Here is a 57,671-nt window from a genome sequence, read left to right on the forward strand (position 1 = left end):
TGCCAATTTCCCTCCATTTTAGCGGTTTTCAGCCCGGTTTTGAACTTGCTTAAGTTGATTCATATAAAATCGCACATGGCTATAGGTTGACCGGAAATCGAATTCCCGATTAATAATATATTTTTTCGCGCCAAGTCATTCCGCAAATATATGTTTACACATATGCGGCAAAACTAATTTAGCTTTTTTATATATTTATTGCTCGATTGCCCGACGAAACCACCTTTCTCCTTGAGGATACAAATTCGCGTTCGCGGAACTTAAAGAGCCCACGTTATGACCATTCTTTGCCCATCAAGCCGGAAAGCTGACGAGCCATTTCAACGGGGCGCTGGAAGCTGCCTCGAAAATTGTATTCTATGTGGCACCCTTCAGCGCCCCGATCATTCTATCATCCACTATGCCGACACACCGGCCCTGTGCGTCGGTTTAATTCCTGCCTGCTATCAATGCCTTTTGCTCGCATTCCCTTAGTGCCAACTCAACTTCATTCACCTGCCATCACGCTCTCACCTGACCGAAACAGAAAACAATCGTAATGGCTTGCGTCTTTCCACCACGATCATCCCGGCTTCACTTCCCACCTGGAGTACCAGCGTGGAATTGATTGAAAAAGACCATAGCGGAATAATGTCTCGCGGTAAAGTGATTTGTGAATATTTTCCTATTTAAGTGCGCACAAGATTCATTGCCGAACTGGATTCATGCGCACCTCACGAAGCAGAACTTCTGCCGTAAATGTTTGTGTTTTTAGATTGTCCTGACTGGTTTGAGGCGACAACTCAGTATCGTGATCGCAAGAATGTTTCACCTTGTCGAACGGACAAAACGGGACTGGGTAGGACACGCAGTTATAGAGGAGCGTATCCCAATGATCGGACTCTGCGGAGCGCATATAGTGGCTTCATAAAGTGCCTTGGCTACTCAGACATCCTCCGACGGGAACGCTTCGGCTTTCCTGCACCTGTACTTCCCACCCCTCCGGGCACCGTTGGGATCAAAGCCGCCAATTTAGGTTTTCACGGCCGTCTGGCTAAGGCAGCGACCGCAGGTGCAGCAGGGGCGACCTTGGGTAAGCCAAGCAATTCAGCAGCGCGTTCGATCCGTACCCGTGCCAATCCGTCCTGCATGTGAGCTCGCTGCAGCATCTCCTTATGGACCTCTGAATACCACGTACTTTCGGGAGCCAGTGCAGGATAATGGGTTATCACTTTTTGTCGCTCTTTCAGTGCGTTCCCGATCCAGTACCAACCCTGCTTCGGAGATTCCAACCAAGCATCCACAAATGCTCCCGGATTCACGTACGCAAAAATCGGAATGTCCTCATATTCCAAAGTTGCGCTCCGGCTGTGGCAAACCATGTCGAAGAATTTTTGTCCATCCGTTTTCACAGCTTCCAGCAACGCAGGGACTTTGCCAGGAAGAATGTCACACAGAGCACTCGTCCGAGCACTTACGAGATAAGAGAAAACGTCATGAAAATCAGTTTGATAAGAATCAGCGACCCAATACATGACGCCGCCGGACCCGTCCTTGAACTCGTCGGTCCACATCCAGCCCGCTTTTCGCGGGGGCAGACGCTTTGCCGCCACGAGATCATCGATATAGATCTTGGCATCGTCAGCGATCTCCTTCGGAGTGACCTTAAGAACGCCACGAGACGCCATCATCATCTTCAGAGCAACAATGTGTAGGAACTCACCGGAATCAGTTACCTGACGTTTGTCGAATTGCTCGTTCATCCGGGCTAATGCGGGATTGCTGTACTCATCATCGATCTTGTCGAAGCTGCCGACAATCTGCCAAGGTGGGGCAGCCTCCTTCGCAAGAAAGTAGGCACTGTTGTTCAACGACGTGCGGATGCGCTCCTCTGTAAACCGGCCATCGAACAGCATTTCCGCCAACACCTCATCGCTCAACAATGTGCTTCCAATATCGATCGATTTGAACTTCTGGGCTGCGTCGTATATCGCGCATTTCAGTGGCGCTTCCTTCTTCGCGCGCCCAAGCTCCATCCTATGCGCTAAGATTTTTTCCTTTCGCCTGAAGATATCTTCTCGCTCAAGCTTATTGGTTCTTGTCTCGATGCCCAGCGCCGAAAGGAGGCGGATCAACTCCACCAACGCCATGTCGTTCTCGAAATGGCGCTCTTCAAGAGCATCGGCAAGACGACCGACATCCTCAACGACGTGGCGAAGAATTCGCAAAGAGGACGTTCCGGACTCCCTGAACGTGGAAAGCACCTCGCTCCAATGGGCACCAAGCTTGTCAGGCTTCTGTGGGTCCTTAAAAATGGCGACGAACTCACCGAAGGCGGCCTCAACATTCGGCTCTACGTGGAGGGTTTGACCGAAGACCTTCTCCTTAGTGTCAGCAAAGGTCTTAACCACTTTACTGTCATGCGCGATGACAATAACTCTGCAGCCGTGGTGTTCCACATATCGATTGATCATTCCGAGCAGCACAGCATTCTTAACGGTACATCGCTCGAGGTCGTCCAAGATCAGTGGGCGCGAACTGTCAACCTCGTTCTTGATAAATGGGCCAGTCAGAAGGCTTGCTAGCCCTCCGGTCCCTAAAGACCCGAGTAGCGGAATGTCAACGGACGTGCTATCCATCTTCTCGGCAAAGCGCTTCAACGCAGAGGCATTGGGGAACATCTTAGTAAAAATCTGGGCTTCAATCTCGCTAGACGTGTTGAGGCCGAAGAGACTGATGTAGTGGGCATGTGTATCTGGAAGCGCACGCCGGACTTGATGGGTTTTACCCGTCCCCCACTCCCCGGTCACCAGTACAGCATAGCCTGGCTTAAGCCGTCCGACATAATACTCCAAATACTTCTCGAGGTGGCTTTGCGGCTTGATCGCCAGTGAGATTACAGGCGCGGGTTCTGCAGAGGTGACCTTCACAGAAGTTTTCCGCTTAAATAGGCTCATTGCGTCCTCCCGTTTCCCAATCTTCAACCAGTAGGCGTTCGATAGCAAAGATTTCGCTCGTTCTACAAGTCCGTTTCGGTCATCCTGTGATTGAAGCGAAATACCGTTGGCGAAAACGTCCACATCTCTTGGACAAGACGCTGTAAACCTTGCAAAATTCCTCTGATACGTCTCTCTGAGAGGATGCAAAACGAAAGGGGTACATCTGATGTCGATAAACGTGTGGGAGCAAGATCTTCTCAATCGCGAGTGGGACGCAGAATACCTCTATCGACTCTCACTTGGTCGCAACCAAGAAAACGTTCGCACACAAAAAAGTTCTTTCGTGTTAAACATTGATGCGCCATGGGGTCAGGGCAAATCTTTTTTCCTAAATGCGGTCTACAAAACGGTGCTCGAGAGGGGACACCCGGCGGTTTTCATAAACGCTTGGCAATACGACTTTGTCGACGATCCGTTCTCAATATGCGTTGCCGCGCTTGATGAATATTTCAAAATTCTAGAGACGCAAAAGACAATAACAAAGACAGAAAAGTTTCAAAAAGGACTTAAAATAGTTCGGTCGCAATTCCTAAATATCACTCTGACACTCGGCAAAGCTGTCCTAAAAAAAGCTATAAACAAAGTTGCTGAGAACGGCTTTGATACAATTACGGAGAGTTTAGCAACAGGGCGTAGCCATGGAGCGACTGAAAAAGGATTTGCAGAGGATGTTGCAGACACAATTGAAGAGCAGATTGGTACTTTCACCGAGGCTGCAATAGATAAATTTGCGCAAACGCAAATTGACAATATTAATGAGACAAAGCGAAGCCTTGGCCTCTTCCAAGGTGGCTTAAGATTGATAATCGAGGCAATGGGAGAAAGCCAAAGTCACCAATTGCCGATGTTCATTTTCGTAGACGAACTCGACAGATGCAGACCTACTTATGCAATTTCGATGCTTGAACGAATAAAGCACATTTTTGACATCCCAAATGTCGTATTCATTATATCAACGGATACAGAGTCGCTGAGCCATTCAGTGAAGGCAGTATATGGTAACGAATTTAGAAGCAGGGAATATCTAGGCCGTTTCTTCAACCGGACCTATAAGCTGCCAGCGGCCTCAAACGAAAAAATCATACTGCAAATGCTACAAGAGCGTGGCACCGATATCTCTAAATGGTCCGTCCCGACGCGTGATGATGGCATAAAAAATATTGTGGTGTTTTTAGATCAAACATCCTCCCAATACGAGATGAATATCCGACCTGTGAAATATGCAATCGAGATACTAATGGACATCACGTCCGCTTGGGACGCCTTATATAAGATCGAGTTAACTTATCTTTTCACGCTAATATGCCAATTTGTGAAGACCGGTGAAATCGATGACGTGGCGTTTCGTGACAAGTTGCAAGCCATAAAAGGCTGGAATTTTGAGCTAAATTACAAATTGACATCATACAAAGAGATCATTTCTGGGGTTGGAAGTTTTTCCAATAATACACTCATGGACGCGATTGACGGTGTTCAAAAGCAAATCAACAACGGGGCTAGTCCGATTTATTCGTATTTCCATAAAATACTAATTGAAGAATTGGATGCTGGAGATCGGGCCCTCGCAATGAAGGGTCCAACATCGTACTCAAAATATAAGGGAATGATTTTGCACTCGAGACATTTAACCTAACTCTGGAGTACACCCGGCAATCGGACAGACTCCATACCGAACGGATCACCACCTGCATCTTCAAGATGCTGGCTTGCGCACTCACTAACCACTAGAAAGCACCCCATGGCACCCCGCAGACCGCTAAACCCACGAGACGCAGCCGAAGCCTTGTTTTCTGCGCCAAAGAAGGTCGCGGCACCTGCCGTGGAGAAACGGGCTATTCCCGGGACCAAGGAACTTGTGAGCCTGAAGATTGACAGCGATGTTCTGGCGCATTTTCAGGAAGATGGCCCCGGCTGGCAGGAGCGGATGAACGATGTTCTGCGGGCCTCTATGTTGGCGGCAGACGACAAGGAGGCTTGAGGCGGCGGCAGGTCGTTTCTGGTTTTAGACGAGGGACACCTTTGTGCCGCTATCCAGCACGATGTGCAGGTCTCGGATCATTCCGGCGGCCAGCAGGAACGTTTCCCGTAGCTCAGCATCATCAGTCAAGCCCTGATCTGCCGCTGATGCGGTTGTCTTGATATCCGCAAGGGTATCGTGGCCGGGGCCTTTGGGTATGCCTGCGGCTTGCCGCAAATCTTCTATCGTTGCCACGGCGCGTTGCAGCATGTGGCGCTTATGGGACGCATCAAGGCGTTCCATGCGGTTGGCATCTCGAACAAGTTCGCCAATGATATCTGTCGTCTGGCTCATGCTTCATGAAAATGCCAGTCGTGCCTGATACGTCAACCCTGGGTGGGGGCGGAAATTCGCGATAGCTTTCATTTCATTTTGCATGTGATCGAACCGCATCACGCTTTGATGGTTATCTCAACTAGGCGAGGCCATTGCGAAGGCCGATGGGGTGAGGATGCGACATGCGGACTGAACATTTTATGCTGCCCGAAAGCAACTGGGTGCCGAACAACCCGAACTTTCCCGTGATTGTCTACCGGCAGATTGAGTTGGCCGGTGGCTCTGCTGACTTTGAGGCTGTCTTTGCTGCCTGCGGTTGGACGGGCATTTGGCGCAACGGTGTTTTTGATTATCACCACTATCACAGCCATGCGCATGAGGTTCTGGGCGTGGGGCGTGGGGGCGCCAAGCTTCAAATCGGCGGGCCGGATGGGCCTGTGCTGGATGTTAGCCAGGGGGACTGCCTGATACTGCCTGCTGGAACGGGGCATCGCAACATGGAGAGCTCGCCAGAGTTTCAAGTCGTTGGCGCCTATCCGCCCGGACAAAGTGCCGATATTCAGCGCGCTGCACCGACAGCGGCGATGCTGGCCACGATTGCGGCGCTGCCCAGGCCAGACAGTGATCCTGTTCTGGCGTCATCTGGTGGTTTGAACGCGCTATGGCGGGAGACGGCTGGTAGCACAATACGGCGCTGATTGGCTTCCAAATAAAGGGTTTGCACAGTGCAATCACGAAGATGGGTGATGGGCTGACGGAACAAACAGCGATCAAATTTGTTGTTATCCACTACCCGAAATTGCTCATATGCGGTGCAAAATGGATTCTCGCGTTGATAACGCTGCTCTTCCCCTGCTTTCTTCTCAAGACCTTGAAGAAATTGACCGTTTTCACACCGCCTGGTGTGAGGAAAACGACGTGAGCAAAACCGACGAAAGAGCGGTGGAAGTGGCATCTGCCCTGATCGACTGGTATGTGAAGAGCCCATCCTACCGCCAGCGCGCCAAGCTGGACCGCCCACCTGATGTGCCTGTTTCGCAGGAAATTGAGGCTTTGCTGAAAGACCTTGGACAGGCGAAGTAAGGCAAGCGGTGCACTGTTTCAGGGCTGGATTTTATTTTCAGGCCTTTGAAGGAATATTACCTTCAACAGCTGATTCAATTTTTGAACTTAGAATGGATGATCATCGCGAAGTCATGCAATAAATAGGAATGCGGCATTAGCAGAATATTAAACACACTTTGATCGCGGTGTTAGGCATCATAGATCTGCAAGGAATAACTGATATTGTCTCACGTTGTCGAACTGAGGCCTTTCCATGCAAAATCGCCGTCAATTTATGCTCTATTCCGCCCTTGCTCTTAGCGGGCTTTCTGCAACAAGAGAGGCCTATTCTGGCCAGCCCATACTCAAGATAAACGGGTCCATATCGGGAGAGACTAGATCCTTTGTGCTTGACCTCGCCGCGATGGACGCGATGCCTAAAACGTCTTTTGCTACATCGACGCCTTGGCATAAGGGTGTGACTGAATTTAGCGGTGTAACTTTGCGGGATTGTCTTGCTGCTCTGAAACTCAGCGGCACGAAGCTACAACTCATTGCTCTTAACGACTATGTCGTTGAGGCAAACCTTTCAGAGCTTCAGGCAGCTGACGCTCTTCTCGCTACCCGCCAGAACGGAAAGATCATGCCCGTTAGCGACAAGGGCCCGATTTTCCTTATCTTTCCTTTCGATAGCCGCCCCGAATTGCAACATCAGAGCTATTACAGCCGTGCTGTCTGGCAACTAGCCGAAATCAATATCCTATGAAGCGAATGCGTGAGACGATTGAACTTCCTATTCGACATCGACGTCTCAAGGTGGGCCTGACACTTGTAACAGCGATACTTGCACTGATCGCGGTGGTCGGTTCTATCCTTGCGTTCAGCTATCAGCGACATATCATTGAAGCGTCGCGATACAACAGCACCTTCGATCTCGGCCAGACCGCTGTTGAATTGCTGCGACTGCAGTTGGCTTTAGAACAGAGTGATGAATCTGGAGATATTAGCGACGTATCGTTTCGCCTGAGTATTCTCACCAACCGTCTTGGCGTTTTGACAGCCGGGTCGTCTGGTAACAAGCTCAAGCAAGAGACCATGATTAAGCAGCTTCACGACGTGGTCGTTTCGCTTAAACCTTTGGCTGCTGAGCCTTTCTCAGCACCAGCAATGCGCAACGGCGTTTCGCAGCTTCAGCCGTTCATCGCTCCCGTCTTGCGCTTGGGGTCTCTGTCGCATGCTAGCGTTGGTGATGAGATTCAGAGGAATCAAAGTCAGCTCGGCATCATATTTGCGACGATCTGCTTCGTGACAATGACATTTGCGGCTTTTGGCGCGGGTCTTCTGGCTTTCGTTTTCCGCCAAAACGGAAAATTGGACCGGGTCCTACGGAGAGATTCGCTCACTGGAATTACAAATCGAAGAGGTTTCAGCATTTCGATCTCGAAGAAGTCGGATGCCGTTCAGGCGATGATCGTGCTCGACGTCGATCACTTCAAGATTGTGAACGACACACTAGGCCATGGCTCTGGAGATCAATTGCTCGTCGAACTGTCTCGCCGCCTAAGCACGGCTTGCGCGGGCGCTGCTGTTGTCGCACGTATTGGCGGCGATGAATTTGCAATCCTGTATGATGGTTCCGACGCTTTGAGTGAAGCTGTGAAATGCTGCGAACGCATTTTGCTCGAAGTCCACGCGCCCTTTGAAATCGATGGAAGGGTTATACGTTCGACGGTTAGCCTTGGTGTCAGTTCCACATCGATGAACCATGATGAAGGCTCGGCGCTGTTCAGCCAAGCCGACATTGCGCTCTATGAGGCTAAAAATGCTGGGCGCAACCAATTCATGGTCTTCCATCCAGATATGAACAACAAGCTCACACGCTGGCGATGCCTCCAAAACGATTTGGGCAACGCCATTGAAAAAAACGAGCTGTTTCTGCTCTTTCAACCCATTGTCGATCTTGCCACAAACGAAACCCGCGGATTTGAGGCGCTCTTGCGCTGGCAACATGCTGGTCTTGGTTTGATCTCTCCTTCAGAATTTATTCCGATAGCTGAAGAAAGTGGTCAGATTGGCCCAATCGGATCATGGGTTATCGAGGCTGCCTGCCAGCAGGCAGCTCTTCTGCCGAACGATACCTTTATTGCTGTCAACGTATCTGCGTCACAACTTACAGACCCTTCGCTCGTGCTACAAACACGTGCATGCCTAACCAGATATAATGTTCTACCGCATAGACTTGAAATCGAAATCACGGAGAGCACCTTAATCGAGAATGACGAACGTGCCCTTTCAGTCCTCCATCAACTCAGGCTGATGGGCTGTCGTATTTCTCTGGACGATTTTGGTACCGGTTATGCTTCGCTCAGCTATTTGCGTCGCTTCCCCTTCGACAAAATCAAGATCGACCAATCCTTCCTTCAGGGTGCCACCCAACGCGAGGAAGGCATCGCGATTATTGCTGGCACCTGCGATCTTGCCCACCGATTGAAGCTTACAATCGTCGCAGAAGGCATTGAAACAACGGAGCACCGCGAAATTGTCCTGTCTGCAGGAAGTCATCAGGGCCAAGGCTATCTCTTTGATAGGCCGCTCACGGGGACAGCCAGTCTGTCACGTATAGCGCGTGAAAAATTAGCTCCAGAGACCGTGATGCGTGGCGCTTAGGTTCAGCCAGTAAGATGGCTGAATTTTTATGCTATGTTTTCTCGGTCAGTTTTCGGCTTGGCAAACGTTCAGGATGAGCTCTGATCAGCCGCAAAACGAAAAAGCCTGCCGCGGGAGGAGGTGCGGCAGGCTTTTCGAAAAGAACCGAACAGCGACTGGGAGGAGGAGTGCCGCTGTTCCGACAGACGTGCCCTGGGAGGAGGAGTGGGCAGTCTGAATTCGAAGCTCTGCGGGAGGAGGTGCATCGCTTCGATGGACACAAGATACCCGTTTTCCTCGCACATTAAATAGACGTTGTCGCACTGCAGCCATGCGACAAATGCACGGCCTCCTCATGACGAGAGAAATCTGCGACTCAGGCCTTCGTTGCAGTCCAGGTACAGAAACGCCCGCGTCATCAGCGGGCGTAGTGTTATTCAGTAAGGCCGAGAAGCGGGCGCTTAGCGACCGACCGACTGGCGGGCAACGCTTTGTATGTCGGCGCGGTTGATGCCGAGGTCCTGCAGTTCGCGTGAGCTCATGCGGCCAAGTTCGGAAACGGTCTGACGGTACTTGCGCCAGTTGTTAAAAGAGCGTGCTACGTTCATGATGATCCCCTTTCGTGAGGTCTCTTGACGCCAGCAACCTTGCTTCGGTTCCAACGTCGTTTCGATGATTGAAATATAGGCCTCTGCTCACCTGCCGATAAGGCACAAGCTCTCAGGTCGGCCATGCGCTGAAGGCATAGGTTCAAATACGGGATGATTTCAAGGGTCTATCAGGCCCGGAACCGGTCGAAGGCAGTGAGGCTTCTGGTTGGTGGATCAGCGTCGGGATAGCGGTAGATTTCGTCTCTGAGATAGCGAAGCTCTTCATCGATTGCCTCTTCTCCAACCTCAATCCACCAGGATTTGGGACGGCCGTCGCTTCCGTCGGACCAGCGATAACCTCGCGCTTTCAAGTGATCCTTCATATCGAAGGGACTGTTCTCGGCAAATATCCGGACACGCGATCTCTGGCTTGCCTCATAGAGCTCGGCGAAAGCAGTGGATACCGACCCGGCCGCCTCGCGAGCCAGAACCTCCAGGAGTGCAAAGCAATCATCTACAGCCCGATGACCCTCATGGAAGTAACCTGCCTGCCCGATGAGGTAGCCGAGCTTGGTGCCCTCATATCCGCGTGACGTCCAGTCGATTTCGGAGTTGGAGCAAGCCCATGCCTTACCGGAGAACAAATCAGAAAACGCCTCGCAGAACGGCCGGTCAAAACCGGCATTGTGGGCGATCAACAGATCCGCTGGTTCGATCAGCGCCTGCAACGCAGCCATATCGATTGACTGCCCGGCCACCATATCATCAGTGATCCCGGTAAGCTTGGTGATTTCGGCGGGGATGGAGACGGACGGCTGCCGAAGCCCTCCATAGATCCCAGTCACGTCACCGATGTTTCCTGTCGCATCGAATGTGAAGGCGATCACGCCAATCTCGATAATCTCATCCTTGCGCGAGCTAAGGCCCGTGGTCTCAGTGTCGAGAATGATGCCCTTGAGCGGGTATTCCGGACGCAGGACTGGTGAAATTGCACGTGGCATCAGTTTCTGCAGTATTCGGTAGCGGCCTGTCTCCGACAGATGACGGACCATGTCTTCTTCGCTCATCGGGATGGCATGTTTTCCGACCTTGGCGGATTTGAAGGCGTCACGCCTCACCACCTGCTCTCGCGGAGCCTGCTCCGAAAACATGTCAAACTGTTCTGCCATTCTCGTCCCAAAGCCCGCCGCTAATTTACCATCTTCAAACACGGCACGCTCTGCAGATCAACCTTCTTGGTGATTTGCGATGTCAGCCATCATGGCTGGCAAGGCTCACAACTTCACAGTTTCACTGCAGTGACAGTTCTTTGGGCGTTGTCCAGAAGCGTCCAAATAGGAAGGGCATACCAGCTGTAGCAGGAACACCGAAAGCAGTTCGCCTCCCGCAAGACCGAAGGGTTGCCGCAGTGGAGCTTTTGAGTGGATCAGAACCGTCGATAAACAGGTTTCAAACGACAAGCCTTTGATAGTTGAAAACCGACCCAATAGTTCCCCAGTGATGTGGTCGGAAAGTCTCACGCCTTATTTCACAAGGCCGCCGAAATGACCGGCAGCCCGTGAAGCACTCATTGAGAAACCGAGAAGCCAAGCTGAGAGCGAGGACTACTCGGCTTCCTTCCGCGGCTCTTAGAACTTCACGCCAAGGCCAACACGGATCGCGTGTTGATCGACATCGGAGTTAACCGACGCACCGCCGAGAGAGAAATCCTTGTTACCAAAATCGGTGTAACGATACTCCACCCTCCCGAACATCATGTCGGTGAAAGCGTAGTCTAGGCCGACGCCAACAGTGTAGCCATTGAAGGTTTCCTTTTCGGACGAAAAGGCTGGTATATCGAGATATCCGCTACCGTAAGCCCAGCCGGCTGTGCCGTAGATCAGGGCTCGGTCAAAGGCATAACCGACCCGTCCGCGAACCGATCCCTGCCAGTCGAAACCATACTCCACATCAGGGCCGCCGAGGTCAGCGGAGTCGTCTGCCCAACTCTTTTCGAAGTCGGCTTCCAAGCCCACCACCCAGTTGTTTCCAAGATCATAGTTGTATCCGACGAAGCCTCCTAAGAGACCACCGTCGAAATCAGCAGTATCCGTAGCGCCTCCGCCGGAAACATCCTGATTGTACCAACCGTACCCGCCTTGGATACCGATGTTGAAACCGTTCCAACTGAATGCGGGCGCTACATCCGCAACCGGCGCAGCAGGTGCCTCGTAAACAGCGTCGGCAGCCATCGCCGTAGATGCCGTCAGAATGAAAGCAATCGTTGTGACGAACTTCTTCATTGTCTTTCCTCTCCCTATCGTGAGAAGAAATTAATATTCAATCTTTCTAAAAAAGCCATAGCTGTTATGTTGCAAATTTTCACCCGGCAATCTCTGCCTTGCGTTCTTCATCCGTCCTGAGAAGTCAACGTGCAAAGCCTGGCCAGCGCCCGTTCGGTATCCTCTACATCTCTTGCCAGGAGCTTCTTTTGCGGCGGTCAAGTTCTCCGCCTGCAAGGAGTGCATCCACAAGTTCCAGAATGTCGGCGGCTTAGACCACGACCCTCGCCGCGCCCTTTTGCACAGCTTCCTTGATATGGTTGCGGTTAGCGGATGGCGTCAGACGATCTGCGGGGAAGAAAATCACTCCCGTCAAGCAGGTAGGATGGCTCCGGCGACGTTGAGTTGCTTTCCGCTACTTCCGGTATGCTGGACATAGCTCATTAGCCTGGCGCAGCGGCAATGCTTTTGGCATCAAGAGTGATCAGCAGTGCAATAACGAAGGCTGCGATTGTGGCAAACAGAAATGCGCCGAAGAAGACGAAGACTGCTCTTGCCCGGCCCATTCCCAGATCGTGAATAAACCACCGAACCTGAGCCTGCGCATACCATATCATGGCGACGATGATCGTAATGAGACCAGCGAGCGCACCCTCCTCTCGGGGCATGCTAACGAAATCGAAACCGACGACAAGGACGAATGCGAAGGGAGCGGCAACATAGCATTGGCTGAAGAATGGCGGACGAAGCGAGTTGCGTGTGATCCTGATGTTCTTAGACCGCAGCAGCGTCACGGCCATGCACAAGGGAAAAATCCCAAAAATCACTCCTCGCGCAATCAGAAGGTTAGATGCAGAACCCAGTTCCTTGGCTGCGGCTGCAGAATCGTAGATCGAGGGCAGCGCACTCGAGAGCCCTTGCGAAAGAAGCAGAGTGATCAACAGGAACAACGGTGGACTGAGGGTGTCCTCGTACTGGTCTTCCGGATTGTCTGCCAATTCGGTGTCGGCGTAGCGCATCATCTCCAGCGGCCTGACGATGGAGCGCCACATGGTCACAGGATAGAACACCAGCCATGACACCAGCTCGTAGAGTAGTTCTTCGAGCGACTTCAACAGTTTCATGAAGTCCAAAGGCCGTTTCCTCCCATCAGTCGCAGACCTGTAAGTCCGCTCTCTTAACAGCGAGAGCCGCCTACGTCACGGTGGCAGTGCTTCCAGTTCTTACCGTTTATAAGTTCGCAGGCATACTCTTGACTGATTCTATTGTCGATCAAAGTAACAGCGGGAATGCCCCTGGGACGGGACAGGAGTTTGAGGGACAATGAACCCTCGCAACGATTTCGGGATGCATGCGTTGAAGATCACTTGCTGCTAACATAAGATCTGAGGAGCCCATTGATGAGGATCATGCAAAGCCTGATACTGAGTGCAGCCCTTCTAACTGCCGTGCCATCTTTCGCGGATGATACGAGACGCGAAGTTGTCCATTTCGCCCCGGGATCGTCCAGCTCCACCATCAAGTCTTCCGTGAAGGGCTATCAGACCGTCCAATACTCGCTGTCCGTCACGGCTGGCCAGAAAATGAGCGTCCAGCTCGATTCCAAAAATTCCAGCCTGTATTTCAATGTGACCGCGCCGGGTGCGGATGCGGCAATGTACAACAGCTCGATAGACGGCAACGGGACAACCATCACGATCCCTTCAAGTGGCAAATACCTCATCAATGTCTATCTCATGCGCAATGCGGCCCGCAGAAGCGAGTCTGCCAGCTACGACCTGACACTCTACGTCGAATAGGCGATCCAGTCGTCGATGGGCGATGATGGGGGGGTACAGCATGAAAGCTTCAGAGACTTTATCCCAGGAGGACTTTCCTTTCTACGATCGCACGCCCGTCGAGATCAAAGGGCTGGGCTGGCTGACTATTATTGCGTCGGTTGTGGTCGCACTTCTGGCGCTCTCCCTTATTCCACTGCGCAGTTTCCCTTATAATCTGGTGCCGACGCTGCTTTTCGTCGGTATTCCGCTTCTGGCTCTGAGGGTCGTGGCCGGACAACACTGGAGCTGTCTTTTCCGTCCGCTGCATCTTCGATCTTTTGTACTCATGCTGCTGTTCGGCTTAGCCACACTTGTGGGGTCAATGGCGGTCGGGTGGGTTTTGCAACGGTTTTTCGAGCTGCACTCCAATCCGGTCGCAGATGAGATTGCAGTTATGTCGGCGGTGCAGATCGGTGAGGCATTCGTTGCCACCAGCATACAACTGGTCGGTGAGGAGCTTTTCGGGATATTGCCCTTCCTTGCGGTGCTCTGGCTTTGCGTCAAGCATCTGCACTTGTCACGGAAGTTGGGGATCCTGATCGCCCTCGTTGTCTCGGGACTGCTCTTTGGAGCAGCGCACCTGCCGACCTACGACTGGCATTGGGCGCAGTCCCTCATCGGGGTCGGGTCTGCTCGCATCATCCTCACGCTCGCTTACATCACCACCAGAAACCTCTGGGTCTCGGCGGGCGCCCATATCATCAACGACTGGGCAGGCTTCATCTTTGTGCTCGAACTCGGCGATGTGCCGATCAATCCGGAGGCGTAAGAGCAATCTGACGGCTGTCATCTCACATCAGATCTTCGCTTACTGGCATTCAAAAGGAGGAATAGGAAATGCGAAAAGTTGCGATATCTCTCACTGGTATGGTCTTGCTATCCGCCCTGCCCGCTCAGGCGAACGATGTCCACCAGACCAAGTGCAAGGGCAACAGCGGTGCATGCATCGAAGAAGCCCAGCGTGTCTGCGGTGGTGACTACCATGTCCTCTTTAGTGAAAGCCACGCGGGCGGTTTGCTGGGCGACACTATTCCGGGGCCGGTGACCTGGTTCTCGCTAAGTTACGAATGCCCGAATTCTCGCGGCGAGCGACCGGACTTTCCGTTCCGAGGCAATACCTACTCGCCGCCGCCCGAACGGTCTGTCGAGACGACATCAAGGCAGCGAGTCTCTGTCGGAAACATGGGCAAGTTCTGCCAGGGTGAGGCTTCTTCCACCTTCGGTCGTAGACCTCAGGACATACTGACCCTTCCGGTCGAAAGAACGGGGGGCGGCTTCACAGTCTATGGGCAGTTTCCTCCAGAAGGCTCGAGGGTCACAACATTCGAGTGCAGGTTCGACTCGTCGGGAGCGTTCAGGCGTGTGGTTCGCGACTAGCGTTGCGGACGGGGCACGCGGCTCACTGCGATGAGACTTCTGCTCTAGGGAAATCGCTGCATAGGCAGCATGCCTTGGATCAGCATTCAGCATCATGACAAGCCCGGTGCATTGTTATAACTGGAAATAGAAAGCAGCAAACGGGAGGTCCGCCTGCGACGCTCGAAAATTATCGCCGTTTCGTTCCTACTTGGGATACTGGGTGCCGGCGTTCCGATCTTTGGCATGCTCTGGATCACATGGGCTCTTGCCCGAAGTGACGAGCAGGCAATGCTCAACACTGTTGCAGAGCGTATCTTGGTTCGGGCAACCCGCGCCGCATCGGAAGCGGAAGCTGCTATCGCCATGCTATCCAACAGCGATAGCGAACCTTGCTCAACCGCAAATATCGCCCTGATGCAGCGTGAAGTCTTCAATACACTGACGATTGAGGAAATGGGATATCTTCAGGACGGAACTCTACGATGCACGTCCTGGAACACGCTTCTCAATCTTCCGGAGACTACTGCGGACTTTCGAACGGAAAGTGGCTTGGACGTGACCTTTGCCCTGAGGCCAGCCCTCAAGGGTGGCACTCCCAAGCTAGCCTACAGAAAGGACAACTATAACGTCCTTGTCGATCCTGCTCGATTTGTCGATGTGATCACAGAACAGAAAGTACATATGGCATTGGCCGCAAGGGACGGCCGCATCTTTGCGCATACCGAAGCTGCCGATCTAGCGGCAATCCGACGGATTGTCGCCCAGCCTCAATACGCCCCTGATGAAACCTATGCTTACGGGGTCGTTAAATCCGACGACTGGATCGCTATCGCCTTTGAACCGCATCCAGCGCTGTTGAGCACGTTGCGACGAGAGCAACTCCTCATGCTTCCGCTTGCTCTCATGCTCGCGGGCGTGATGGTGGCGACCGTGGTCTGGTTTTCAAGACAGAGACTGTCCATGCGCCGCGAGCTTGAGATCGCGATCCGCAAGCAAGAGTTTACAGTCCATTACCAGCCACTTATCGACTTGAAGAGAGAGCAGTGTATTGGCGCGGAGGCTCTGGTACGGTGGAAGCGCCCGGACGGCAGTTGGGTTCGCCCGGATCTGTTCATCCCTGTCGCGGAACAGTCAGGGCTTATCCAGAAGATTACTGCACAGGTCATTGGCAGGATTGGGCAGGACATCGGTCAGATCTTGTCCCAGGCCCCGTCCTTGCATATCGCCATCAACCTGTCGGCTCAGGACCTCGCCGACGGTGGCTTTCTCCAGCTTATCGACGGACTTGTTAGTGACCATCGCCTCGAACCGAACCAGATCTGGTTAGAGGCCACTGAGCGTGGCTTCCTCGACTACGCCGCAGTCAGGGAGACAATCTTGCGGGCACACCAGTCAGGCTATGTTGTCTGCATTGACGACTTTGGAACCGGCTACTCAAGCCTCCAGCATCTTGAACAGCTTTCGTTTGATGTCCTGAAGATCGACAAATCCTTCGTTGACAGTATTGGTATCTCATCGCCAAAAAGTATGGTGATCCACCATATCATTGAAATGGCGAAATCGCTCGGAGCCCGCATTGTAGCGGAGGGTGTGGAGCGGCCTGAACAAGCGGAATACCTCAAGGCAAAGAAGGTAGAATTTGGACAGGGATGGTTGTTCGGTCGTGCATTGCCGAACGACGAATTTGCCGCTTATCTCCAAGAGCGCTCCACCATCGCTCAAGGAAAATCCCTAGTCTGAGCAGCAGGCACGGTCGTACCAAACAACGCCTTCAGGCGGCAGAACTGCCGACCCTCAGTTCAGTGGGTCGGTCTGTCTCAATTTTTCAGTAGCCAAATACTTTCTCTTCCGAATTGCCGGCGCGCTATCGCTCCGAATCTAGATCGAACAAAAAAAGCGCAGCCACAGACCGCGCTTCCTCCATTTCGGCTTAGCAACTTCAATGCAATCCAAACAACCCGAGCAGTTCCTCTCGCTGGCGCACGAAACCTGAAGCGCTACGATCGCGGGGCCGGGGCAAATCGATGTTGATCAGCCGCGGTTCACCGCCCTTTTCTCGCGGCAGGATCAGGATGCGATCGGCGAGGAAAATTGCCTCTTCGAGATCGTGGGTCACGAGCACCGTCGTCACGTCCTCCTCCCTCCAGATGCGCGCCAGTTCCTGCTGCATGCCGATCTTGGTCATGGCATCAAGCGCACCCAGTGGTTCGTCGAGCAACAGAATCTCCGGCTGGACGGCGAGCGCACGAGCGATGCCGACCCTTTGCGCCATTCCACCTGAGAGCTGGCGCGGATAGGCGGTTTCGAAGCCCTTCAGCCCGACCAAATCGACATAGCGTTGGGAGACCAAGCGCGATTCCTCGCGGGACACACCCCTGGTTTCCAAGCCAAAGCCGATGTTGTCGATGACCGTCAGCCACGGGAGAAGACGGGGCTCCTGGAAGATGACGGCCCGCTCGGTTCCGACACCGCGAATGCGGCGACCGTCGATCAGTACGTCGCCGCTGTCCGCCTCATCAAGCCCCGCGAGAATGCGCAGAAGCGTCGTCTTGCCGGAGCCGCTGGCACCGACGATGGCGAGGCTTTCGCCGGAGCGGATGGTAAGGTTCAGGTCTTTCAGGACCGGCAGCGGTTGTCCGTTTATTGTGAAGGTCTTGGAGAGGTGACGGATCGTCACCTCTCCGCGGCTGGTGTTGAACTGAGCGAGGGCCATAGATCAGTTGCTCGCAGTTTCGGAGGTGTAGAGAAGATCGTTGGCCGATAGCTGGCCTTGTTTCAGTTTGCCTTCGCGAACCAGAACGTCGATCCAGAACTGCAGGTCGCGCTCGACCGCCTTGCCGCCTGGACGCACACCATAACCACGGAAATACTGCGCGATATCGGGATTTTCACCTCGCTCGGCCAGAGCCTTGGCGAAGATTACCTTAGTTTCCTTAGGATGCTCGCGCGCATAGTCGAGGGCGCGCTCGGACTGTTCGACGAAGACCTTGCCGGCTTCCGGGTGTTTTTCGATGAAGTCCCGGCGCAGAACGATGAAGCCACCGGCGATTTCGCCGAGCACATCGGTATCGTCGAAGATCGCACGTAGCCCGCCCTTCTGCTTCGCCACGCCTTCAAAGGTCGTCTGCCAATAGCCGAAGGCCGAGATATCGACCTGCCCCGAACGGAGGACCTGTTCAAGTTGCGGTCCCGGAACGACGATCTGGTTGGCGGCATCCGTCGGCAAACCGACGGAGTGCAAGGCTTCCCGGATCGTGTAATCGAGATGGGCACCGAGCGTGTTCACTGCAATGCTTTTTCCGGCAATGTCCTTGATGTCGCGAATGGGACTGTCTTCCAGCACGTAAAAGATCGACTGGACCTCGTTGTTGATGCCATTCGACGGATAGGCAGCGACAAAATCGTTGCCGCCGACGATCGAATTCAAGACGGCGGAGGTTGCGGCACTGCCGATTTCGACATCGCCCGAGGCGAGCGCAATGAGCGAGGCGGGCCCACCCGTGGCGTAACCGACATTCTCGATGGTGATGCCGGTGCCATCGAAATAGCCGAGTTCGGCGGCGAGTTCATGCGCTGACAAGCCGCCTTGGCTGGCGAGATAGCGGAACTTCACCTCCTCTGTGGCGAAGGCGGAGGCCGAGAGGGCGAAAGTGAAGGCTGCGGAGAGAAGGAATTTGCGGGAATGGAATGTCATGGGAGAATCCTTCGGATCACGAATTTTTGGATGAACTTTGATACCTGGTCAGGCCCAGCGGCACAGCCGCCGCTGCATAAGGACGAGTGCGGCATTGGCGGCGAGGCCAAGCAGCGCGAGAAGCAGGATCGCTGCGAACATAAGCGGGATCTGGAAATTATATTGAGCGTTCATCACCTGGAAGCCGATGCCCTTGTTGGCACCGATCATCTCGGCGGCGATGAGGAGCAGCAGTGCCGTCGTCGCGGAAAGACGCAGGCCGACGAAAATCGCGGGGACGGAGGCCGGCAGAACCACGCGGCGGAATATCTGCAGCGATCCGGCCCCGTAGGTGCGGGCCATCTCGATAAGTTTCCGATCCACCTCCTTGACGCCGCCAATCGTCGACAACAGAACCGGAAAGAGCGTCGCCCAGAAGATGACGAATATCTTCGACGTTTCGCCGAGGCCTAGAAGCAGGATGAAAACGGGATAGAGGGCGAGCGCCGAGGTCTGACGAAAGAACTGCAAGAGGGGATCGAGGGCTCGCTCAATGGCCCTCACCTGGCCCATGAACAGGCCAAGCGGGACGCCGAGCCCGACGGCAGCGACGAAGGCTATGCCTGATCGCTGTAAACTGATGGCTATATCGTCGACGAAGGCACCCGTTGCAATCGCGTTCCACAAGGCCCTGATGATCTGGTCCAACGGCGGAAAGACGGATGGGTTGACCCAGCCCAAGGTAGACGACGCCTGCCAGAGAACCAGGAAGGCAATCACAACTCCATAGCGCGCAAGGAAGGGTTTGATTGCCGACATCCCGTGTGTTAGCCAGCGTGGCGGGCGCGCCGCATCTGGGGCAAGGTCTAGGCCATAGGCCCTTCCGTGGCGGATATCTTCATAGGACATGGCGGACCTCACTCGGCTGCCTGCACGACCGAGCGGTCGGCTGCGTAGCGGTTGATGGGGAACGGCAAGCCGAGGTTTTCGCGGAGCGTCTGCCCCTCATAGGCGGTGCGGAACAGACCACGGCGTTGCAGCTCGGGGATAACGAGATCGACGAAGTCGTTAAGGCCCGTCGGCAGCCATGGTGGCAGGATGTTGAAGCCATCAGCCGCTTCGTTCTCGAACCATTCCTGCAGCGTGTCGGCGATCTGACCGGCGGTACCGACAATGGTGAAGTGACCGCGTGCCGAGGCGACCCATTGATAGAGCTGACGAATCGAGAAATTGTTCTCGTCGGCAATCTGGCGGATCAGCGCCTGACGGCTCTTCATACCCTCCGTCGGCGGGGCGGGCGGCAGCGGCCCATCAAGATCGTAACCCTTCAGATCGAGCGTGCCACCTGTCAGGCCGTTCAGAAGGCCAATACCGTCCTCTTCCAGGATGAGCGAGGTTAGGCGGTCATACTTCTCCCGCGCCTCAGCTTCGGTGCGACCGACAAAGGGCGAGACGCCGGGCATGACCAGAACGTGATCCGGATTACGACCGAGGCCACGGGCCCGGTTCTTGATGTCACGGTAGAATTCCTGAGCGGTCTCGATGTGCTGATGGGCGGTGAAGATCACCTCCGCTGTTGCTGCGGCTAGCCCCCGCCCGTCATCGGACTGGCCCGCCTGAACGATGACGGGATGCCCCTGGCGCGACCGGAAAACGTTCAGCGGGCCCTTCACCCTGAAATAGTCGCCCTTGTGAGCGGCATCATGAAGCTTCGCGGAATCAAAGAAGACGCCCGTTTGCTTGTCGCGAATGAAGGCATCGTCTTCAAAACTATCCCAGAGCTTCTTGACGACATCGACATGCTCGGCGGCGCGCTTGTAGCGGTCGGCATGCGGTAGTTGTGTCTCGCGATTGAAGTTCTGCGCCGTGACATCGCCTGTCGTTGTCACGACGTTCCACCCTGCCCGACCGTCAGAGATCAGGTCGAGCGAGGCAAACTTGCGCGCAGTGTTATAAGGCTCTTCGTAGGTCGTCGAGGCCGTCGCGATGAAACCGAGATGGGTGGTGAACGGGGCGAGCGCCGAAAATAAAGTGACAGGCTCGAACCCGGCAACGCGTGCGTTACCGCCTTCGCGCGCGCCGCCGAACCCCACGGCAAGACCGTCGGCCAGAAAATAGGCGTCGAACAAGCCCCTCTCTGCCGTCAGAGCCAACTGCTTGTGAAACTCGAAGCTGACGGCGCCGTCGGCCGGTTGATCCGGGTGCCTCCAAGAAGCGATATGCTGTCCGCCACCTGGAAGAAATGCTCCTAGTCTGATCTTGCGTGTCATGGCTGGTCCTCTCTCAGTCGATGATCGAATATGAGCAGCCTATATTGTCTATCGTTTTTATAGAGAAATGAGATTTCGAAGATTGAGCCGGATGGCAAATGGATTTGCGGGCCAAGCAATCGATGCGAACAAGCCTGCCGCAGATTTCGAAACGGTGCGAAGAAGGGATACGGTCGCGACAATCAGGGCTTGAACGGATAATTTATAAAAACTATGTAATTTGGACAAATTCAATTGCGGTGGCCATTGGCCGGATGTCTCAACAATGCTCACTAAAAAAGGCAAATATGGCCTGAAAGCGCTGGTCGACCTCGCCGGTCTGGAACCAGGGCAGACTGCCTTCGTGACCGACATCGCCACGCGAAACAATATTTCAAAAAAATTCCTCGACACGATCCTGCTGGAACTGCGCAACAATGGCTTCCTGCGCTCAAAAAAAGGACCGAATGGCGGATATGCCCTGTCCAAACCCGCCAACGAGATCATGATTGGGCAGGTCATCCGCGCCCTCGACGGGCCGCTTGCGCCAATTCGCTGCGCCAGCCGCACCGCATTCGAAGCCTGTGACGACTGTCGGGATCCCGCCTCGTGCCAGATCCGTATTTCCATGACGCAGGTCCGGGATGCGATGGCAGCCGTTCTCGACACGATGACGCTGACCCAATTCGTGGCGTCAGGACAGCCGGATCAGGATTTGATCGCTGGCGAATGATCACCAGCACAGCGTAATCGCGCCGTGTCCAGCGCGCGGCAAAATCGATCTATTTGTTCAAAGTCGATCGGGGGATCATCCACCTGAATGACATCGATCAGGGATGCGGCCTTTTGGATCATCCCGTCCAAGAGTTCGACTTCAACTGCCATGGCGGGTTCCGGCGGATTTGTACGCTTCTGGGCGTTGACGTGTCCGCGTGTGTAAGCAGCCTTTAGAAATGCCGTCATCAGACGCGCGAGACAGTCTGCGTTTTCACCAAGTGAAAGAACGTAGTCCGGGTGAACGGTCAAATCCGATGATGCGTCATTGCGCGCCGACACGTGCTTGTGGTCCAGAATAGCGACCACCGGCTCAGAGCCGGCGCCCGATGCCCCTATGATTTGCCAGTCAACCGCGCTGTTCGCTAGAACCGATCCACCATGCTCCAGAGCGAAAGCCAGACCCGACCGCACCAGCCTTGGTAGCGCGACGCCCTCGCGACGACTGCTAAGTTCGAAGACATCACCCAGCACGACGCGTGCGTAAATCGCCTTGCGCTGTTCTGTCGATCCGCTGGTCCGGATCATTTCCAGGGCGACAAGATGTCCGAGAAGCCGCTCGGCCACGGTGGTGCTCCACGTCGCGATCCGGCTGACAGCCTCCGCAACGATCAGGTTCGAAATATCCGCCCCTCCGAAGCCTGCCGGAATGGACATAGCGAGAAGCCCACTTGCGGGGAGAACAGAGTAGTGGTCCAAATTGCCGCTAGTCGCCAACGCTTCTAATCGATCGAGCGCGGCCACGACATCGCCCTCCCTTGTCAGGGCAAGCGGCACTGGTCGCAACAGGTCAGAAGTCGGTACCATCATTCAGACCATCCTTCACTCAGACTGATGTCACGTCAACGCGTGATATTTGCCATTCTGATAGAGCAGTGAACTGCCACCACCGATGCGTATGGACAGAACCCGGCCGATGAGGATGACATGGCTGTGTCGCTCGATCGCCTCCTCGACCTCGCAATCGAGCGCGGCAACCGCATCTTCCAGAATTGGCGCTCCGCTGGCAAGCCTCGTCCATTCGGACCCGACATAACGCTCGGCGCCTTTCAAGCCGCCGACGCCTGCAAACCGGTTTGCTACGTCCTGATGATCGGCGCCAATCACATTGACAGCAAAATGGCGGTAACGCTCAACGACGGGCCAGGTGGAGGAGGATCTGTTGAGGGATACCAACATGCGCGGGGGATCGACGGACAATGCCGTTGCAGAGGTGACTGTCGCGCCTGTGCGTTCCGCGCCGTCACCTGCCGTGATGACACTGACGCCGCCACCCAGCGTTCTCAAGGCCTCCTTCAAACCAGCCGCATCTGCCGGGCGATCCGACACTGAGCGCGTCCGGGGCTCCTGAAATTCACTTCTGGTAAAAATGTTCATCTGACCTCTCCGTGCACGCTTCATCTGAACCATGGGTAACAGCCCCGGAACCCAAGCAGTAGACAAGCGTTTTTAATCTCCATATATTTTATAGAAAATATGCCCAGATCTAACCCCGCGAACCGGAAGGAAGACTGCCATGTTAAGGATCAGGATGTCATCGCCGAGACTGCAGGCGCAAACGACACGCCCGGCCTCTCGCGTCGTCATCATCGGCGGCGGATACACCGGTGCGGTCATTGCCAAACTTATGGTCGAGCGTGGATTACGCGACTTTGAAGAGGTGACTGTTTTCGAGCCTCGCGAGCAGCTCGGTTGTGGCCTGGCCTATGATGTCCAGAACATCGATGTTCGCCTCAACGTCGCTGCGCACAGAATGCGCGCCATCCCCGGCTCGCCCACAGCCTTTCTCGACTGGCTGCAGACCAGCGGAACTCTGACTGTCGATCCCGAGGCCGTGACCCCGGAAGGCATCTTTGCCCGCCGAAGTGATTTCGGGCACTTTATGCAGGCACAACTTGCGCCACATCTGGACAGCGGCGCGATCAGGCACCTTCGCCAAACCGTTCGGAGCGTTGATCGCCAGAACGAGCATTGGCGGATCACGGACTCCAGCGGCACCGCGATCTTGGCCGATATCCTGATCATCGCTACAGGGCATCCTCCTCTATCGAGACCGCCCGTGATCGACAACCTCGATCCTCTCACAGCGTCTCATATCGCCGATGTCTTCGCGCCGAACGTATTTGATGGCATCGGCAAATCTGACCCGATCCTCATCCTAGGTTCGGGGCTTACAGCCCTAGACGCACTCAGCCGCCTGGATGCCCTTAGCCACAACGGGCAGATCACACTTCTTTCCCGCTCCGGCCTGATGCCAAGGCCACATGCAGGCGGAGGCTTCTCGCCCTTCGGTGACTTTAGAGGCGCTGACCTCACCTCCGCCAGAAAGCTGCTGGCAAAGGTGCGGGCGACGATCGCCGATGCGGAAATACAGGGTATTCCATGGCAATCCGTTTTCGATGCGCTAAGACAGGATGCGCAGGAGTTATGGCAGGGTCTACCGATGCCAGAGCGGCAGAAGTTTCTGCGACGCCTTCGCCGCTGGTACGACGTCCACCGCTACCGAATGCCGCCACAGGCTACACATGCTTTGGAAAAGAGCCTCGACACAGGTCGCCTCACAGCAGAGCGCGGTACTCTCGCATCCATCACTCGAGATGGGCAAAGCCTTCTCGCAGCGATCGAAACCCGCGCCGGCATGACGAAGGTCCGCTGTCGCCACATCCTTATGGCTACGGGCCCGGATTTCCGAGACTATGCGGCCAACCAGAGGTTTCTGCTCGGCATGCACCGGGATGGCTTCATCCAGTCGGATCCTCTCGGTCTCGGCCTTGCCTGCGACACGGCAGGCCGCGCACTTACCGTGGCCGGAACTCCAAACACAAGTATCTTTATCGGCGGCCCGCCCGCCCGCGCGGCGTACGGGGAGCTTACAGGCGTTCCTGAAATTGCTACCCAGTCTGCGAATATGGTGGACAGGATTATTCGCAGTTGCGCGCGAGAAACAAGGACAATGGTCATCTGCCAATCGGGTTGAGTTGCACGCGTATGCCTTGGGTGAACGATTGTTTGTGCAAACGACAACACCGCCACAGCCAACGGCATCAGCACTGATGTCGACGGCTGCGTCGTATTCGTTACAGCGGCGGGCGCGCCAGACCGAGATGATCGCGCAGCGTTGATCCTTCGTATTCCGTACGGAACAGGCCCCTTTCCTGAAGGATCGGGACGACCAGCTGCGTGAAATCCTCAAGCCCTTCCGGGAAGAAGGGAGGCATGACGTTGAAGCCATCGGCGGCGCGTCCGTCAAACCATTCCTGCATACGGTCGGCAATTTCGACTGGCGTACCAAGGACGATATGATGACCGCGACCGGCGGCCACACGCAGAGCCAGCTGACGGATCGTCAGGCTTTCACGGCGTGCAAGAGCCGTCAGCAGTTCAGCTCGGCTGCGCAATTGGTCCGATATCGGCAGATCCGGCAGAGGACCATCGGGATCGTAGTCGGTAAGGCTGTGGCCAATGCGCTCTTCGAGAAGCGGCATAGCGCTTTTCAGCTCGGTCCACTGGTCGAGCTCGGCAAGTTTCTCCGCCGCTTCCTTGGAGGTGCGCCCGACGACCGGCAAGAAGCCGGGCATGACGGCAACATCATCGGGCTTGCGACCAAATTTCTCGACGCGGGATTTCAGGCTTTTGTAGAAAGCCTGCGCTTCGGCAAGGCTCTGTTGTGCCGTAAACACCACGTCAGCCGTGCGGGCGGCTAGATCCTGTCCGGGGCCTGATGAACCGGCCTGAATGAGGATCGGATGGCCCTGTGGAGAACGGGGAATGTTGAGCGGTCCTTTGACGGAGTAATATTTACCCGCGTGGTCAAGCATGTGCACCTTGTTTGGGTCGGCATAGACGCCGTTCTGCTTGTCCTTGATAAAGGCGTCGTCATCCCAGCTGTCCCACAGGCCGCGCACAACATCGACGAATTCTTCTGCCACCGCGTAACGTTCATCATGCTCGGGATGAGACTTGGAGAAATTATTCGCCGTGCGGGCATAGGATGTCGTCACGATGTTCCAGGCGGCGCGGCCATGGCTCAAATGGTCGATGGAGGAGAAGGAACGCGCCGTGTGGTAAGGTTCGCCATAGGTTGTCGAGGAGGTCGCGGCCAGACCGATCTTCTCAGTCACCAGCGCAAGTGCGGCAAGCAATGTCAGCGGTTCGAAGCGGGCAATTGTCGAAGGATGGGCATCCACGCCGCTGGTCAGGCCGTCCGCCAGGAAAACCATGTCGAACTTCGCCTGCTCGGCCATTTGCGAAACGCGGCGCAGAAGATCGAAGTTTTCGCTGCCTGCTTCCGCCTTCGGGTGGCGCCATCCGGAAACGTGGTGGCCAGCACCCTGAAGGAAAAGACCCAGATGGATTTGTCTCTTGGCACTCATGGTAAAATCTCTCGTCAAACGAAGTTCTGATTAAGCAGTTCAAGAAGCCGGGCAAAATCTGCCTCACTCCTCATGCTGCGGACAAGGTCGGGAATTTCTGCAAAGGCCGGTTTACCTGCCGTCGCGTCCTGAAATTTTTGCGTTGGATCGGTCACGCCCGGCAGGCCATCGAAGCGGCGCTGGATGGTGCTGCCATCTTTAAGCGCAATATCCAGCACGACGAAACGCGTGGTCGGATCACTCGTCATCCGTGGCGACGTTTCATCATGCCGGCGATTGGCAAGGCTGGCGAGCGCCATGATGCGGCTCTCGACCGGACGTTCATCGAAATGGTCAAGCCGCAATGCGCCATCGAGCAATGCCGCAGAGAACACGTATTCCGGGCTGAACCGTGCCTCGATGCCACTGCCTGGCTTGGTCACGACCAAAGCGGCATCCGCCCCGGGCGGATAGGTGAAAGTGATCCTGTCAATCTGCTCGGCTTTCAGCCCCTCACCGTGAAGTTCGATGCCGAGTGACGCGACAGGGTGGCTGGCCGTGCAGCAGGGATAGGCTTTGAGCGTCAGGCCGGGTGACAGGATCTGCCATGGCTCACCCCAGTTTTTGCTCGTCAGTTCCGGCTGCCCTGCGCCAAACGCATAGGCGGCGTGGAAACTGACCGGATTGTCCAGAAAATCAGGTGCGCCACCAAAGCCTGCCGCTGCCAATCGCGCGGCGAGAAGGCCAGACCGTGCGGCCATGCCAGCATGATATGGCTTTGCATCAAACCCGAACTGCAACCGCAGTCCGGCAGCCTGCGTTGCGGCCAGGCCAAGCGCAATGGCAGTTTCTTCCACTGATGCGCCGCTCAGATGGCAGATCGCGGCTGCGACACCAACGGGGCCAAGCGTTGCAGTGGCGTGAAATCCGTTCTCGTAATGCTTGGAGCCTACAGAAAGCCCCAGCCGCGCCATGGCTTCCAGCCCCACAATGTAAGATGCGATAAAAGCATCTGCACTGAAGGTTCGTTCTGCGGCCAGCGCCAGCAGTGCTGGTACAATCACCGTTGTCGGGTGCCCACGCATGCTTGCATGAACATCGTCATAATCCAGCACATGGCCCGAATAGGCATTCAACACTGCCGCGACCAACGGATCTGTTTGTCTGGCCTGACCGACCAGGATCGCCTTTCCCGGCAAATCGCCGCCGATGGCACCGGCCAGAACACCCGCCGTGCGGTCATTGGCTCCGGCAATCATGCAGGCCAGCAAATCTGTTATCGCTGTGCGCGCCGCATCCATTGCAGCTTGATCCACGCTCGGATCGGACTGGACGATTGCCTTGGCAAAGGCAGTCGTGAATTTGGCATTCTCCATGGTCAGATACCTTCGCCGTCACGCACCGAGGCACGGGCACCGGACAAGCCGCCGACAAATTGCCGGATACGGGAATTGTCGGAGTCGTGAAAAATCTCCTTCGGCGAACCATGAGCAACGACGCGGCCGTTTTCAGTAAACACCACCGTGTCGCTGATCTCCTCTGCAAAACGCATTTCATGGGTAACGAGGATGCTGGTCATGCCATCGCGTATCAGGTCGCGGATGACCCACAGAACCTCGCCCACGGTTTCAGGGTCGAGAGCCGATGTCACCTCGTCAAACAGAACGAGTTCCGGCTTCATGGCCAATGCGCGTGCAATTGCCACGCGCTGCTGTTGGCCGCCGGAAAGCTGGCCGGGATAGGCATCGGCCTTTTCAGACAGCCGGACTTTCTCCAGCAATTCGCGCGCAAGTTTCTCGGTCGCTGTGCGGTCGGCATCCAGAATGCGCGTCGGCGCAAGCATTATGTTGTCGAGAACGGTCAGATGCGGAAATAGATTATATTGCTGGAACACGATGCCAACACGCTTGCGCAGTTCGATGCGCTCGCTTTCTTTCGTCAGCGTGTCTACCCGTGTGCCCGCCACGGTGATCCTGCCGCTTTGCGGCATGGCCAGCGCGTTGATACAGCGCAGCAAGGTAGATTTGCCGGAGCCGGAAGGGCCGATGATAGAGACGGCATCACCTTTATTGACGGTGAGATCAATGCCCTTAAGCACCTGCGTATTGCCGAAAGACAGGTGAACGTCTTCCAGTTTCACAATCGCGGTATCTGTGGATGTAGTCATCGTCAAAATCCTTCAGCCCGCGTTGAAACGCTGTTCGAGGCGGCGAGTAAGCCGGGATATCGGGTAGCAGAGCGTGAAAAACGCAGCCATGACAACAACATAGGCGATGATGGTGAAATCAAGTCTGCGCACCGCTGTGCTGGCATCCGTCGCGGCATGCATCAATTCATGAACGCCCACAAGCGAAGCAAGCGAAGTGCCCATGGCAATCGAAGACGCGACATTCATCCATGGCGGCAGTGAGCGGCGCACACATTGCGGCAGGATGACAAAGCGTAGCGATTGCATGCGGGAAAAGCCAAGTCCCTTGGCCGCTTCCCACTGCGTTGTCGGTATGGAGAGCACGGCACCCCGGGTGATTTCGGCTATGTAGGCGCTGGCAAGAATAGCAAGGCCGATCACCGCTTTGATCCAGTCGGGAAACGCCAGGTAGTTGCCGAGCAGCACGATCTCAAAGGGAAAGATATAGGTGGTGGCAAAGATCAGAACGAGCGCCGGTGCATTGCGAAAAATCTGGACGTAGATGGCCGCTGGCCAGCGAATGAACCAGTAAGGCGCGAGCTGCATGAGGCCAAGCAAAACACCTGCCGTCGTGCCCATCGTGATCGCGCAAAGCGTGATCACGATGTTCATCGAAAAGCCCGCCGCAAGATAGGGTACCCACGTCACCAGTTCCTTGCCCAGTGTCAGGTCAACAAGGGACCAGACGACGACCAGAAGCGGCATGGCAACAAAGCCGGCATAGCGCAGAATACGGCTGCTTATCTTTGGTGCATGGGTCTGTGTCATGCTGATAACCCATATCCCGGAACGGCCAGCTTTCGCTCCACCCACGAACCGGCGCGTGCGATCAGAAAATTGATCAGGCTGAAAAAGGCGAGAAGAACAATCATCAGCTCAACGACATTGTCGCGCTGTGTCCATACCATGATCGACGCATAGGTGATTTCACTGACGGCAATGGCATTGCCCACAGTTGTCGATTTGACCAGGCTGATAAGTCCGTTGACGATAGCGGGCAGGCAGGCGCGAAACGCCAGCGGTATCTGCACATAACGCAGGATTTCGAACTGGCTGAAGCCCATGCCTCGCGCCGCCTCGATCATCGATGATGGTACAGCCTCAATGCCGCCACGGATGGCTTCCGCATGCAGCGCTGCGACATGCAGCCCAACCACGGCAACGACCCAGAAAAAGGGAGACAGCGGATTGTGTTGCGCCCCGCCAAACAGGTTGGAGACAAAGGTGTTCAGCACCAGAAAGCTGAACATGAGCTGCACGAGCGTCGGCGTGTTGCGTGTCAGTTCCACAAAGGCACGCACGGGCGCAGACAGCCAAAGCCTGCCTGACGTGAGGCAGCCTGCAAAAATCAATCCAAAAATCAGACTGACGGGAATGGTGATGGCGACAAGATAAAGCGTGGTTATGAAACCATCGCGCCATATCTGCGCCTCGTAACCCGTCGCCAGGAATTCATAATTGAGACCAAGCCTGCTCGTCAGATCGACGAACAGGCTTGTGAAATTCACATCATTCATCAGGATTTACCGCTGGCTTCCGCTCATTGTACAGCAGAAAGCTTCTTGTTCTCTTCCTCGAGGTACTTGGTGTTGAGCAAGCGGTTTTCCTTCGCCATCTCAAGCAGTTTGCCTGATTTGTGAAGCTTTTTCACAGCGGCATCAAGAGCAGTCTTGGTGTCATTTTCGTCCTTGCGAAGCCAGATTACGGAATCGGACGGGATCAGCTCCGTTGGAAACGGAATGGCATAATCTTTCCACTCGTCGGCGCGGTCAACAAGCAGCAAGCCTACCGTCGCACCCACGTGGACGGCTGCAACGCAGTTGCCACCCTGCAGAGCCAGCAGCGATTCTGGCTGGCTTGGCAGCGCCTTCACTATGGCTCCATATTCTTCCGCCAGTGGCTGAGCGTAATTCGAACCCTGCGAGATGCACACAGGCTTGCCCTTGAGATCAGCCCAGTCCTTCAGGCCGCTATCTTTGCGCACAACGGCAGCGCCACCGGCGCGGTCATAAGCTGTGGGAACGTAATCGAGAATTTTTGCGCGCTCGTCGGTATATTGCATGTTGGCGATGAGGATATCGACTTTGCCCTGCTGCAGAAACTGCACACGGTTTGGCGGCGTAACGGTCACTGCTTCCAGCTCGACGCCGAGATCCGCGGCCAGCGCTTTCGCGAGGTCAACATTGTAGCCTTTCTGCTCCTGCGACTTGGGATCGATGAATCCAAACGGCGCACCTGAGAGAATAACGCCAACGGTCAGCTTGCCCCGGCCCTTGATCCGTTCCAGCGTTGCGTCTGCAAAAGCTTGAGTGCTCACCAGTGTTGCAAGCGAAATGGAAACCCCGAAAATAACTTTAGTAATGGCTTTGGCAAACATCAATGACTCCTCGTTTGCGGCGAAGATAGACAAAGGCGTTGCTCGCAGCCAGGAGGGATTTTCCAAGAGTGCGGCAAACAATGAAATAATTTTACAACGAAAAGAATTTCCCCACTTGGTCGCGGGGAGATCGCGAAAAGGATTAGCGGGCCGACCTATCACGAAGAATTCGTGAAGCAGTTGCACGTTTTTAGGTTTGCAGCTCGACCTATGAGAGGGAGCGATGGGCGATATGACGGTAAGACGTGGATTGGAGAGCAGATATTTTGGTCAATTGCATCTGGTTCTTCTCCTGTTATCGGCACAGCCATTCACGATGTGGACGGCACATTTGAAGAAGTCAGCGGGCTGATGGCGCTTTCAGATATGTAAAAAGACTGCGTTGGGAGACTCTTTTACGGCGGGGATGATCCCATCGGTCGCATGTAAAAACGTCAACTCGTCTTTCTTCGGATCTAAGCCATTAAGGCTGATCCTGCCTGACCTGCTGGACCTCTAACTACATCAACGCCTACATCGTACGTCATCGGGTCGCGGAGCGATCGGTGGCTTGCTGCCGCACTAACCTCATAATGTTGGGGCCGTGTTGGCGAGGCATAGTCTGAAACTCACGGGCTTATATGAACAGGCGGGCTACGCCATTCAGGATACACCGCAGATGGTTCAGCAGCATTATTCGCGTTTCCTAGTGAGGTGTAAACCCGCGAAAAAGGCGATCGATTGATCGATTTTGTTCGTCTGATCATACTGCGTGCTACCCAAAGACAAATACTTCTCGCCTTCGTTTATCGCAGGACCAATTGCGTGCGGACCGCACAAATCGGCTGATTCTTCAGCGCGTCTATCCAGATAGGAGATGCGCAGGCGTTAATTCCAAGTTGTTAGTTAGTGTTTGACCTCTTCACTCCGCGACCGAACGATAGATGCCTATTTTTCAATCAATTTCTACATAGCCAAAAAAAGTGGCTTGACGAAACGCATGTTAGCAGCTTCATTGAACCAATTAGCAATTGGTGCGGACCATTGAACGAAAAACCAGGTAACATTTCTGTTGAGAATTCTAACTACGCGTTGGAGCGTATGCGTGAACTGTTGCGCGTCACGACGCTGGTCGCTGACGGAAAGTTGCCGACCGAGCGCGCGCTTTCAGAGCGTTTTGGGGTGGGAAGGCGAGAAATCCGGCGGGCGTTGGAGGTTCTGGAGGCTGAAGGGCTGATCTGGCGCAAACAGGGTGCCGGCACATTCCTCGGCCAAAGACCAGACAGCTGGAGTGACCACGCTGCCAGTTTGGTAACTGGAACCAATTTCATGGAAATCATGGAAGTGCGCCTGAGACTTGAGCCGCAATTGGCCCAACTGGCCGCGCTGCGTGCCAGGGACGCCGATATAGAGCGCATGCGGGCTCTGCGCGACAAGATCTATGAGCGCACCGATGCGGATTGGCGCGAGCTTTGGGATGGTTCTCTGCACCGGTTGATCGCACAGTCGGCTGGCAATCAACTTTTCCTCTCGCTCTTCGATGTCATCAACCGTGTTCGTCAGGACCCGGTTTGGCAGTCGGTGCGCGAACGTGCGCGCAAGCAGCATAAAACGTTGCGTGAATCACGTGATCAGCACACCGAAATCATCGAGGCCATCGCTTCGCGGGACCCTGCTCGAGCAGGAGAAGCCATGCGCACGCACCTGCTGACACTTCAGGAAAGGTTGATCCGCCAGACATCAATGGAGCTGAGTGATCAGGCCACACCCGTGGAGGAGACCAAGTTTTAGACTGCCGAAACGTCAAAACATAAGACCGGAAAACCGGCGTGTTGAAAAATCACCAGAGGAACAGAGATCATGAAACAACTAAAAAAACTTTCCGGACTTCTTTTTGTAAGCTCTCTTATGGCGACATCGGCACTATCAGCCGACTTGCGGATCGGCCTGATGGACGATGCCGATGTGCTCGATCCCGCGCAGTCGCGCACATTCGTCGGCCGTATCGTCTATACCAGCCTTTGCGACAAGCTGGTCGATCTCGACAACAATCTCTCCATCATTCCGCAACTGGCCACCAAATGGGCATGGGGTGATAATGGCGGCACGTTGACGATGGACTTGCGCGAAGGCGTGGTCTTCCACGATGGCACGCCATTTAATGCTGAAGCCGTCGTTTACAATATCGACCGCAACATGACGATGCCGGAATCGCGCCGCAAGAGTGAATTGGCATCCGTCGCCAAGGTCGAAGCCACCGGCGACTATCAGGTCAAGTTCACGCTGAAGAGCCCCGACGCCAGCCTTCTGGCGCAGCTTTCCGACCGTGCGGGCATGATGATTTCTCCGACTGCAGGCAAGGAACTGGGTGCAAAGTTCAGCACGAACCCCGTGTGCTCCGGTGCTTTCAAATTTGTAGAGCGTATCCAGCAGGACCGGATCGTTCTGGAGAAGTTCGCTGACTATTGGAACAAGGACAATATCTTTATCGATAAGGTCACGTTCCTACCAATTCCCGATACCACAGTTCGTCTCGCCAACCTGCAATCGGGCGATCTCGATCTTGCAGAGCGCATTTCCGCATCTGATGTGGCGTCGGTCCAGGCAGACGCCAAACTGAACTACGGCGAGATCGTCGGACCTGGTTACATGGCGCTGTATGTGAATATCGGCAATGGCGCCAAGGCCGACAATCCGTTCGGCAAAGACAAGCGCCTGCGTCAGGCCTTCTCCCTCTCGATAGACCGCGAAGCGATAAACCAAGTGGTGTTCGAAGGCACGGCGATGGCCGGCAACCAGCCATGGCCACCATCCAGCCCATGGTACAACAAGGACATCCCCGTGCCGGCCCGTGACGTCGAAAAGGCCAAGGCGCTGATGAAGGAAGCCGGTTTCGACAAGTACGAAATCGAACTTCAGCACGCCAACAACACCACGCAGACGCAGGCGATGCAGGTCATCCAGTCGATGGCTGCCGAAGCCGGATTTGATGTGAAGCTGAAGGCCACCGAGTTCGCTACGTTGCTGTCGGAGCAAACTGCAGGCAATTATGTCTTGTCGCGCTCAGACTGGTCTGGCCGCTCCGACCCTGATGGCAATATCCACCAGTTCGTGACATGCAAGGGCGGCATCAACGACACCAAATATTGCAACCCCGAGGTAGACAAGCTGTTGAACGAGGCCCGCGCCTCAACGGACAACGCCGTCCGCAAGGAAAAATACGATGCGGCGACCAAAATCCTGGATGAGGATTTACCGCTGATCTATCTCGGTCATCAGGCATATCTCTACGCCTCCTCCAAGAAAGTCACCGGTTTCACGCCATCCGGTGATGGCATGATCCGTCTGACCGGCGTCAAGAAGACCTACTGAGCCTGTCTTGCGTACTCGCGGGATGCGTCTTTCGGCGCATTCCGCAGCCATACTCCAAAGCTTGCCCGTATAAGGATTTGCTTTCATGCATATCTACATCGCCAAGCGGCTGCTGGTAGCGATACCGACGCTGCTGATCATCTCCGTTTTTGTCTTTTCGTTGCAGAAACTTCTGCCCGGCGACCCAATTCTCGCCATGGCGGGAGAAGAGCGCGACCCCGCGGTTATTGAACTGCTGCGCGAGAAATACCGGATGAACGATCCTGTCGTGTATCAGTATTTCTATTGGCTAGGGTCCGTGGTGCAGGGAGATTTCGGCGTATCGTTGCGCACCAACCAGCCGGTTCTGGAACTGGTGGCTGAGAAGCTGCCCGTCACCATTCAGCTCGCACTGATGTCAATGTTTTTTGCCTTTGTCATAGGCGTACCGATGGGCATTCTTGCGGCCGTGAAGCAGAACACGTGGATTGATTATCTGGCCAACATCGTTGCTTTGTCAGGGCTTTCCATTCCTAATTTCTGGCTCGGCATCATGCTGATTCTCCTGGTTTCGGTTCAACTTGGCTGGTTACCGGCCTCGGGTTACGAGTCCATTTTCGTTGATCCAATGCGGTCACTGCAAACGATGATCATGCCGTCATTCGTTCTGGGCACCGGACTTGCTGCAACTCTCATGCGGCACACGCGCTCATCCATGCTGTCAGTGATGAAGTCCGATTATATCCGCACGGCTCGTGCCAAGGGATTGTCCACCCGTGAAGTGGTGCTCAGCCATTCGTTCCAGAACGCGCTTTTGCCCGTGATAACGCTGACGGCACTGCTGTTCGGCGAGCTTCTGGCAGGTGCCGTCCTCACGGAGCAGATTTTTACCATTCCCGGATTTGGCAAGCTGATCGTTGATGCAGTGTTCAACCGTGACTACGCGGTGGTGCAAGGCGTCGTGCTGTGCACAGCCGTTGGATTCATCTTCATGAACCTGCTGGCAGATGTCGTGACCGTTCTTCTCAATCCACGCATGAGGGCAGCCATATGAGTGTGTCCGTACAGGCCGCCCCAGCCGCAAAGACAAAACCCCGCGAAAACCGGGCGTGGAAGAAAATGAAGCGTAATCGCAGTGCGATTGCCGGTCTCATCATCATTGCGTTCTTCACTTTACTTGCAATCACCGCACCCCTCCTGCCGCTGGCAGATCCGCTCGCCACGAGTTGGGGTACCATCCGAAAAGCACCTTCGGCAGCGCACTGGCTCGGTACCGACGATATTGGCCGCGACGTTCTATCCCGAATGATCTGGGGTGCTCAGGCCTCGTTGATGGCGGGTGTCATATCGGTCGCAATAGCCGTCCTGACCGGCGTTCCCTTCGGGCTCATTTCCGGTTATTTCGGTGGCTGGGTCGATCAGGTGATTTCGCGCATCACAGAAGCATTTCTCGCCATGCCATTTCTGATCATGGCAATTGCGCTCGCCGCGTTCCTCGGGCCCAGCCTGATGAATGCGATGATTGCCATCGGCCTATCCGCCATGCCGATCTTCGTGCGGCTTACACGCTCGCAGGTGCTCGCCGTCAAGACGGAGGACTACATAGAGGGTGCACGCTCCATCGGGCTTGGCCACGGCGATATCATGCTGCGTTATATCCTGCCCAACATTGTGCCACCGATCATCGTGCAAGCGACTTTGACGGTCGCCACCGCCATTATCGCCGAAGCAAGCCTTTCCTTCCTCGGCCTTGGCCAACAGGCTCCGGCCCCAAGCTGGGGTTCCATGCTCAACGTCGCCAAGAACTTCCTGACCCAGGCGCCATGGATGGCGATGTGGCCAGGGGCGGCGATCTTCTGTGTCGTGATCGGTTTCAATCTGCTTGGCGATGGTCTGCGCGATGCGCTCGATCCGCGCGAAAACTAAGAATTCCAAAGGATACTGCAATGACTACATTCACCACCCGCCCTGAAATTCTGGGTACGTTCGGCGTCGTCACATCAACGCACTGGATTGCCTCTGCTGTCGGCATGAGCATTCTGGAAAAAGGTGGTAATGCCTTTGACGCCGCCGTTGCCACCGGTTTCGTCTTGCAGGTTCTGGAGCCGCATCTGAATGGTCCAGGTGGCGATCTGCCCGCCATCATCTATTCGAAAAAGAAAGACAAGGTCGAGGTCATCTGCGCGCAGGGCACGGCACCTGCAGCGGCCACCATCGAGCATTATAGCGCTGAGGGCATCGACCTCATCCCCGGCGATGGCCTGCTGGCGACCGTCATTCCCGGTGCCTTCGATGGTTGGATGCTGATGCTGCGCGATTACGGCACCATGACCGTTCGCGAAGTGCTGGAGCCGTCCATCTACTACCTCGAAAACGGTCATCCTATGCTGCCGCGCGTGGCAGCCACCATCAAGGGACTGGCCGATTTCTTCCAGAAGGAATGGCCTACCTCCTATGAGACGTGGTTGCCGGGCGGGTTTGCACCCGAGCCGTATTCCAGCTTCAAGAACCCAGTTCTCGCTGAGACGTGGAAACGCATCATCGTGGAATCTGAGGCCAGGCCCGGCCGCGAGGCTGGCATCGACGCTGCACGTGACGCATTCTATCGCGGTTTCGTCGCGGAGGCGATCAGCGACTATCTCAAGACAGCGGAAGTCATGGATGCCAGCGGCAATCGCCACAAGGGCGTACTGACCGCAGAGGACATGGCCAACTGGACGGCAACCATCGAAGAACCCACGACCTATGATTATCACGGCTGGACAATTGCCAAGACAGGTCCATGGGGGCAAGGCCCGGTGCTACTCCAGTCACTGGCGATCCTGAAGGGCATCGATATCGGCTCGATGGATCCCGCAGGCGCGGACTTCGTCCACACGGTCGTCGAAGCGATGAAACTGTCCTATGCCGACCGCGAAGTTTATTACGGGGACCCGGACTTCGTACAAATCCCGACACAGACGTTGCTGTCGGACGGATATAATGACGAACGCCGCAAGTTGATCACCGAAAAAGCGTCTATGGACCTGCGCCCCGGTCGCATTCCCGGTTTCGATGCGCAGCATGATCTCACCATGGGCATGCTCAATTCGATGGCAGGCATCGGTGCCGTCTACGAGCCGACCATGTCGCACCTGACCGAAAAACGCGGCGATACAGTGCATATCGATGTCATCGACCGTGACGGCAACATGGTGTCGGTCACGCCATCCGGTGGCTGGTTGCAGTCGTCGCCTATCACTCCCGGTCTTGGCTTCTGTCTCAATTCCCGCGCGCAGATGTTCTGGATGAAGCCGGGCCTGCCAACATCTCTGGCACCCGGCAAGCGTCCGCGTACGACACTGACGCCATCACTGGCCCTATTTGAGGGAAGGCCGACGCTGGCCTTCGGAACGCCAGGCGGTGATCAACAGGACCAGTGGCAACTCTCTTTCTTCCTGCGTTACGCCCATTTCGGCATGAATTTGCAGCAGGCAATCGACCTGCCGCTGTTCCATACCACCCACTTCCCAGGCTCATTCTATCCGCGTACGCGCCAGCCGGGCAATGTCATGATCGAGAGCAGCATAGGCGAGGCAGCACTTTCCGATCTCAAGACGCGTGGGCATGATATTTCCGCAGCCGACCCCTGGACCGTTGGTCGCCTGACCGCGGCGCGACGAGACGCCGACGGTTTGTTGAGGGCTGCCGCCACTCCACGCCTGATGCAAGCCTACGCAGTGGGACGGTAATCGCATGACCTGGTCCATCGTCGCGCGAGAACCCGAAACCGGCCATCTGGGAATTGCCGTTGCCACCCGCTTCTTTGCGGTTGGCGCGTTCGTTCCGCATATTCGCGGCAAGATCGGCGCAATTGCGACACAGGCCTTTATCAACCCCACCTATGGCACGGATGGATTGACCCAACTTGCCGAAGGCAAGATGCCGCAAGAGATCATCGATTCCCTCATATCGAGGGATGAAGGCAGCGCCCAGCGGCAGTTACATATGACCGATGCCGAAGGTCACAACGCAGCTTTCACCGGACAAAGCTGCATTGATTGGGCGGGACACCTGGTGGATCACAACGTGTCCGTCGCAGGCAACATGCTGGCCGGGCCTCAGGTGATCGAAGAGACGATGAGGGTCTACAAGAACACTGTGGGCCTGCCATTTGCCGAACGTCTGCTTCTTGCCATTGAGGCAGGCGAAGCCGCAGGTGGAGACAAACGCGGCAAGCAATCGGCAGCGCTGGTGATCTACCGGGATCAGGATTATCCGTGGCTGGACATTCGCACCGATGACCACGCCGACCCTCTGGCGGAACTCCGCCGCCTCTATGCGGTGGCGCAGGAACGTTATCTGTACGTGGCCGAGACCATGCCGACGCGCGCCAATCCGCATGGAATGCGCGACCGAGCTGAAATCGATGACAAAATAGCAGCTGTGGAAGCGGCGCGAGCAGCGAAGGGCGTGCCTTCTTCGTCCTTCGCGACGCCGCTGAAACCAGCATGATGCCGGGGAAAACGATATGACCGAAGCCGTTAAAACATCGCCGCGCGAAACCGTCCTTTCGGTTCAAAACCTCACCACCTCATTTATGGTGGACGGGGAATGGAAGAGCGTCGTACGCGACCTTTCCTTCGAGGTGAACGCAGGAGAAACCGTTGCCATCGTCGGGGAAAGCGGATCGGGCAAGAGCGTCACCTCTCTCTCCGTCATGCGGTTGCTGGATACGCGCTCCAGCCGCATCGAAGGCAAGGTCCTGCTTGGTGGACGAGATATTCTCGCAATTCCCGAAAAAGAAATGCGCGGGGTGCGTGGCAATGATGTGGCGATGATTTTTCAGGAACCCATGACATCGCTCAATCCTGTCTTCACGATTGGTCGCCAGATTTCGGAAGTGCTGACCCGTCACAAGGGCATGAACAAGGCGCAAGCGCGGGCAGAAACCATCCGGCTTCTGGAAAAGGTTCGCATTCCAAATGCGCAAAGCCGCTTCGAAGAGTACCCGCACCAATTCTCAGGCGGTATGCGGCAGCGGGTGATGATCGCCATGGCGCTGGCATCAAGACCCAAGCTGCTGATCGCCGACGAGCCGACGACCGCACTCGATGTCACGATTCAAGGCCAAATCCTCGATCTCATCAAACAGCTGCAGGAAGAGGAAGGCATGGCCGTTCTCTTCATCACCCATGACATGGGTGTCGTTGCCGAAATTGCGGACCGCACGATCGTAATGTTTCGCGGCGATCAGGTCGAAACCGGCGAAACTGCCGATGTCTTTCACCGTGGCCAGCATCCCTATACCCGCGCCTTGCTGGCAGCAGTTCCTAAGCTCGGCTCCATGGAGGGGCATGAGTGGCCTTTGCGCTTTCCCCGTGTGGACATGGAAAGCGGCGAAATCTCGGAAGCCAAAGAAGTCCCCAATACCGTAGAGGGCGGCATGACGCCCGTTCTTTCGGTCAAAAACCTCGTGACACGTTTTGATATACGTTCAGGGTTGTTGGGCCGGCCAACGGGTGCTGTGCACGCTGTGGAAAATGTCTCCTTTGACCTGTTTCAGGGCGAAACCCTATCTCTGGTGGGCGAGTCCGGCTGCGGCAAATCAACGACCGGGCGCTCGATTGCCCGCTTGGTGGAACCGCGCAGTGGTGAGGTCACTCTAGATGGTTTCGATGTTCTAAAGCTCGATCAGGTCGCGCTGCGCAACATGCGCCGAAGCGTACAGATGATCTTTCAGGACCCCTTCTCAAGCCTCAATCCGCGAATGACGGTGGGCTATGCGGTGGCCGAACCGATGATCAAACACAACATCGCCCCATATTCCCAAGCCAAAGAGATGGCTGCGGATCTGCTGGAACGCGTCGGTCTCTCCGCTTCAATGATGGATCGTTATCCGCATGAATTTTCCGGCGGGCAGCGTCAACGTATCGCTATTGCGCGTGCACTGGCATTGAACCCCAAGGTCATCATCGCGGATGAAAGCGTCTCTGCTCTCGACGTGTCGATCAAGGCCCAGGTGTGCAACCTAATGCTCGATCTTCAGGAGCAATTTAAGATCGCCTTCCTTTTCATCAGCCATGATATGGCAGTCGTGGAACGCGTCAGCCACCGCGTCGCGGTCATGTATCTTGGTGAGATCGTAGAAATCGGCCCACGAGCATCGATTTTCGCCAATCCACAACACCCCTATACCAAGAAACTGATGGCCGCAGTGCCAGTACCTGATCCCGCACGGCGAGGCTTGCGCCGCAATGCTGCGATCGATGAACTGAAAAGCCCAATTCGTCCGTTGGGATACAACAGCCCGGAAAGAGTTTACCGTATCATTTCACCGGGGCACACGGTCTTGGCGTAATGGGGTTATTAATGGAACACCAGTGCATTCGGTTTGAACCGTATCGAACCAGGGGCCCTGAAGTGACAGGCTTCCTTCGCTTTGGCTTTTTGATGATAAAAGACTGGTCGCAGAGACCGGACTTCAGCGAAAAATGAGGCTTGTTGCGCTGCTTCTTCTATAAGGTCGGCGGCCGTCTTTGGCTGCGAGACCATAGCCACTAGGGAGGCGCCTTCCACGACCAGCGTGGACCGGCGCGGCTCGGGTAACTCGTTTACATGCAGCTCTCTAACACGGTTAAAGTGGATTTCAGCCAAGTAGATACCAGTGCGATACCCCAGGTCGATTTGCGTCAGAGGCCCAGCCTCTGGCTGTCAGTATCTTTCTAAAGCCTTATCACGCTCTCGTCCTCCGTTCGCAAAAGATTGCAAATGTTCGGTAAAAGCCTAGCAGGAGGAAAATTCATTATGCAACCTCTAGTAGCGCTCAATCCGGGGCATTTTGAATCCCCTTGATCTGACTTGGTGTCAATCACAGGACATAGCTGATGCTCAAAACGTTATCGGGCGCTCCTAGGCATCTTTGTATTGAGGCACGGGCGTACATCTTGATGTTCGAGAGATTACAAAATTGAGCTCGGCATTGACCATTCGCAATTTCTTCTTTTCCATTTCAAGGAAGGATGCGACGTATTTGTCGAGAAAAGACAGTTGAGAAGAGACATGAGTGAAGCTGCCAATCGACCCAGAATTAACCGCGTTAGCCTCCAGGAGCTCATAGGTGGGCTGAGTGACGGCATCATGCTTGTCGAACAAGATGGGCGCATTGCGTGGGCAAATACTGCCGCAATCGAAATGCACCGCGTGGACGGGATCGATGATCTTGGCGGGGACGCTGCGGGCTATCGACGGAACTTCACGCTGCGGTATCGCAACAATCATCCACTTGAGGAAGGCCAGTATCCGATTGAGCGTCTCTTGTCCGGCGAAACGGTCGATGATGTCACGGTCGAGGTATCGCCGTCAGGCGATCTTGATTTGGTATGGGTTCACACCATTCGCAGCATGGTCATCGCCGATTCCGGCGACAAATCGGATGTGCTAGCTCTGATCATGCGCGATGAAACGCCTCGCTTCGAAGCAGAGGAGCGGTTCGAACGTTCGTTCAACGCAAATCCCGCACCTGGGCTCATTTGCCGCTTGGAAGACCACCGTTTTATTCGCGTTAACCAGGGTTTTCTTGAGATGACGGGATCCGCCAAGGAAGATGTCGTCGGGAAAACCGTGCAGTCGATTGGTTTGTTCTCAAACTGCGAAACGGGCGAGGACGCATTGCACAAGCTCAGCGAGGGTCGGGTGATCCGCCATCGCGAAGCGCTTGTTCCGCTTCCAGACGGTGGGGATCGGCTTGTTATCGTCGCCGGCGAGCCCATTGCTGTGGTTGAAGAGCCGTGCATGCTGTTCACCTTCGCTGACCTCGACGCCCGTCGAAAAGCACAGAATGCATTGCGGCAGAGCGAGGAGCGGTTCTCCAAGTCGTTCCGGCTTTCGCCAGCACCGGCCGCCATATCAAGGCTAGACGATTTTGTGTTCACGGAGGCTAACGACGCTTTCCTGCAGATTTCAGGCTACGGCCTGACGGAGGTCGTAAGCCGAACGGCCGGCGAACTTCACCTGTGGGAGGATATATCCGCCCGGCGCGCGCTGGAGCAGAAGCTGCGCGATAACACCTTTATCCGAAACGAGCCGCTGCGCATGAAGCAGAAGGATGGCGGCATGGCCGATTGCCTCGTTTCCGCAGAGCGGGTCGAGATCAATGACGAGCAATGCGTGATCTGGGCTCTTCAGGACGTGACCGAACGCAGGCGCAGCGAAGCGCAACTGGTGGAGGCCATTGAGAGCGTCATGGCCGATACCTCCTGGTTTAGCCGCTCTATCGTTGATCGCCTCGCGACGCTCAAGCAGGGTTCAGCGGTTCCCCCAACTGCGCAACTGATGGAGCTGAGCGATCGGGAACGGGAAATACTCGGGCTGATCTGCAACGGCCAAAGCGACGCGGAGATGGGAGACAGCCTGCACCTATCCAAGAATACCATCCGCAACCATATCGCATCACTTTACGGAAAAATCGGGGTAAATCGGCGCGCTGCAGCAGTCATATGGGCACGCGAGCGTGGCTTTACGGGCGGAACGGAAGCGAAGTCGAAGGCAAGCAACGGGAAAAAATAACGCTGAAAATGACGTTCACCCCGTAAAAAGGTCATTTGATACTAATTGCAATAGTACTTTCCAATCTGAAATTCCGCCGCCTGTCGTTCTATCTCCTTCATCGTGACGCCGGCACATCCGGGGTCAGATGATCGAAACGCTGTCTGTGGAAAGGATGTATCATGGATAAGAACCGTATCGAGGGTGCCGCAAAAGAACTGAAGGGCACAATTAAGGAAGCTGCTGGCAAACTCGCCGGCAACAAGAAGCTCGAAGCGGAAGGCAAGATCGACAAGGCAGCCGGTGAAGTGCAGAGCACAGTCGGTAAAAGCAAGGACTCGGTCAGGGACGCGCTGAAGTAACAGAAGCGCTTAAACCGGGCTCGCCACGGCTGGCGAGCCATATCTCCCATCCAAGGTCAATCACTATGCTATTTCCGCTGTTCTCGAGCGTGGTCAAGCCCGCTGCAGACTTTGGCGCCACCAGCGCAGCGATAAAATGCCTGTTGGCTTACACCAGTGGCCTCGAAGACTGCCAGATCGATGTTGAAGTCATTGACGGCACCATCAAGCTCACCGGCACAGCTCCGTCCCAAGAGGCCGCACACGCGGCCACCGCCCTCGCCGCCGATTTCAGGTCGGGGCGGGTGACATGCAGCATCCTAGTGATTGGCCACCCAGCTTGAGACCGTCAAGAAAAGGCTCGATCAAGCAATCAGAAAAGGAACGTAATGTGAAAAAGACGCTCTTACTCGCACTGGTCAGCACCCTCGCTATCAGTTCCGTCGCTTCGGCAGCAAGCACGCATCATAACAAGAAGCAGAATAGTCAGCCAGTTGCATCGCAGCCCAAGGAACGCGTCGGCACCCTGTCCTGCGAAGTCGCAGGTGGTATCGGCCTATTGCTCGGCTCCAGCCGTACTGTGGAATGCCAATTTAAACAGCGCACAGGCAAGGTTGAACGCTACACTGGAACGATCGGCAAACTCGGAATCGATGTTGGCGTCACGGGAAAATCCTATCTGAGCTGGATCGTTGTCAATACGACGCCAAGCACCGTCGGCGAAGGCAGTCTTGCCGGAACATATGTCGGCGCATCGGCAGGCGCTTCGCTCGGTGTCGGTCTTGGTGCCAACGCCCTGATCGGTGGAAACGCAAAGAATTTTGGACTACAGCCGCTCAGTGCGGAGGTCGGATCGGGTCTGAATGTCGCCGCCGGTGTGTCGCGCGTGCAACTGCGTAAGGCGAGCTAAATCACCAGCCACTCGCGTTGCATGGATCGCGCTGGACCATCTAGCCTAAGACCAACGCAACGCGAGTTAGCTCCATATTAAGCAGCGCATGAGGCGGCCTTTGGCCTTTGCTCGAAGATATCAGCAGTGCGCTGTTGAGAGGTTGATAACGCGAAACCGCATGCCGAAGGCAAGGGCGGCGGTTCTTCGTCACGTTCCATTCGAAATCTTGGACGGTCAGACACCAGTGTGGATTCGAACGCAGTGACCTGCACTTACCTGTCATCAATCCATTCGGAATGCCCGTGATCGGTATAATGGTGAGACTCCTGACCCACAATTGCGGTGTCCGCAACCACAAGATGGTCGGGAATCGCGTTATCACGAGTAGTTTTGGCTAGGGGTTCAAGGCCGCAGATCACAGCCGCACTCGCGAATTCGCTGCGCTCCATCTACTGCCGCGTTGAAAGGGTTACTAACGTTTGCGAAACGCATGAACTGCCGATGTCTGAGCTCCAGTCGACGCGACCACCTTGTTGCGACCACTCCGCTTTGCAGAATAGAGAGCATCGTCGGCAAGTTTCAGAAGCTCACGCTGTTCCAATTGCCCGTTGCTCGTAACGACACCAATGCTGATCGTGACATGTCCGACTTCGTTGCCGGAATGCTTGCGATTTAACGAAGCAATAGCGTCTCTGATAATCTCGGCACGAGCACATGCTTCCTCCTCTGATGTGTTGGGAAGAAGCACGGCAAACTCCTCACCGCCGTACCGGGCACAACTATCCGACGGTCGACCTATTGCATTCGAAATTGCAACGGCTACCTCCTGCAAGCATCGATCTCCTTCAAGGTGACCATATGTATCGTTGAAGGCTTTGAAATGATCGACGTCTATAAGCAATACAGAAAGTGGCAGCCCTTCCCTCGCAGCGCGTCTTGCTTCGAGATCAAGACGTCTGTTCAGCTCGCGTCGATTGTTGATCCCTGTGAGCTCGTCAATCGTCGCAAGTCTAGAGAGCCGGATATTTGCTGCCTCAAGCTCCGCTTCGACCGCTTTTCGTTTCGATATATCGCGCATGGTAAAAACGAAGTCGCCGCTGCCAGGCATGCGCCGACCACTCACTTCAACCCACAAAAGAGAGCCATCTTTGCGGGCGACACGATATCGCTCACTGCCACCATCCTCAGATCTGCTCGTCTTCCCAAAAAGCTCTTTCACCCGGTCCCGATCCTCCGCAACCACGAGCTGGAGTGCATTCTTGCCAATAAGCTCCTCGGGTTCGAAACCCAGAATTTCGCGGCACGCACCGGATACGAAGGTGCGGGTACCCGTAGGATCGATCACCGTAATCATGTCCGCCGTATTGTCCGCCACGAGGCGGAAACGGCGGTCAGATTCGATCGTCCGCCTTTCAATTTCCTGGGCAACGAGGAGCTTGTGAGCCGTTTTGTTGAGGCTACTGGCGAGACCTCGAAATTCATGAGCCTGCCAGGGTTCAATAACGACTTGGTCGGAAAATTCGCCGTCACCAATGCGCTCTGACTTTTGCACCAGCCGCACAAGTGGGCTCAGTTGTGTCCAATAAGCGATCGTCGCAGACAGCAGAGTGGCGATGACGAAGGCGAGCGCGGACAAGACTATGGCGTAATTTGATCGCACCTGAACGTCCGCAAATGCCTCATTCTCGGGAAGCCCGAGCGAGACGGCCAATGAGCTGCCCGTCGCATCGATCACTGGAGCGTATCCGAAAAATCGGTGGATGCTGTCGAACCCTATCGAAAAGGACGTACCGCCTTGCGGGTTCTGGGCGATCGCTTGGATGAGGGGATGATCAGGAAACGCTGCTCCGAAGGAGCCTATGGCTGGCCAACTGACCAACACACGCTGATTGGCAGGCTCGATGAGTGCGACGGTATGATTGGTGCCAGCTGCGATCGACTTTGCCAGGTGACTGAAAATGTCGAGATTCAGCGAGCCAAACAGGGAGAGTCGCTCGCCGTTCTTTGCCGAAGGCAATCGCATCATGACCGCAACGGTCGGTTTTTTACTGACTGGACCAATCATGAAACGACCAACGACGAGATCATCTGGCGCCGCTTGCGCCATGCGACGTGCAAGCTCTGCATCACCGAATTTTCCCGTCGCTTCAGGCTTGTTGTGGCAAACGATGTTCCCTTGTTCATCCACAATGCCCATGGTCACAAAGACCGGTTGGTTTGCGAGAACTTTTTGGACAAAGCTGTCACAACGCGGGCGATCCGCGGTCTGGAGAGGCGGCATACCCCGCAAGGTCCCCAAAACGACTTTGGCATCGAGAAAAATGCGGGAGAACTTCGCCGCGCTTAGCTGTGCATCGGAGGCGACATTTCTCCTGGCAGCTCTGTCCGCCTCATCGTAGGAAAAGATGATGCCTGCAGCAATCAATGCCAGAAAGGGAAGGATGGCCGTAGAGATCAGCGTGACCATGCGCGACCGCACACCCATCCGATAGAGTATAGACATTCCCTGTTCCCTTGTTGACGTCTCTGGTGAGGCCATAGCACCCAGCCGTCAATGAAGGCCTAACATGTTGCACCTCTTAAATAAGGTTTGCCTGATAATTCTTAGCTTGTGTTTTGGAGCATTGCGGTCGCATGAAGCTACACCGCTTCTCCGGGGGAAGTTTCTGAACGGCGCAGGTTTTTCTCATGCTGTCTCAGACCGTCGAGGTAAGGAGGTCATGCGATGCCCCCCTCGCATATCTTGGCCGTTGGCCTGGCGGCCCGTTAGGGTCAATCGCCTGTCAGTGCAATGTGCCTGCGGTGATGAGCAACTTATTGAAAGGAGAACATCACCGACTAGGACGTGATGATCACACAGGTCTTACAGGGGATCAGTGAGCAACACTGTGATGGCGGCCATCCTTCAAACTTGCTGAAAATGGCTGAAGCAAAAGAGGGGTCGAACCTCTCCTGCCTCGAAGCATCACTACCTCACTTTACAAAACCCTCAAGCACGACCTTGCCTCTGGTCTTGCCGCTCTCGATGGCGGAATGGGCTCGGCGGAGATTGGCCGCGTTGATGGGAGACAAGACCTCGGTCACGGTCGTACGGATCTTGCCCTCGTCAATCAGACGAGACAGCTCGTTCAGCAACTTGCCCTGCTCTGCCATGTCGGCGGTCTCGAAGATCGACCGGGTGAACATCAATTCCCAATGGACGGATACAGATTTCCGCTTGAAGCCGAGTACATCGAGGCTATCGGGGTCATCGATCAGTCCGAACCGGCCCTGCGGCGCGATGAGTTCGACGATTTCCTTCAGATGCCGGTGTGTTTCCGTTGTCGAGAAGACAAAGGCTGGCGCACCGATGCCGAGCGCCGCCACCTGTTCTGCAATGGGCTTGGAATGGTCGATCACGTGATGGGCGCCGAGCGTCTTTACCCAATCTTGCGTTTCCGGCCGCGATGCCGTGGCAATGACGGTGACATCCGTCAGGGCTCGCGCAAGCTGGATGGCAATGGAGCCAACTCCACCTGCACCGCCAATGATGACGATGGCATTTGCTGCACCCGGAACGCGCTTGCGAATATCCAGCCGGTCGAACAGCATTTCCCAGCCGGTGATAGCCGTCAAAGGCAGAGCCGCAGCCTGGGCGTTGGACAAAGTGGTTGGCTTCTTGCCAACAATCCGTTCGTCAACGAGGTGAAACTCGCTGTTGGCACCGGGACGGATAAGCGAGCCTGCATAAAACACCTCGTCGCCGACCTTGAAGTCTTTCGCAGCAGGTCCAGCTTCCACAACAGTGCCGACGGCATCCCAGCCAAGCACCTTCCACTGGCCAGCTTCAGGGCTCGCGCCCTTACGAACCTTGGTATCTACCGGATTGACCGAAATGGCCTTCACCTCAACCAGAACGTCCCGGCCCACTGGCACCGGCTGGGGAAGTTCGATGTCCTGCAGTGCGTCTTCGCGTTCAATTGTGCCTGGCGCCTTGTAACCAATAGCCTTCATGTTCTGCTCCTTTAATGATCAACTGCCTTGGCAATTGATATGTAGGTAAGATGAGGTATTATCATAAAGACGCAATACGCACAAAAAACACACGTAGTATCAAAAAGGATACTGTCATGGCAAAAGCCCGCCATTCGCGCTTCGATTGTTCTCCCGGCTGTTCGGTAGAGGCAGCCATTGGCCTCATCGACGGAAAATGGAAATCGGTTGTGCTTTTTCACCTCCTCTCCGGTACGTTGCGGTTCAATGAGCTGCGGAAGCATATCGTCAACGTCACGCCGCGGATGCTGACCAACAACCAGTTGCGAGAACTCGAGGACGATGGGCTGATCACACGCAAGGTCTATGCCCAGGTTCCGCCCAAGGTGGAATACAGCCTTTCCGAGCTTGGCCGCACCATGGAGCCGATCCTGCTGGCACTTAAGATTTGGGGTGATGTCAATATTGGACTGTACGGCAAGCCACGTGGCCTTAATCCGCAGGAGTTAGCTGGAGATACGCGCACCGAACGGACAGTCGCGCAAGCATCCTGATACATCGTCCATAATCCCGATGTGCGAAATTGACGTCTACATGTCATTTTACAGTCGCCGATAAGCGACGCAGCGTTCAGCGACCGCGGCAAAAGAGATCAAGGTCATCATCACTGCGTCTGCTTCATATGGCGGCAACGGTGGGAAGCTGGCAGATAGAGTGTCGGTTTCAAAGTCCCTAGGATGATGAACGGACTGAGACAACGTGAAGTTTACCAATAGCTTAGATTTTGGGCGGCCGATGCGGACAGTCCAAATGTATTTGAACAGCTATCACTCTGTACTTCACTTAGAACCAGCTCGATTTATTTAGAACTCATAAAGGCTAATGGCATGGTTTGACGTGCTGGCCGAAATTATTGCTTCAGAATCATTGTGCATTAAGCTTTTTCGATATTTCTAAATTTCAATATAAATCGAGCGAGCGATTGTGATGACCCTAAACCCGATTCCAGACGATGACGAAAAACGGATTGAGGTGCTGGATAGTTTCGCGCTGATGGATACCGCGCCCGAGCGTGAATACGACCATATCATACAGATGGCGTCACGGATTTTCGATGTCCAAACTGTTTTGATCTCGTTGGTTCATCGTGACCGGCAATTTTTCAAAGCTCGTATCGGCCTGGATGTGTGCCAGACGGGACGAGATGTTTCATTTTGCACCTACGCAATCATGGAATCCGGCGTCTTTGTTATCCCCGACGCGTCCAAAGATGAGCGCTTCCGATCAAATGCGTTGGTTACGGGGTATCCGAACATTCGATTCTACGCTGGTGCCCCACTCACCACGTCTGAGGGGCATGCGCTTGGTAGCTTATGCTTGATTGATCCGAAACCGAGAGAGACATTCTCGGATCGTGACCAGCGAGTACTTCAGGATCTGGCAGCTATGGTCCTTGAACGAATGGAATTGCGACGGTTAGAACGGGAGAGCGAGACTAGCCGTAACAAATTCATCAACATTACATCCACATCTCCAGACGCCATCATCTGCGCAAATGGCAAAAACCAGATCACGTCATGGAATGCGGCCGCAGAAGAGATTTTTGGCTATTCTAGAGAAGAAGCGCTGGGTAAACCTCTCGATATTATCATGCCCGACGCTATGCGGGCCAGACATGGCGCGGGTCTCGCCAGAGTGGCTTCCGGCGGTCCGCCTCATATCATAGGGACTTCAGTCAATTTGACGGGAAAGCGTCGTGACGGCTCCGACGTTCCAATAGAGCTGTCCCTCTCGCATTGGAGCGAGGCAGGAGAAACGCAGTTCGGCGCTATTATTCGCGATATAACGAGCCGTTTGGAAGCTGTTAAGAAGCTAAAACATGCTGCCGAATACGACGATCTTACCGGCCTTGCAAACAGGGCGAGTTTGAAGCTGCGTCTCCGGCAGGCTTGCGAAAGCAATCAGCCATTGGCGCTCCTCCTTCTTGATCTGGACGGTTTCAAGGATGTCAATGACACGCTGGGACACTCTGCGGGGGATTTTGTACTCAAGATTGTCGCACGCCGTCTCCGAGAAAGCGTGCCTGCGCACCACATGGTGGCCCGCCTGGGCGGGGACGAATTTGTCGTTGTGATGTCTGAAACGGTGGATCCCCTCAAAACCAGTGAGCTTGCCTCGGCGCTTATCGCTGCTATCGAGGAACCTATAGAGTTCGACAACGAGCCCATTCACATTGGGGCCAGTATCGGCATCTCCCTCAAATCGGGCCCTGAAGATGACAGTGAGCAGATGCTCGGGAACGCAGATTTGGCCCTTTATCAGGCAAAGGCAGACGGTCGCCACCTCGTCCGCATATTCACCCCTGAGCTTCGCCAAACGGCTTTGAAAAAAGGATCTCTGAGTTCCTCGATCCGTCAAGCCTGGGAAAATCAGGAGTTTGAGCTCTATTACCAGCCTCAGATCAAACTGAGCGATGGGAGCCTTTCCGGGGCAGAAGCACTGATAAGGTGGAACCATCCGCAGCTCGGCGTCGTCTCGCCTGCTGCTTTTTTGCCCGTACTGGAAACAAGCCTTCTTGCTGTCCCGGTGGGCGAATGGATATTGCGAACAGCCTGCGCGCAGGCCGCGCAATGGCGCAAAGCTGGTTGCGAGAATTTCAGGATCGGAGTCAATCTTTTTGCAGCACAATTCCGGACACGGGATTTTGCCAAATCGGTCGAGGCAGCGCTCTCGGACAGCAATTTACCGGCAACTTCGCTCGAGTTAGAGATAACAGAGAACATCATTCTGCGAAATGAACAACGGATTATGGAGCCGCTTCATCACCTTCGCTCACTCGGCGTGGGCATTGCTTTTGATGACTTCGGCACCGGCTTCGCATCCCTGAGCCTTTTAAAAGACTATCCGGTCACCCGTCTGAAGATTGATCGTTCGTTTGTCAGCGGTAGCGAGCGCAATAAAAAAGACGAGGCGATCGTGGAAGCGGTCGCAAAACTTGCGGCGGGATTTGATCTCGAAGTTATTGCTGAAGGTATTGAGACCGTCGAGCAGGAACGTCTCATGCAGCACTACGCATGCGATGAAGGACAAGGCTATCTATACGGCCGCCCGATGAAGGCGAGCGACTTTAGACATCTTTATCTGACGACTGCTACGGACGAGATTGCGGTAGGAGTTTGAACTCAAGCCCGTCAAATACCTGATCTAGCCTTCAGCGCTCAAACCTTTGCCTGAGCAGTTAGGCTCCATAGTTTTCAAAGATACTTGCAGGTTCTGGTTCCACTGCTGCCGCTCTTGATGAATTGCCTTTAAGCTCTTGCAGAAAGCCAAGAGACGATTTCGTCACCTTGCTGATGAGGTGCATCAGCGTCAGGCGTTCGGACTCATCCAGTGCCTCCAGCATCCGCCGGTTGCGGTCGCGTGAGAGGATCATCAGGCTATTGACCAGATCGCGGCCGGATGGCGTCAGCGATAACAAATTGATGCGTTTGTCATAGGTATCTGTCTTGCGGATTATCAACCTGCGGCGCTCAAGGCTGGCAATCAATCGACTGGTCTGGCTTTTCTGGATTCCGGCACGTTGAGCAAGCAAGTTCATCGGAGCGCTTCCAAGAAAGTCCAGAATGGCCAAGGCCCTCCATTCCTGGCTCGTCAGCCCAGCGTCTTCCAGCATATATAACATCGTGGCCTGCGAAGATACTGACGCAAGACGTTGAAGATTATAGGAAAACAGATAGCGCACATCGGACGTGTCGTCGCCAATACCGTCAAGCGGGGCTGTGGGTTGGGGGGCATACATATGGTTTTTGCTCGCGCTTATAGGTGGATGCAGAGAAACTGAATAAATCCAAATGTTTCCTAACTCTTTCACAATGTCAACCATTTGGTTGTAGAGCTGGCCCATGTGGTTCAATCGTCAAAGTTGTGGCACGCCTCCTTTGGAGTTGGATCGAACGTACCAACCAGCGTTCGTCAGACACGTCCTAAGCTTTTTCTCTTTAATGTCTCCAACGCCCTCTGCACGCTCCGTGCAGCCATGCCTAACAATTTGGTCCTCCTTGCCTAACAATTAATTAGTTGCTCAAAGCAATTAATTAGTTCCATTTGCAACATTCGAAACGGAACAGGGGGGAGACCTGAGATGCAGAGTTATTTGAGGATCGTGTTGGCATCGGCCTTGTGCCTTGCTGGAGCAACATCGGTATCGGCACGCGATCTTGTGTTTGCGCGAACCACTGAACACGCGGCCATTGACCCGCTCTTCAATGCGGCCGGGCCAGAAGCATCCACGACGCCCAATATGTTTGAGTCTCTTGTGACCTATGACAAGGACTTCCAGATCCAGCCATTGCTGGCAACATCCTGGCGCATCGTCGATCCGACAACCTGGGAGTTCGATCTGCGAGAGGGCGTGACGTTCCACGACGGCAGTCCGTTCACCGCTGAGGACATCATTTTTTCGTTTAAGCGAGCCGAGGCAACCACGACTTCGACAGCTAATTTTGCCCGCAATCTCAAAGAGGTGAAGTTGGTCGAAGCGATCGGCCTACACAAGATCAGGGTGCAGACAAACGAACCCTCCCCCTTGCTGATTGATCAGCTCGGCGAAGTGCCGATCATATCGCATATTGCAGGGGCAGGCATGAACACGGAGGATTACAATACCGGCAAGGCGGCCATCGGCACCGGCCAGTATAAGTTCGTACGTTGGCTGCGCGGCGACCGGCTGATGCTGACGGCCAACGAAAACTACTGGGGTGAAAAGCCGAGATTCGACAATGTCACATACCGGTTCATCTCGAACAATCCGGCGCGTATCGCAGCGTTGTTATCAGGCGAAGTCGACATTATCGAAAATGTGCCCCCGACCGATCTTGATACCATTCGAGCACGCGGCAATCTCAACATAAGCCAGGGCCTGACCACGCGCCTCACCCATCTTCAACTGGATACGGCGCGCGACGTTTCACCCTGGGTGACCGACCTTAATGGCAAGCCGATGACGGTCAATCCGCTGAAAGATCCGCGGGTGCGCCAGGCACTTTCGCTGATGATCGATCGCAATCTTCTCGTGAAACGGATTGCCAACGGCCTGGGTGCACCAGCAGGCCAGGTCGTGCCGCCTGGCCTTGGCGGCTACAATCCCGATCTGACCCCCGATCCGTACGATCCAGCGCGCGCAAAGCAATTGCTGATCGAGGCGGGGTATCCCCAGGGATTTGGATTGACGATCCATTCCACCAACGACCGTTTCCCTGAAGATTCTGCATCGCTTCAAGCCATCGCGCAGTTCTTTTCGCGTGGGGGCGTGAAGATCAACTCGGTCGACTCGGTACCATTCAGCGTGATCCTGCAAATGCAAAGGGACCGCCAGCTGAGCCTCTTCCAATATGCGTATAACGGCTGCTGCCCAAATGCGTCGGCTTTTCTGCGCAACATGATGGCGACGAACAACCCAGAAGCCGGTTTAGGCGCATCGAACAGAACCATGTTCAGCAATCCGCAATTTGATGAATTGTTCATCTCCGGCTTGCAGGAAATGGATGAGACCAAGCGAAACGCCAAACTCGCGGAAGCGACGGCGCTTGTGATGAAAGAGGGACGTGGTCACCTGATCCCTCTTTACTGGCAGTCCCACGCGTGGGCGAGCAAGTCGGACCTGACCTATGACGCTAATCTCATGGATCGCAGCCTGATCCGTTTCGTCAACATCGTGAAATAGACGAACACCGTTCGAGCCTTCCCTACGCACGGGGCGCACCAAACGTCCGTCGCCCCTTCGGCCACTTAAAAGGAAATCGAGATGTCGCTGAGTTGGTTCATCCAGCGTCTGAGCCAGGCATTGCTTGTCGTGCTTGTGATGACAATTATTGTTTTCGTCGGCCTGCATCTAATCGGAAACCCAGTGGACATTCTCATCAGCCCACTGGCCGATCAGCAGGACCGCGAGCGTCAGCTTATCCAACTGGGGCTGGATCAGCCACTTTGGAAACAGTATCTCGACTTCCTGGGTGGGGCGTTGCACGGCGACATGGGCCGCAGCTTCGTTTACAATGCGCCCGCCCTGCAGATCATTCTGGAACGCGCACCGGCAACATTCGAACTGGCTTTCGGCGCCGTCTTTTTATCGATCATCATCGGAATTCCCCTGGGCCTTTACGCTGGGTTCTATCCCGACACCATCTCGGGTCGCGTGATCATGTCTGGAAGTGTGCTGGGTTTTTCTCTTCCGTCCTTCTGGGTCGGCGTCATGCTGATCATGGTATTTTCGGTCAGTCTGGGTTGGCTACCGTCATCGGGACGTGGCGAGACTGTTAATGTGTTGGGCATCGAGTGGAGCTTTCTGACCCTCAATGGCCTGGCGCACATGGCACTACCAACGCTCAATCTGGCCATCGGCAACATAGCCCTGGTCTTGCGATTGACCCGATCGGGTGTGCGCGAAAACATTTCGATGGACTACGTCAAGTTTGCCCGTGCGAAAGGGTTGGCACCCCGCAGGATCGTGTTTGTTCATATCCTGCGCAATTTGCTGATCCCGATTGTCACCGTCACCGGACTGGATTTCGGGCGTCTGATCGCCTTTGCCATTATCACCGAGAGCATCTTCGCCTGGCCCGGCATGGGCAAGCTGATCATCGATAGTATCACGGTGCTCGATCGCCCGGTCATCGTGTCCTACCTCGTGATGATCGTCATCCTCTTCGTCATCATCAATCTGATCGTGGACGTTCTTTATACGATCCTTGATCCCCGGATCCGCGTGGAGAACCGCAATGACTGACACTCCCTTAGCGCAGAGCGAGCCGCACTCAATCGGCGCAGAATCTGGGCGACTTTCGATGTTCATGCGTGACTTCCTATCAAACCCGGTTGCTGCCGTGGGTGCCGCGGTCTTTCTGACCATCGTGTTTCTGGCCATCGCCGCCCCCTTGGTTTCCCCTCAGAACCCCTATGATCTGATGACGATCAACTTCTTCGACTCTCGCTTGCCGCCGGGCACCGTTTCCCCCGACGGCATGACCTACCTGCTGGGCACGGACGAGCAGGGTCGAGACATGCTCTCAGCCATCATCTATGGCCTGCGTATTTCCCTGTTGGTTGGGGTGGGCTCCGCCATCATCGCCGGCATCATAGGCAGCACCATCGGGTTGATTGCTGCCTATGCAGGCGGGCGTGTCGATGCATTCCTGATGCGGCTGGTTGATCTGCAATTGTCGTTTCCGTCCATCCTCATAGCCCTGATGTTGCTCAGTGTGCTTGGCAAAGGCATCTTCAATGTCACACTAGCCTTGGTTCTGGTGGAATGGACCATCTATGCGCGCGTTGCCCGAAGCGCTGCGCTTGTCGAAAAAAAGAAAGAATATATGGAAGCCGCCGCCTGCCTCGGCATCCCGAAGTGGCGGCAAGTCATGCAGCACCTTTTACCGAACTGTATGCCACCGCTGATCGTCATCTGTACCATCCAGATCGCCGGTGCGATCGGCCTGGAGGCCACCCTTTCGTTCCTTGGTCTCGGTGTACCCTTGACCGAACCATCCCTGGGTCTCCTGATTTCGAACGGCTACAGCTTCATGCTGTCAGGGGCTTACTGGATCAGTTTCTTTCCCGGCATTGCCCTCCTGGTCACGATTGTCTCGATCAATCTCGTCGGTGACCATCTCCGCGATGTCCTTAACCCGCAGAACCAAAAATGACTGATATCACACTCTCCGTCCGCGATCTTGAGACGCGGTTCATCACTCGTGCCGGTACGCTGGTTCCTGTTAACAAGATCTCTTTCGATATCCGCCGCGGCGAAATCATGGGGCTGGTCGGTGAAAGCGGCTCCGGCAAAACCGTCACTGGCTTCTCAATCATGGGTCTGGTTGATCCACCCGGCCGCATCACCGGCGGCGAAATCCTGTTTCAGGGGCGCAACCTGATCGGCCTTTCTGAGCCGGAGATGCGCCATTTGCGCGGCAACCGCATCGCGATGATTTTCCAGGATCCGATGATGACGCTGAACCCCGTTCTGCGGATCTCCGAGCAGATGATCGAAACTGTCCTTGCGCATGAAAAGGTGTCGCGAAAGGAAGCTTGGGAACGGTCGCGCGACGCGCTTGGCAGCGTTGGCATTCCCAGCCCCGCTGAGCGTATATCGGCCTATCCCCATGAGTTTTCCGGGGGGATGCGGCAACGTGTGGCAATAGCCATCGCGATGCTGCACCGGCCTGATCTGATTATCGCAGACGAACCCACGACCGCTTTGGATGTGACCATCCAGGGCCAGATCCTTTCTGAAGTGCAACGTCTGGGACAGACCTACGGCACCTCGATCATTTGGATCACGCATGATCTGTCGGTGGTTTCGGAACTCGCGGATACCGTTGCGGTCATGTATGCCGGAAAGATCATCGAGAGCGGGCCCGTAGATAAGGTGCTTGGTGCGCCGCGCCATCCCTATACGCACGGCTTGATCGGCAGCGTGCCTGGCGCGCATGTCACCGGGCGACATCTGGCACAGATTCCCGGCATGACGCCAAATCTCTTGAATCTTCCCGAAGGCTGCGCCTTTCGGGAGAGGTGTGAACGCGCCGACGAGCTCTGTCGCACGACACCGCCTTTGACCCATATGGCTCCGGCTAGAAGCGTCCGCTGCCTGCATCCGATCGAGGCTGACACATGACCCAAGCGCCTATCGTTATTGAAGCGAAAAACCTGAGCAAGACCTTCGGCGGCCACCAGTCGCTGCTTTTAAAGACCGGTCGCCGCCTTGGTATCCCACTGAAGCAGCCTTCCGTTGTCCATGCAGTAGATGGCGTCAACCTGCAGATCCGGCGAGGCGAAGTGCTTGGACTTGTTGGTGAAAGCGGATGCGGAAAGTCGACGCTGGGCCGGATGCTCGCCGGTATTACGCCGCCCTCAAACGGTGAAATTCACCTCAACGGTGAAAACCCTTATGCTCTTTCGGCGAAAAAGGCCCGCAGTGCGCTTTTAAGGGTGCAGATGATTTTTCAGAACCCCTATGCCAGCCTCAATCCGCGCCACCGCGTTGCGCAGATTATCGGTCAGGCACCGCATCTGCATGGTCTCGTCCGGCGGTCGGAGCTGGAAGATTATGTTGATCTGCAGATGAAGCGCTGCGGCCTCGATACCGCCTTCAAACGTCGCTTTCCCCACCAGTTCAGCGGTGGCCAGCGCCAACGCGTCGGCATCGCCCGTGCTCTGGCCGTCAACCCGGAGGTGGTCATTTGCGACGAAGCCGTAGCAGCGCTTGATGTCTCCATTCAGGCCCAGATCATCAATCTGTTCGTGGATCTCCAGTCGGAACTGGGTCTGACCTATCTCTTTATCAGCCATGACCTTGGCGTCGTGCGCCATCTGTCTGATCGGGTGGCGATCATGTATCTCGGCCGCATTGTCGAGCAGGGAACGAAAACCGACATCTTTGAGCGGGCCAATCATCCCTATACACAGGCCTTGCTGTCGCAAATCCCGCGCATGGATCGCCGCTCGACCAAATTCCCTTCCATCAAGGGCGAGATACCCTCACCGCTGGCACCGCCCCCAGGCTGCCATTTCCATCCTCGCTGCGTTCACGCCATGGATATTTGCCGCCGCAGCGTGCCGCCACTGCGCGAGATTGCACCGGGCCATCTGGGTGCCTGTCACCTCAACGATATCCCCAATGCGCCGTCGCAGCAGCCCCTTAACAAACGGACCGTTTAAAATGACCTCTGAGCCTCAATCGAAATTCTTCAACTCCAACGGCGTTCGTATCCACTATCTTGAGGCGGGGGAAGGCGTGCCGGTGCTGATGATGCATGGCTTTTCAGGCACCGCAGAGCGACAGTTCGGGACGCCGGGCGTGATCCGTGCTCTGGCTGCGAATTATCGTGTGTTGGCGATTGATGGACGCGGCCATGGGCAAAGCGACAAACCCTACGACCCCGCCGTTTATGGTCCGGAAATGGGCCAGGATTTGCTGCGCTTGCAGGACCATATCGGCGTCACGCGCAGCCAT

At 55.2% G+C, this 57,671-nt stretch carries 52 protein-coding genes and 1 pseudogene (1 of these 53 running past the window's edge); 32 read left to right on the forward strand and 21 right to left on the reverse strand.

Annotated features, from left to right (window positions below; all coding sequences use genetic code 11):
- Nucleotides 1–1,019: 1,019 nt before the first annotated feature.
- Nucleotides 1,020–2,936 carry a P-loop NTPase fold protein gene (locus IFT53_RS09545; protein WP_192064496.1) on the reverse strand — a complete coding sequence of 639 codons (1,917 nt, stop codon included), beginning with the start codon at nucleotides 2,934–2,936 and terminating at the stop codon, nucleotides 1,020–1,022.
- Nucleotides 2,937–3,144: 208 nt separating this feature from the next.
- Here IFT53_RS09545 and IFT53_RS09550 point away from each other — a divergent pair, with 208 nt between their 5' ends.
- Together IFT53_RS09550 and IFT53_RS09555 are read left to right on the forward strand one after the other, a co-directional pair.
- A complete protein-coding gene (locus IFT53_RS09550; RefSeq protein WP_192064497.1) occupies nucleotides 3,145–4,611 on the forward strand; it encodes a KAP family P-loop NTPase fold protein in 1,467 nt (488 codons plus the stop codon).
- Nucleotides 4,612–4,716: 105 nt separating this feature from the next.
- Nucleotides 4,717–4,956: a BrnA antitoxin family protein gene (locus tag IFT53_RS09555; protein ID WP_192064498.1), complete on the forward strand. Its 240-nt coding sequence runs from the start codon at nucleotides 4,717–4,719 to the stop codon at nucleotides 4,954–4,956.
- A 24-nt stretch (nucleotides 4,957–4,980) separates the two neighbouring features.
- Here the strand turns inward: IFT53_RS09555 and IFT53_RS09560 are convergent, their stop codons facing one another.
- Complete coding sequence (locus IFT53_RS09560; RefSeq protein ID WP_192064499.1) at nucleotides 4,981–5,289, reverse strand: hypothetical protein; 309 nt, start codon at nucleotides 5,287–5,289, stop codon at nucleotides 4,981–4,983.
- Nucleotides 5,290–5,453: 164 nt separating this feature from the next.
- Here IFT53_RS09560 and IFT53_RS09565 point away from each other — a divergent pair, with 164 nt between their 5' ends.
- The 4 genes from IFT53_RS09565 to IFT53_RS09580 all read left to right on the forward strand — a co-directional run bounded on the left by IFT53_RS09565 (nucleotide 5,454) and on the right by IFT53_RS09580 (nucleotide 8,982).
- Nucleotides 5,454–5,969, forward strand: a complete 516-nt coding sequence (locus IFT53_RS09565; RefSeq protein ID WP_192064500.1) for a cupin — start codon at nucleotides 5,454–5,456, stop codon at nucleotides 5,967–5,969.
- Nucleotides 5,970–6,189: 220 nt separating this feature from the next.
- Nucleotides 6,190–6,354 (forward strand): hypothetical protein, encoded by a 165-nt coding sequence (locus IFT53_RS09570; RefSeq protein WP_192064501.1) that lies wholly within the window; start codon nucleotides 6,190–6,192, stop codon nucleotides 6,352–6,354.
- Between the two features lie 235 nt (nucleotides 6,355–6,589).
- On the forward strand, nucleotides 6,590–7,081 hold the full coding sequence (locus IFT53_RS09575; RefSeq protein WP_192064502.1) for a molybdopterin-dependent oxidoreductase: 492 nt from the start codon (nucleotides 6,590–6,592) through the stop codon (nucleotides 7,079–7,081).
- 5 nt (nucleotides 7,082–7,086) lie between these two features.
- Nucleotides 7,087–8,982, forward strand: a complete 1,896-nt coding sequence (locus tag IFT53_RS09580; protein ID WP_192064503.1) for a putative bifunctional diguanylate cyclase/phosphodiesterase — start codon at nucleotides 7,087–7,089, stop codon at nucleotides 8,980–8,982.
- A gap of 440 nt (nucleotides 8,983–9,422) precedes the next feature.
- Here the strand turns inward: IFT53_RS09580 and IFT53_RS09585 are convergent, their stop codons facing one another.
- The 4 genes from IFT53_RS09585 to IFT53_RS09600 form a co-directional block, all read right to left on the reverse strand.
- On the reverse strand, nucleotides 9,423–9,569 hold the full coding sequence (locus IFT53_RS09585; RefSeq protein ID WP_082249986.1) for a DUF1127 domain-containing protein: 147 nt from the start codon (nucleotides 9,567–9,569) through the stop codon (nucleotides 9,423–9,425).
- A 170-nt stretch (nucleotides 9,570–9,739) separates the two neighbouring features.
- On the reverse strand, nucleotides 9,740–10,720 hold the full coding sequence (locus tag IFT53_RS09590) for a 3'-5' exonuclease (protein WP_192064504.1): 981 nt from the start codon (nucleotides 10,718–10,720) through the stop codon (nucleotides 9,740–9,742).
- A gap of 459 nt (nucleotides 10,721–11,179) precedes the next feature.
- The gene (locus IFT53_RS09595) at nucleotides 11,180–11,833 is read right to left on the reverse strand and encodes an outer membrane protein (RefSeq protein WP_192064505.1); all 654 of its coding nucleotides are present in this window, start codon (nucleotides 11,831–11,833) and stop codon (nucleotides 11,180–11,182) included.
- A gap of 422 nt (nucleotides 11,834–12,255) precedes the next feature.
- On the reverse strand, nucleotides 12,256–12,936 hold the full coding sequence (locus IFT53_RS09600; RefSeq protein WP_244656302.1) for a permease: 681 nt from the start codon (nucleotides 12,934–12,936) through the stop codon (nucleotides 12,256–12,258).
- 276 nt (nucleotides 12,937–13,212) lie between these two features.
- Between IFT53_RS09600 and IFT53_RS09605 the strand changes: the two genes are divergently transcribed.
- The 3 genes from IFT53_RS09605 (at nucleotide 13,213) to IFT53_RS09615 (ending at nucleotide 16,731) form a co-directional block, all read left to right on the forward strand.
- Entirely contained in the window at nucleotides 13,213–13,611 is a 399-nt protein-coding gene (locus IFT53_RS09605; RefSeq protein WP_197980197.1) for a hypothetical protein, read from the forward strand.
- Nucleotides 13,612–13,651: 40 nt separating this feature from the next.
- The gene (locus IFT53_RS09610) at nucleotides 13,652–14,401 is read left to right on the forward strand and encodes a CPBP family intramembrane glutamic endopeptidase (protein ID WP_192064507.1); all 750 of its coding nucleotides are present in this window, start codon (nucleotides 13,652–13,654) and stop codon (nucleotides 14,399–14,401) included.
- Between the two features lie 878 nt (nucleotides 14,402–15,279).
- Entirely contained in the window at nucleotides 15,280–16,731 is a 1,452-nt protein-coding gene (locus tag IFT53_RS09615; RefSeq protein WP_192064508.1) for an EAL domain-containing protein, read from the forward strand.
- A gap of 199 nt (nucleotides 16,732–16,930) precedes the next feature.
- Here IFT53_RS09615 and IFT53_RS09620 read toward each other — a convergent pair whose 3' ends face one another.
- From IFT53_RS09620 to IFT53_RS09635, 4 genes are read right to left on the reverse strand one after another with little or no spacing between them, the layout of a single operon-like run.
- A complete protein-coding gene (locus IFT53_RS09620) occupies nucleotides 16,931–17,704 on the reverse strand; it encodes an ABC transporter ATP-binding protein (protein WP_192064509.1) in 774 nt (257 codons plus the stop codon).
- 3 nt (nucleotides 17,705–17,707) lie between these two features.
- On the reverse strand, nucleotides 17,708–18,685 hold the full coding sequence (locus IFT53_RS09625) for an ABC transporter substrate-binding protein (RefSeq protein ID WP_192064510.1): 978 nt from the start codon (nucleotides 18,683–18,685) through the stop codon (nucleotides 17,708–17,710).
- Nucleotides 18,686–18,733: 48 nt separating this feature from the next.
- On the reverse strand, nucleotides 18,734–19,573 hold the full coding sequence (locus IFT53_RS09630) for an ABC transporter permease (RefSeq protein WP_192064511.1): 840 nt from the start codon (nucleotides 19,571–19,573) through the stop codon (nucleotides 18,734–18,736).
- 8 nt (nucleotides 19,574–19,581) lie between these two features.
- Entirely contained in the window at nucleotides 19,582–20,934 is a 1,353-nt protein-coding gene (locus IFT53_RS09635; protein WP_192064512.1) for an LLM class flavin-dependent oxidoreductase, read from the reverse strand.
- 265 nt (nucleotides 20,935–21,199) lie between these two features.
- Between IFT53_RS09635 and IFT53_RS09640 the strand changes: the two genes are divergently transcribed.
- Complete coding sequence (locus IFT53_RS09640) at nucleotides 21,200–21,646, forward strand: Rrf2 family transcriptional regulator (protein ID WP_192064513.1); 447 nt, start codon at nucleotides 21,200–21,202, stop codon at nucleotides 21,644–21,646.
- Here the strand turns inward: IFT53_RS09640 and IFT53_RS09645 are convergent.
- Nucleotides 21,622–22,497, reverse strand: a complete 876-nt coding sequence (locus IFT53_RS09645) for an acyl-CoA dehydrogenase family protein (protein WP_192064514.1) — start codon at nucleotides 22,495–22,497, stop codon at nucleotides 21,622–21,624. The two genes, IFT53_RS09640 and IFT53_RS09645, sit on opposite strands and share 25 nt — an antisense overlap.
- 27 nt (nucleotides 22,498–22,524) lie before the next feature.
- Nucleotides 22,525–23,064: a flavin reductase family protein gene (locus tag IFT53_RS09650; protein WP_192064515.1), complete on the reverse strand. Its 540-nt coding sequence runs from the start codon at nucleotides 23,062–23,064 to the stop codon at nucleotides 22,525–22,527.
- Between the two features lie 139 nt (nucleotides 23,065–23,203).
- Here IFT53_RS09650 and IFT53_RS09655 point away from each other — a divergent pair, with 139 nt between their 5' ends.
- A complete protein-coding gene (locus tag IFT53_RS09655) occupies nucleotides 23,204–24,664 on the forward strand; it encodes an FAD/NAD(P)-binding protein (RefSeq protein WP_192064516.1) in 1,461 nt (486 codons plus the stop codon).
- Between the two features lie 100 nt (nucleotides 24,665–24,764).
- On the opposite strand, the gene IFT53_RS09660 is transcribed toward IFT53_RS09655, so the two are convergent.
- Genes IFT53_RS09660 through IFT53_RS09685 form a run of 6 tightly spaced genes read right to left on the reverse strand, consistent with a single transcriptional unit; the run spans nucleotide 24,765 to nucleotide 30,604 of the window.
- Nucleotides 24,765–26,060, reverse strand: coding sequence for an LLM class flavin-dependent oxidoreductase (locus IFT53_RS09660; protein WP_192064517.1), 1,296 nt, complete (start codon nucleotides 26,058–26,060; stop codon nucleotides 24,765–24,767).
- A gap of 14 nt (nucleotides 26,061–26,074) precedes the next feature.
- A complete protein-coding gene (locus IFT53_RS09665) occupies nucleotides 26,075–27,415 on the reverse strand; it encodes an MmgE/PrpD family protein (RefSeq protein ID WP_192064518.1) in 1,341 nt (446 codons plus the stop codon).
- A 2-nt stretch (nucleotides 27,416–27,417) separates the two neighbouring features.
- A complete protein-coding gene (locus IFT53_RS09670) occupies nucleotides 27,418–28,206 on the reverse strand; it encodes an amino acid ABC transporter ATP-binding protein (protein ID WP_192064519.1) in 789 nt (262 codons plus the stop codon).
- Between the two features lie 12 nt (nucleotides 28,207–28,218).
- Nucleotides 28,219–28,995: an amino acid ABC transporter permease gene (locus tag IFT53_RS09675; RefSeq protein ID WP_192064520.1), complete on the reverse strand. Its 777-nt coding sequence runs from the start codon at nucleotides 28,993–28,995 to the stop codon at nucleotides 28,219–28,221.
- Nucleotides 28,992–29,744, reverse strand: a complete 753-nt coding sequence (locus IFT53_RS09680; RefSeq protein WP_192064521.1) for an amino acid ABC transporter permease — start codon at nucleotides 29,742–29,744, stop codon at nucleotides 28,992–28,994. The genes IFT53_RS09675 and IFT53_RS09680 overlap by 4 nt, the downstream gene beginning before the upstream one ends.
- A 23-nt stretch (nucleotides 29,745–29,767) precedes the next feature.
- Nucleotides 29,768–30,604: a transporter substrate-binding domain-containing protein gene (locus IFT53_RS09685; RefSeq protein WP_192064522.1), complete on the reverse strand. Its 837-nt coding sequence runs from the start codon at nucleotides 30,602–30,604 to the stop codon at nucleotides 29,768–29,770.
- A gap of 171 nt (nucleotides 30,605–30,775) precedes the next feature.
- On the opposite strand from IFT53_RS09685, the gene IFT53_RS09690 reads away from it, so the two are divergent.
- From IFT53_RS09690 to IFT53_RS09745, 13 genes and pseudogenes are all read left to right on the forward strand, one after another.
- Complete coding sequence (locus IFT53_RS09690; protein ID WP_192064523.1) at nucleotides 30,776–30,976, forward strand: hypothetical protein; 201 nt, start codon at nucleotides 30,776–30,778, stop codon at nucleotides 30,974–30,976.
- Between the two features lie 34 nt (nucleotides 30,977–31,010).
- A pseudogene (locus tag IFT53_RS23735) lies at nucleotides 31,011–31,328 on the forward strand (hypothetical protein); the annotation flags it as partial.
- A gap of 356 nt (nucleotides 31,329–31,684) precedes the next feature.
- Nucleotides 31,685–32,374 (forward strand): FadR/GntR family transcriptional regulator, encoded by a 690-nt coding sequence (locus IFT53_RS09695; RefSeq protein WP_192064972.1) that lies wholly within the window; start codon nucleotides 31,685–31,687, stop codon nucleotides 32,372–32,374.
- A 117-nt stretch (nucleotides 32,375–32,491) separates the two neighbouring features.
- Complete coding sequence (locus IFT53_RS09700; protein WP_446737670.1) at nucleotides 32,492–33,955, forward strand: ABC transporter substrate-binding protein; 1,464 nt, start codon at nucleotides 32,492–32,494, stop codon at nucleotides 33,953–33,955.
- Nucleotides 33,956–34,040: 85 nt separating this feature from the next.
- Entirely contained in the window at nucleotides 34,041–34,988 is a 948-nt protein-coding gene (locus IFT53_RS09705) for an ABC transporter permease (protein WP_192064525.1), read from the forward strand.
- Nucleotides 34,985–35,860: an ABC transporter permease gene (locus IFT53_RS09710; RefSeq protein ID WP_192064526.1), complete on the forward strand. Its 876-nt coding sequence runs from the start codon at nucleotides 34,985–34,987 to the stop codon at nucleotides 35,858–35,860. The genes IFT53_RS09705 and IFT53_RS09710 overlap by 4 nt, the downstream gene beginning before the upstream one ends.
- 20 nt (nucleotides 35,861–35,880) lie before the next feature.
- Entirely contained in the window at nucleotides 35,881–37,665 is a 1,785-nt protein-coding gene (locus IFT53_RS09715; protein WP_192064527.1) for a gamma-glutamyltransferase family protein, read from the forward strand.
- 4 nt (nucleotides 37,666–37,669) lie between these two features.
- Nucleotides 37,670–38,428, forward strand: coding sequence for a DUF1028 domain-containing protein (locus tag IFT53_RS09720; RefSeq protein WP_192064528.1), 759 nt, complete (start codon nucleotides 37,670–37,672; stop codon nucleotides 38,426–38,428).
- Between the two features lie 16 nt (nucleotides 38,429–38,444).
- The gene (locus IFT53_RS09725) at nucleotides 38,445–40,274 is read left to right on the forward strand and encodes an ABC transporter ATP-binding protein (RefSeq protein WP_192064529.1); all 1,830 of its coding nucleotides are present in this window, start codon (nucleotides 38,445–38,447) and stop codon (nucleotides 40,272–40,274) included.
- A gap of 701 nt (nucleotides 40,275–40,975) precedes the next feature.
- A complete protein-coding gene (locus tag IFT53_RS09730; RefSeq protein ID WP_192064530.1) occupies nucleotides 40,976–42,481 on the forward strand; it encodes a helix-turn-helix transcriptional regulator in 1,506 nt (501 codons plus the stop codon).
- Nucleotides 42,482–42,642: 161 nt separating this feature from the next.
- Nucleotides 42,643–42,822 (forward strand): CsbD family protein, encoded by a 180-nt coding sequence (locus IFT53_RS09735; RefSeq protein WP_192064531.1) that lies wholly within the window; start codon nucleotides 42,643–42,645, stop codon nucleotides 42,820–42,822.
- A 65-nt stretch (nucleotides 42,823–42,887) separates the two neighbouring features.
- A complete protein-coding gene (locus IFT53_RS09740) occupies nucleotides 42,888–43,145 on the forward strand; it encodes a BON domain-containing protein (protein ID WP_192064532.1) in 258 nt (85 codons plus the stop codon).
- A 47-nt stretch (nucleotides 43,146–43,192) separates the two neighbouring features.
- Nucleotides 43,193–43,711, forward strand: coding sequence for a DUF992 domain-containing protein (locus tag IFT53_RS09745; protein WP_192064533.1), 519 nt, complete (start codon nucleotides 43,193–43,195; stop codon nucleotides 43,709–43,711).
- A 454-nt stretch (nucleotides 43,712–44,165) separates the two neighbouring features.
- On the opposite strand, the gene IFT53_RS09750 is transcribed toward IFT53_RS09745, so the two are convergent.
- Nucleotides 44,166–46,160 carry a diguanylate cyclase gene (locus IFT53_RS09750; protein WP_192064534.1) on the reverse strand — a complete coding sequence of 665 codons (1,995 nt, stop codon included), beginning with the start codon at nucleotides 46,158–46,160 and terminating at the stop codon, nucleotides 44,166–44,168.
- Between the two features lie 506 nt (nucleotides 46,161–46,666).
- Nucleotides 46,667–47,686, reverse strand: coding sequence for a zinc-binding alcohol dehydrogenase family protein (locus IFT53_RS09755; protein WP_192064535.1), 1,020 nt, complete (start codon nucleotides 47,684–47,686; stop codon nucleotides 46,667–46,669).
- A gap of 116 nt (nucleotides 47,687–47,802) precedes the next feature.
- Here IFT53_RS09755 and IFT53_RS09760 point away from each other — a divergent pair, with 116 nt between their 5' ends.
- Nucleotides 47,803–48,219, forward strand: a complete 417-nt coding sequence (locus tag IFT53_RS09760; RefSeq protein ID WP_192064536.1) for a winged helix-turn-helix transcriptional regulator — start codon at nucleotides 47,803–47,805, stop codon at nucleotides 48,217–48,219.
- A gap of 433 nt (nucleotides 48,220–48,652) precedes the next feature.
- Complete coding sequence (locus IFT53_RS09765) at nucleotides 48,653–50,845, forward strand: putative bifunctional diguanylate cyclase/phosphodiesterase (RefSeq protein WP_192064537.1); 2,193 nt, start codon at nucleotides 48,653–48,655, stop codon at nucleotides 50,843–50,845.
- A gap of 58 nt (nucleotides 50,846–50,903) precedes the next feature.
- Here the strand turns inward: IFT53_RS09765 and IFT53_RS09770 are convergent, their stop codons facing one another.
- Nucleotides 50,904–51,569, reverse strand: coding sequence for a MarR family winged helix-turn-helix transcriptional regulator (locus tag IFT53_RS09770; RefSeq protein ID WP_192064538.1), 666 nt, complete (start codon nucleotides 51,567–51,569; stop codon nucleotides 50,904–50,906).
- A gap of 237 nt (nucleotides 51,570–51,806) precedes the next feature.
- On the opposite strand from IFT53_RS09770, the gene IFT53_RS09775 reads away from it, so the two are divergent.
- The 6 genes from IFT53_RS09775 to IFT53_RS09800 form a co-directional block, all read left to right on the forward strand.
- Nucleotides 51,807–53,387, forward strand: coding sequence for an ABC transporter substrate-binding protein (locus IFT53_RS09775; RefSeq protein WP_192064539.1), 1,581 nt, complete (start codon nucleotides 51,807–51,809; stop codon nucleotides 53,385–53,387).
- Nucleotides 53,388–53,468: 81 nt separating this feature from the next.
- Nucleotides 53,469–54,449 carry an ABC transporter permease gene (locus tag IFT53_RS09780; RefSeq protein WP_042618814.1) on the forward strand — a complete coding sequence of 327 codons (981 nt, stop codon included), beginning with the start codon at nucleotides 53,469–53,471 and terminating at the stop codon, nucleotides 54,447–54,449.
- Nucleotides 54,442–55,362, forward strand: coding sequence for an ABC transporter permease (locus IFT53_RS09785; protein WP_192064540.1), 921 nt, complete (start codon nucleotides 54,442–54,444; stop codon nucleotides 55,360–55,362). Before IFT53_RS09780 ends, IFT53_RS09785 begins: the two co-directional genes overlap by 8 nt.
- Nucleotides 55,359–56,333 carry an ABC transporter ATP-binding protein gene (locus IFT53_RS09790; RefSeq protein ID WP_192064541.1) on the forward strand — a complete coding sequence of 325 codons (975 nt, stop codon included), beginning with the start codon at nucleotides 55,359–55,361 and terminating at the stop codon, nucleotides 56,331–56,333. Before IFT53_RS09785 ends, IFT53_RS09790 begins: the two co-directional genes overlap by 4 nt.
- Nucleotides 56,330–57,376: an ABC transporter ATP-binding protein gene (locus IFT53_RS09795; protein ID WP_192064542.1), complete on the forward strand. Its 1,047-nt coding sequence runs from the start codon at nucleotides 56,330–56,332 to the stop codon at nucleotides 57,374–57,376. The genes IFT53_RS09790 and IFT53_RS09795 overlap by 4 nt, the downstream gene beginning before the upstream one ends.
- Before the next feature lies 1 nt (nucleotide 57,377).
- Nucleotides 57,378–57,671, forward strand: the 5' portion of a protein-coding gene (locus IFT53_RS09800) for an alpha/beta fold hydrolase (protein ID WP_192064543.1). Its footprint extends 561 nt past the window's final position; 294 of the gene's 855 nt are visible here — the first part of the coding sequence; its start codon is at nucleotides 57,378–57,380; its stop codon lies off the right edge, out of view.

This window comes from Rhizobium sp. CFBP 13644, assembly GCF_014842165.1.
Lineage (GTDB): Bacteria > Pseudomonadota > Alphaproteobacteria > Rhizobiales > Rhizobiaceae > Agrobacterium > Agrobacterium tumefaciens_C.

Bases quoted from the DNA above. Each gene is read 5' to 3' on its own strand.
- IFT53_RS09730 (WP_192064530.1), top strand. From the start codon at position 40,976: ATGAGTGAAGCTGCCAATCGACCCAGAATTAACCGCGTTAGCCTCCAG.
- IFT53_RS09620 (WP_192064509.1), bottom strand. From the start codon at position 17,704: ATGGCCCTCGCTCAGTTCAACACCAGCCGCGGAGAGGTGACGATCCGT.
- IFT53_RS09545 (WP_192064496.1), bottom strand. From the start codon at position 2,936: ATGAGCCTATTTAAGCGGAAAACTTCTGTGAAGGTCACCTCTGCAGAA.
- IFT53_RS09555 (WP_192064498.1), top strand. From the start codon at position 4,717: ATGGCACCCCGCAGACCGCTAAACCCACGAGACGCAGCCGAAGCCTTG.
- IFT53_RS09680 (WP_192064521.1), bottom strand. From the start codon at position 29,744: ATGAATGATGTGAATTTCACAAGCCTGTTCGTCGATCTGACGAGCAGG.
- IFT53_RS09610 (WP_192064507.1), top strand. From the start codon at position 13,652: ATGAAAGCTTCAGAGACTTTATCCCAGGAGGACTTTCCTTTCTACGAT.
- IFT53_RS09785 (WP_192064540.1), top strand. From the start codon at position 54,442: ATGACTGACACTCCCTTAGCGCAGAGCGAGCCGCACTCAATCGGCGCA.
- IFT53_RS09765 (WP_192064537.1), top strand. From the start codon at position 48,653: ATGACCCTAAACCCGATTCCAGACGATGACGAAAAACGGATTGAGGTG.
- IFT53_RS09705 (WP_192064525.1), top strand. From the start codon at position 34,041: ATGCATATCTACATCGCCAAGCGGCTGCTGGTAGCGATACCGACGCTG.
- IFT53_RS09560 (WP_192064499.1), bottom strand. From the start codon at position 5,289: ATGAGCCAGACGACAGATATCATTGGCGAACTTGTTCGAGATGCCAAC.
- IFT53_RS09640 (WP_192064513.1), top strand. From the start codon at position 21,200: ATGCTCACTAAAAAAGGCAAATATGGCCTGAAAGCGCTGGTCGACCTC.
- IFT53_RS09795 (WP_192064542.1), top strand. From the start codon at position 56,330: ATGACCCAAGCGCCTATCGTTATTGAAGCGAAAAACCTGAGCAAGACC.
- IFT53_RS09740 (WP_192064532.1), top strand. From the start codon at position 42,888: ATGCTATTTCCGCTGTTCTCGAGCGTGGTCAAGCCCGCTGCAGACTTT.
- IFT53_RS09780 (WP_042618814.1), top strand. From the start codon at position 53,469: ATGTCGCTGAGTTGGTTCATCCAGCGTCTGAGCCAGGCATTGCTTGTC.
- IFT53_RS09585 (WP_082249986.1), bottom strand. From the start codon at position 9,569: ATGAACGTAGCACGCTCTTTTAACAACTGGCGCAAGTACCGTCAGACC.
- IFT53_RS09595 (WP_192064505.1), bottom strand. From the start codon at position 11,833: ATGAAGAAGTTCGTCACAACGATTGCTTTCATTCTGACGGCATCTACG.
- IFT53_RS09710 (WP_192064526.1), top strand. From the start codon at position 34,985: ATGAGTGTGTCCGTACAGGCCGCCCCAGCCGCAAAGACAAAACCCCGC.
- IFT53_RS09580 (WP_192064503.1), top strand. From the start codon at position 7,087: ATGCGTGAGACGATTGAACTTCCTATTCGACATCGACGTCTCAAGGTG.
- IFT53_RS09770 (WP_192064538.1), bottom strand. From the start codon at position 51,569: ATGGGCCAGCTCTACAACCAAATGGTTGACATTGTGAAAGAGTTAGGA.
- IFT53_RS09670 (WP_192064519.1), bottom strand. From the start codon at position 28,206: ATGACTACATCCACAGATACCGCGATTGTGAAACTGGAAGACGTTCAC.
- IFT53_RS09565 (WP_192064500.1), top strand. From the start codon at position 5,454: ATGCGGACTGAACATTTTATGCTGCCCGAAAGCAACTGGGTGCCGAAC.
- IFT53_RS09650 (WP_192064515.1), bottom strand. From the start codon at position 23,064: ATGAACATTTTTACCAGAAGTGAATTTCAGGAGCCCCGGACGCGCTCA.
- IFT53_RS09755 (WP_192064535.1), bottom strand. From the start codon at position 47,686: ATGAAGGCTATTGGTTACAAGGCGCCAGGCACAATTGAACGCGAAGAC.
- IFT53_RS09575 (WP_192064502.1), top strand. From the start codon at position 6,590: ATGCAAAATCGCCGTCAATTTATGCTCTATTCCGCCCTTGCTCTTAGC.
- IFT53_RS09750 (WP_192064534.1), bottom strand. From the start codon at position 46,160: ATGGTCACGCTGATCTCTACGGCCATCCTTCCCTTTCTGGCATTGATT.
- IFT53_RS09760 (WP_192064536.1), top strand. From the start codon at position 47,803: ATGGCAAAAGCCCGCCATTCGCGCTTCGATTGTTCTCCCGGCTGTTCG.
- IFT53_RS09655 (WP_192064516.1), top strand. From the start codon at position 23,204: ATGTTAAGGATCAGGATGTCATCGCCGAGACTGCAGGCGCAAACGACA.
- IFT53_RS09635 (WP_192064512.1), bottom strand. From the start codon at position 20,934: ATGACACGCAAGATCAGACTAGGAGCATTTCTTCCAGGTGGCGGACAG.
- IFT53_RS09775 (WP_192064539.1), top strand. From the start codon at position 51,807: ATGCAGAGTTATTTGAGGATCGTGTTGGCATCGGCCTTGTGCCTTGCT.
- IFT53_RS09685 (WP_192064522.1), bottom strand. From the start codon at position 30,604: ATGTTTGCCAAAGCCATTACTAAAGTTATTTTCGGGGTTTCCATTTCG.
- IFT53_RS09625 (WP_192064510.1), bottom strand. From the start codon at position 18,685: ATGACATTCCATTCCCGCAAATTCCTTCTCTCCGCAGCCTTCACTTTC.
- IFT53_RS09660 (WP_192064517.1), bottom strand. From the start codon at position 26,060: ATGAGTGCCAAGAGACAAATCCATCTGGGTCTTTTCCTTCAGGGTGCT.
- IFT53_RS09725 (WP_192064529.1), top strand. From the start codon at position 38,445: ATGACCGAAGCCGTTAAAACATCGCCGCGCGAAACCGTCCTTTCGGTT.
- IFT53_RS09720 (WP_192064528.1), top strand. From the start codon at position 37,670: ATGACCTGGTCCATCGTCGCGCGAGAACCCGAAACCGGCCATCTGGGA.
- IFT53_RS09790 (WP_192064541.1), top strand. From the start codon at position 55,359: ATGACTGATATCACACTCTCCGTCCGCGATCTTGAGACGCGGTTCATC.
- IFT53_RS09600 (WP_244656302.1), bottom strand. From the start codon at position 12,936: ATGAAACTGTTGAAGTCGCTCGAAGAACTACTCTACGAGCTGGTGTCA.
- IFT53_RS09550 (WP_192064497.1), top strand. From the start codon at position 3,145: ATGTCGATAAACGTGTGGGAGCAAGATCTTCTCAATCGCGAGTGGGAC.
- IFT53_RS09735 (WP_192064531.1), top strand. From the start codon at position 42,643: ATGGATAAGAACCGTATCGAGGGTGCCGCAAAAGAACTGAAGGGCACA.
- IFT53_RS09630 (WP_192064511.1), bottom strand. From the start codon at position 19,573: ATGTCCTATGAAGATATCCGCCACGGAAGGGCCTATGGCCTAGACCTT.
- IFT53_RS09615 (WP_192064508.1), top strand. From the start codon at position 15,280: ATGCTCAACACTGTTGCAGAGCGTATCTTGGTTCGGGCAACCCGCGCC.
- IFT53_RS09675 (WP_192064520.1), bottom strand. From the start codon at position 28,995: ATGACACAGACCCATGCACCAAAGATAAGCAGCCGTATTCTGCGCTAT.
- IFT53_RS09715 (WP_192064527.1), top strand. From the start codon at position 35,881: ATGACTACATTCACCACCCGCCCTGAAATTCTGGGTACGTTCGGCGTC.
- IFT53_RS09645 (WP_192064514.1), bottom strand. From the start codon at position 22,497: ATGATGGTACCGACTTCTGACCTGTTGCGACCAGTGCCGCTTGCCCTG.
- IFT53_RS09700 (WP_446737670.1), top strand. From the start codon at position 32,492: ATGGCGACATCGGCACTATCAGCCGACTTGCGGATCGGCCTGATGGAC.
- IFT53_RS09590 (WP_192064504.1), bottom strand. From the start codon at position 10,720: ATGGCAGAACAGTTTGACATGTTTTCGGAGCAGGCTCCGCGAGAGCAG.
- IFT53_RS09665 (WP_192064518.1), bottom strand. From the start codon at position 27,415: ATGGAGAATGCCAAATTCACGACTGCCTTTGCCAAGGCAATCGTCCAG.
- IFT53_RS09695 (WP_192064972.1), top strand. From the start codon at position 31,685: ATGCGTGAACTGTTGCGCGTCACGACGCTGGTCGCTGACGGAAAGTTG.
- IFT53_RS09605 (WP_197980197.1), top strand. From the start codon at position 13,213: ATGAGGATCATGCAAAGCCTGATACTGAGTGCAGCCCTTCTAACTGCC.